Below are 57,671 nucleotides of genomic sequence, written 5' to 3'. Positions count from 1 at the left end.
TGGGACTTACGGGTTGCACGGCTTATTTTGGGCTTTTGGATATTGGACAGGCAAAAGTTGGAGAAACTGTGGTTGTGTCAGCCGCAGCAGGAGCAGTTGGTTCCATTGTTGGACAAATTGCCAAGATTAAAGGTTGTCGGGTGGTGGGAATAACTGGCTCTGATGAGAAATGCCGCTGGCTTGTTGAAGAACTTGGGTTTGATGCAGCGATTAACTATAAAACCGTTGACTTGGAAAGCGCAATCGCTCAAGCCTGTCCCAGAGGAATTGATGTTTATTTCGATAATGTTGGTGGTTCTATTCTTGATGCCGTGTTGACAAAAATTAATCTGCACGCACGTATTCCTTTATGCGGTTTAATCTCAACTTATAATGCAACAGAGCCTGTTCCTGGTCCTTATAATTACAGCAAGATTCTGATAAAGCGTGTTCGTGTGCAGGGGTTTATTATCCTCGATTATATTCCCCGATTGTCTGAAGCGATAAGCGACCTTGGACAGTGGCTCAATCAGGGAAAAATTAAATATGCTCTAGAGGTTGTCGAGGGCTTGGAAAATGCACCGAAAGCAATCCTAAAACTTTTCGACGGCAAAAAGAAGGGAAAACTGGTCGTTAACGTCTCAGAGGAACCTAGCTAGTTACGTCTGATTGGCTGTGGAGTTTTTGGAGTGTGGTAGGTGAGGTGCGATCGCACCTTAATTAAAGAATCCTTGGGCTAATAAACAGCCTAATTATTGAGGCGGATACCAGAGTTGGCCGACGTACCTCCAGCCTGTCTCTTGTTCGAGAAACGCTACAGTGGTCAAGTTTTTTTGCTTAGCCCTTGCCCCAACATTGACTGGACTGATGCCGAAGCGATCGCATAAATCCCGATGGCTAATGCCCTCATCTAGTGGTATGGAAGTAGTAGGTGTGTGCCTGAGAGATTCCGGCTTCGTTCTCAGGCGGCGAATTCCCCCATCTCTGTTCTGATACCAATTTAAATTAGTATTATAGCGATCGCCATATAGATTAGGATGCTGAACGCAAGACGTGTTTCATTGCATAGAATCAGCTCCAGTTCATAGCCTGATTCGGGAACGCCGAAACAGCATACCAGATCCGATAAACATCATGACGAAAAACGCATTCAGACCCAATACACCCAACACACCTATGGATGCTTCCACCGAGGTCACTTGGGGTTTCTTGATAATTAGTGCAATCATAGGAACCAATGCCTGAGCGAGTGCTGTTGCAAACAACGTACGTGCCATTCCCTGTGGCCGTAAACGCGCGATGGTGGCACCGAGGATTCCAATGGCGAGCACTCCGAAATACATCAGGTTAACAGGGTTGTCCTCAGACCCGATGATACCAACGGCAAGGTTCATCCAGACGAGGAGAAACGCTGCTGCGAGTGCAATGCCGACAGCTACTCGGTACGCCATAGTGCCCCCTTTCCTGGCTACCAGTTCATAGGCGAGACCCGTGCCAAAGATGAGGGTACCAGCGACAATGAAGTCGGTCAAATCCCAGACGACTTGATTGGTAAACAGCATCGCTATCAAGGGCATCAGCAATATGAATGCTGTCCCGAATGCAAGGCAAATAATGTTTTTGTTTTGCATAATGATATATGTTATGTTCTCTCTCATAATTCCCGCGGATGTTTCGACGAACAGCCAAAGAGCATAACCAAATAATCCTTGTCCTTCCTCTGCACGCTCTCGGAGAAGATCGGTGAAAGTTTGCTTCATTTCCTCACCGAAGCGCTCATAGTAAGGCTTTGAGTAGAGGCGAAGCAGTTTTGCATACCAGTTGCGGTATCGTCGTATTAAGCGTTCGTTCATATTTCCTAGGCAAAAGTATTCGGAAAGATCCGTCTTTGTTGAGCAACCATCAGAACTTCGCGGTATCGCTCCAATTCCGCAGCGAGTGCTTTTTTACCGAGCCCGGTGATTCTGTAGTAGATCCGCCGCTCGTCGTCCATTTTTGGGTCTATCTTTTTGTCACTCTCACGTATCAATCCCGCCTCGATCATGCGACCAAGCGAGCCGTAGAGCGTTCCAGGCCCCATCTTTACTTTTCTCTGTGAATCCAACTCGACCTGTTTCATGATTTCATAGCCATGTCTCTCCTGTGTGGAGAGTGCGAGAAGGATATGAAACACGGCTGGGGTAAGGGGTTTATTGGTTGTATTCTTTTTATCCATGCCTCATACTATATCCGTTACGGATATATGTCAATACGATGCTAAAAGTCTGAAAAAATACCACGCTTCACGATAAGTTGCAGCTTTAACTCAAGGGACTTGCATAGGCTAAATGGAATGTCTGTTGAACAATGAGAACAACGAGGTAAATGTCGAGTCAGCGCCTTCATTCGCCTTGAACCCAACGCATTACATTCATTCAAAAGGTGAAACCATGAAACTTTACTATCGCGGTGTTATAGCAGTTGCCAAGGCGATTAGGATTCTTGCCAAATACTGAAACCTTGGTCAGTCAATCTTCTGCCTTGGAGCCTTTAGCTATAAATAATGAGAACTATTCCAATAATGCGTTACAAGATGCCGTTAAATCGATTTGCTAAAACGGTAAGCTCGGTTTTGGCGAGAGTGCAGCAAGCTGGTAACTCAGCCGAATATCAGGCATGGCGGTGTCGCTTCATGTTGAATCGACTCCATTGGTTTGTATGGATTGCTATTATTGCCTGCCTAACCTTTCTCATCTTAGGTTTGTGTATTACATCCGTTCTTAATGCTTCAGGTAATCCGAACGAAGCAGTAAGCCAGGAAGAGAATTTAATCGATCTCATGATTTACATTACTATCGAGCTGAGTCTGCTGTTATGCTTAATTTTGCTGAAATCCCCTTGGGCATCTCGTTACCCGAAACGGCTTTTCTTATGCTGTTCTTGGTCAATCACCCTGCTTCCACAAATTCAAGCCACACTGCAAGAAAAGGTCGATCCTGTACTTATCGCTTGGACGATTGTATTTCCGGCACAAGCAACGTTAATTCCTGTAAATTGGCAGCTTCATTTAGTCTCGCAAGTGACAACGATAGGCTACTATTTTTGTGTCAAGCCATTACTAGGTTTGAGTAATCCAGAGGTTGAAAATCCTGTTCTCCATAACATCATAATTTTTGTCTTTTATTTCTGGATTTGCTTGATCTGTGACCTTGGTGTGTGTTTGTACGAACGCTTACACCGCAGTGAGTTTGAATCGAAACGGCAATCACAGGTGTTTTTACATGGCGTTTCTCACGATTTGCGTAACCCCGTGATAGGCACATTAATGGTGCTGAATAATTTACTGCAAAAGCCAGATGCAACGATTGCTATACCCCGCTCGATTTTAGAACGGATGGTGCAAGGGAGCGATCACCAACTTCAACTGATTAACTCCTTACTCGAAGCTCATGCAAATGATGTGCAAGGCATTGTCCTCCACACTGAACTCATTCAACTCAGTGGGTTGGTCAGTTCATCAGTGGCTGACTTAGAACCAATCTTGGAACAAAATCAAGCCATGCTGAAGAATTTAGTGCCTGAAGATTTACCGTTGGTGGCTGCTGATTCAACTCAACTATGGCGCGTTTTTAGTAATCTAATTACAAATGCAATTAAACATAATCCGTCTGGGTTGATGATAACGCTGAGTGCTACAGCCGGATCAAAAATGATACGCTGTAGCATTGAGGATAACGGCGTAGGGATGTCGGAAGAACAATGTAAGCGCCTATTTGAGCTGTACTTTCGTTCTTCCCATATACGAAATTCTTTAGGTTTAGGATTGGGATTGTACTTGTGCCGTCAAATCATCCATGCTCATGGTGGTGAAATTGGAGTTATTAGCTCTCTTGGTACAGGGACAAAATTTTGGTTCACGATCCCAATTAAGAGTTATATAACTACGAATACGACCCCTCGGAGCTTGAATGCTAGAACAGAAGACGGCCCTTTAACAAGTTCGTGGTTCTGGTCACGCTTATAATTTGATTTACCGTAGAGTTACCTATCGTATTGATCCGAATACAAAGCAGAGTCAAGTTCCTGTACAACCAGTAGCTTATAGATTGATCTATCGAATAATCGTATATTTTGTGAATAAAACTGCACAGGGAGAAGTTAGCGTAGTTACTCAACCTGCAAGCACTTCAAAACTTATAGGTCAGAAGATATAAAAAGGAAGCACATTTAATTTGTACAACTCAATGCTTTCTGATTCTTGAGTTTATTCTGCAATTCCTCATTCGTCAATGATTGCAAGTTTTTGTCTCTCCCAAACTATTTCACAATTTGAGGCTACAACAGAACCTTGACAACTTGATAAATTTTATCTACCCCGGAAAGAGTAACTCGAAGTTTTCCGGTGGGGGTTGAGGAAAAGGCCAAAGCGAATCTTTTTTATAACGAACTGCATCCTTTTGTGCGAATTGCAAATCACTGAATCAAGGCCCTTTTTCCTGAAAAATACCACGCTTCACGATAAGTTGCAGCTTAACTCAAGGAACTTGCATGGGCTAAATGGAATGTCTGTTGAAGAATGAAGACATGATTGAAAGCTAGGTTAACTACTTTGGTGGTCAATCAGACCATCAAGAAAACAAATAGGGCGGTATTTGGAAGCCCAAATCCGGAAGACCGTCTTGCAAGAATCCCTGAGTAAAGCAACCGCTTGAAGATGTGACCGAACCATAGTAAAGGATTTCCAATGAAAGTATTAATTGCATCAACAGCCGGCCTAGGCCATTTGAATCCACTGCTAGCCGTCGCCAACATTCTTATAAAACACAATCACGACGTAGTTGTACAGACGGCACCTAAGTTGAGGCCGATGGTGGAGGCGGCAGGGGTGCCGTTTACTCCGGAGCCTCCGGAAACCAACAGTTCCACTGATGCGATGGCTTTCTTCTTGGAGCTGAAGCAGGCGAAGAATCCAAACCCAGGACTGGAGATGGCAGCCTTCGACCTCGAATATTTCTTTGCGAAAAAGATCGGCGGGCAGGCAGCAGGACTCAAGCAGGCTCTGCAAGACTTTCCGGCGGATGTCATTGTAGCAGATTCGTTGTTCTTCGGTACGCTGCCGATGCTTCTGGGAGCACGCGAGGAACGTCCCGCGATTGTGCATCTGGGCGTTTCGCTACTGAATCTGTTCAGTGCGAGTCCGCCACAACCGGGCATGTCCCAGAAAGAGCAGCTTGCAGAACGTGAGAGACGAGAGCGTGTGTTTCATCAGCCAGCTAAGGCTGGGGTAGATAAGGCCCTAGCCGAACTTGGCTGCGGTCCGCTACCGTTTTCCCCCCAGGAGAGCATGTCTGTGCTGCCCGATCTTTATCTGCAACACGGAATCGAGAGTTTCCAGTATTCGGATGATTCGTCCTCCTCGTCGCCTGTGCATTATATCGGTCTTCTACCGATGCCACCAGGGCAGCCGGCGCTGCCAACGTGGTGGCATGAACTTGATCGGACAAAGCGCCTAGTTCTTGTGACTCAGGGAACGATCGCGAACCGAAATTTCGGGCAACTCATTGGTCCGACGTTGACTGGACTGGCCAAGGAAGAGGACGTGATCGTTCTGGTAAGCACGGGAGGACAACCGATCGAGTCGATTCTTACCGAGATTCCGGCAAATGCCTATCTTGCGTCGTTTCTGCCTTACGAATTGATTATGCAGAGTGTGGATCTGCTGGTCACGAACGGAGGATATGGCACGGTAAATCTGGCGCTGGCGCATGGGATTCCGATAGTCTCGGCAGGGATGACAGAGGACAAGGGGGAGGTATCGGCGCATGTGCAGTGGGCTGGTGTCGGAATCGACCTGAGAACCAATCAGGCAACGGCAGAGGACTTACGTGCAGCGGCCAGAGAAGTTCTCGACAACCCTGTGTATAGTGAGCGGGCAAAAGAGCTGGCGCTGGAGTTCGCGAACCACAACACGGAGATGGAGGTGCTCAGACTGATCGAAGCGTGTGTTCTTGAGCCATCGACCGTTTGAAAAATAGGGTAATGTCAGTAGACCGAAAACTTCTGCGATTGCTCTGCGATGGGAACTCTCTCATCTTCTACCCCTTGTATTTCTTTTCCTAACTGACAGTTACTGGCGGACTTCCCTTGGGAAGTCCACTGAGTCTAATTCCTCTCTCTTCACACCAGGCTCGATTGGAGCGGCTTCGATAAATTATTATCCACCCGTGAAAGGGTAACTCGAAGTTTTCCGGTGGGGTGGGGGTTGAGGAAAAGGGCAAAGTGAATCTTTTTTATAACGGGTTGCATACTTTTGTACGAATTGCAAACCACTGAATCAGTGCCTTTTTTCCTGAAGAATACCACGCTTCACCATAAGTTGCAGCTTAACTCGATGAACTTGCGTGGTTTAAATGGAATGTCTGTTGAAGAATGAGAACAACAATGTCGAGTCAGCACCTTCGTTCCCCTTGAACCCAACCTATTACATTTATTCAAAAGGTGAAACCATGAAACTTCACTATCGCGGTGTTAGCTACGAATACGACCCCTCGAAGCTTGAAAGCCAAAACAGAAGACAGCCTTTTAAGCAAGTTCGTGGCACTGGTCCCGCTTATAATTTGATTTACCGGGGGGTTACCTATCGATTCGATCCGAATACAAAGCAGAGTGAAGTTCCTGTACAACCACTAGCTTATAGATTGATCTATCGAGGAATCACCTACTTTGTGAATAAAACTGCACAGGGAGAAGTTAGCGTAGTTACTCAACCTGCAAGCACTCCAAAACTTATCAAGTCGGAAGATACAAGAAGGAAGCACATTTAATTTGTACAACTCAATCCTTTCTGATTCTTGAGTTTATTCTGCGATTCCTCCTTCGTCAAGGATTGCAAGTTTTTTTCTCTACCGAACTGTTTCATAAGTTGAGGCTAATCAAATGACTCATATTCTCCATCTTGATGCCAGTTCCCGTGGAGATTGCTCAGTCTCCGGCACCCTTGCAAAAGAGTCTATCTCAGATTAACAAGCTGCTCATCCAAACGAGGTAAAATCATGCTTAAATTCAACTTAAAACTGACTGCCTTAGCATTTTTAACACTAATTGCAGCTAACTCCACGGTGCCAGCCGTTGCTACTCAAGTTCAAAGCCCAGCCGAACAACTATGTCGGCTAAGACCAGGTATTAAACCTGTTTGCACAGTGTTGGTAACTGCCCCAAATGGAGTCGTCATCCGCTCTGGCCCTGGTTCTAATTATCGAAGAATTGGTGTCATCCCTTACCAACATGATGTCAACGTCAGAGTAACCTCCTCTTCTGGCAAATGGGTAAAGCTTGCTGCTCGTCCTGGTTGGATTCATTATCGCTACCTGCAAATGGCTGGGGACTGAAATACGCTCTCGTGGGGAAGAAAGAGCGAAGCTGTCACCAGGGGCAATCTAGCTCGAAACGCTTGCTCTTGTCAGTGTGACTTACTCCCTTCCCGCCAGAAAAATATTTATTCCGGGAGTGGCTCAAACGCGATCGCTAAAGCAGCTAGCGGTGAGATGTTTTAAGTACAAATACTTAAAATTCGGTCGGGGAAGCAGGAGGTCTCTAATCGCCAATAGACTGTGCTGAGTCCATCTGTTGTTCCTGATAACTAGTGGGACTTAGACATTTCCTAGCCCCTAAAGGGACTGAAAACCCTTCTGGGTAAGAAAAGAGGTCAATGCCCTAAAAACGCCTGAAACCCTTATGAACACTAGATTTGTACCCATTTGAGCTAAAAGTCTTTCCCTATCTAGATTTAAGTCCATTTTTGACTCAGTTTTTGTCTAAGTCCCGCTAGTTAATCAGCGTGAGAACTTATAGAGAAAGCAGCTTTCCAGCAATGACAAGCCGTAGTGAAAAGTTACGTCAAATTCCACCGGATTGGGACTTATGGCAAAAGCTATATCCAGAGGCTGTCGTTAGAGGCATAGAGCACGCCGCAACCGCAGAGTAGAGAAGCTGGCTGTGCCGCAAAAACTTTTAAAAGACAAAAGATCAGTTTACTTGTCTGCTCTGTCATCGTTCTCTCCGGGTTCCGATAACTCAAGGAGTAGCGGCAATACCACCGAACATTTAGCAAAGATGACATTAGGCAATAAAGCGCTGTCATTTCTAGAGAAGGAGTAGGTATAGCAAGCAATGCGGGCAGTTTTAGGCTTCTCATCTTAACCATTGACCTGGTTTTGCGATACACCCCAAAGAGGTACCACAATGAATATCTTAGTGATTGGAGCAGCCGGCAAGACGGGAAGACAGGTGGTGGAGCAGGCCGTTGCCGCTGGCCACAATGTGACGGGCTTCATCCGTGATAGTGCTCAATACAACGCCCCGCGTAACGTTCGCGTTCTCACTGGGGATGCAACCGACCAAGCGACGATGTCCCACGCGATAGATGGCCAAGACGCCGTGATCGATACAGTCGGCGGCAAGACGCCGTGGCGGAAGACGGAGATCGAACAACGAGTTGCCCGCGCTGTCGTCGCAGCCGCAAAGAAGCACGGCACACGCCGGATCATCGCGATCTCGGCTCTGGGTGTGGGGGACAGCACGGCGCAAGCAACACTACTGTTCCGGCTGCTGCTGCTGCCCACATTCCTGCGTGGATCTACAGCGGATAAGGCAGCTATGGAACGGGAGATTGCACAGGCAGGAATCTCCTATGTGCTAGTTCGCCCCGCCGTGTTAAACGACCAGCCCGCTGTCGGCTCCGTGCGTGTGCTCGTAGGCGTAGAGAAGGGCCGACAGGTAACCCGCGCCGATCTGGCCGCGTTCGTCATAGAGCAGTTGACCACGGACACGCATGTGAATCGAGCCGTTACGATTGCCAACAGCTAACATGGTGTGCCCGCGGAATATCTGGACGCTTCCATGTCTTATTCTTTTTGCGGCGCAACCTCATCATTCACGCCAGCGATAGTCCACAGGCACCCAAGCATAGCCCTGATTGTCTGCACGAATATGACTGACTCCTGGAAAAGAGACATGGGCGGCTGCGACGAGACGACGGGATTTTTCTGCATCGGCAAATTGTTTTGCCCGTTGCGCTGCTGCGGCATTAGGATCTCCCTGTGTTGCTTTTTGAGCATTCGTCAACCCCATTGCGCCTTGAATATTCATGCCTTCATAGAGCCGATCGCCCCGCAGACTTCATGAACCGCGAATGCACCGACCAACTTTGAATCTTATTTGCGCGATCACGACTGGCAAAACCAGCCAGAAGTGCGTCCGATGTCGGGTCGATGATTCTTTGAAACCACTAAATATCAGAGACAGCTACTGAATCAGCGCCTTTTTTCCTGAAGAAAACCGCACTTCACGATAAGTTGCAGCTTAACTCAAGGAACTTGCGTGGTCTAAATAGAATGCCTGTTGAAGAATGAGGACAACAAGGTAAATGTCGAGTCAGCGCCTTCCCACATTTACAGCAAGGAAACTAACCATGAGATTTAACTCCCATTGCATCGTCCAAGCCGTTCTGCTCTCTATCACTTTTCTCAGCGTTCTCAGTTTCACCCTTCTCTTCCAGCTTCCAGTCTCAGCCCAATCTGCCTCTCAGATTGCTCCTCAGATTGAGCAAATTGGCGAAGGCCAAGGAGATGTTCCACCTGCTTACCGCTTAGTTATCAGCGACTCCGAAAACATTGTCTATGTTTACTGCCCAGGAAACTATGCACCTAAGCTCGACTACCTCCGCAATGTAAAAGCACTGCAATGCGAACCAATGTAAGAGAACTCAGCTCATTCAATTGATTCGTCAACCACTCACAACTACAACTTTAAGGAGAATTTCCATGTCTACTACCACTCAACAGAAACCTGTCATTATTTTGCAACAAGGGTCAATTGGGCCAGAAGTTACCGATTTACAATACATTCTGCAAATACGCAAGTTCACTGTCAACGCGCCTGATGCTCAGTTCGGCCCCGTGACTAGAGCAGCAGTGGTTCGCTTTCAGCAATCCAAAAATCTAGTAGCTGATGGCATTGTCGGAGCAGCAACCTGGACTGCAATAGGATATGCTTGGCCAGAAAATCAGCCTGGAGTTTTCTTGCGAGAAGGGGATAGCAGCAATGCTGTGCAACGAATGCAGCAAGCGCTGTTAACAAAAAGATTCAGTTTGGGGTTGGCTGATGGTATTTTTGGCCCCAAAACCAAAGCTGCTGTGATTCAGTTACAGAAGAATGGTGACGGAGAACGCCTTTCCAATACTCAAGGAGTCGTTGGTCCCATAACCTGGGGCATCATCATGAGCCTCAAAGTGCCTTAGTTAGAGTATTATTGTCAGCTCTGATCTGAGTATCTTTTGCATAGATACCTTAATATGATGCGATCGCTTGATAGTAGGCGATCGCATTTCCATATTTAGCCTGATGACCCAGTTCAGGTATGATCCCCTCAATTATCCCTCTTCTGTCACTCCTGCTAGAGAATAGCTAAAAGCCCCAAACTTCGTTGGGTGCTGCTTGGCTGTACGGACGGAAACAATGCTTCAACAGCACTGCTATTATATTGTTTTCCGAGAGTGACAGAAAAGGGATAACATGGCGTGCTCATTGACATGTTCCCTCTTACCCAACTTGAGAACTCTTAAGCCCCTCTTTTTCAAGGGGGTCGGGGGATCTAACGATAAATAGCGGAATATCTGGGCGCTTCAATGTCTTATTCTTTTTGCGGCGCAACCTCATCGTTCACGCCAGCGATAGTCCACAGGCACCCAAGCATAGCCCTGATTGTCTGCACGAATATGACCGACTCCTGGAAAAGAGACATGGGCGGCTGCGACGAGACGACGGGATTTTTCTGCATCGGCAAATTGTTTTGCCCGTTGCACTGCTGCGGCATTAGGATCAACGTCAAAGTCGATCGTGATTTCGGGCTTCGGAAATTGAACCGAGGCGACGTGCACAATATCGCCCCAAAACTCGATACTCTCGCCTTGGCTTTCCACCAAGAAGAAACTGTGTCCGGGCGTATGGCCTGGGGTGGGGCGTGCGGTAATCCCAGGTATAATCACCGTCTCGCCGGAAAACGGTTTCAGCTTGCCCATATCCAGATAGGGTTTGACTGTCTTAACTGCTTCGTTGAAGTACCTTTGATAGTCTGGCGATCGCTTTGCATTAGCAGGGTTAAGCCAAAAATCAATATCGGGTTTGCCGACATAGACCGTAGCAGCAGGAAACATGGGTTGACCACCTACAACCAAACCACCGCTGTGATCGGTATGGATATGAGTAATGAGAACAATATCGATCTCGTCGGCCCTATAGCCTGCTGCCTGCAACGACCTTGGTAGCTTGCCGCCCAGTTCCCCAAACAATTCTCCTGAACCTGTGTCTATTAACACCTGGTTGTCTCCAGTATCAATGAGAAATACATTGATCGAAGCTTCAACAGGGTTTTTAACAAAGCTTTGATGCAGGAGACGATCGATTTCTGCCTGGTTCGTATTGGTCAGGATGGGATGCAGATCCAGTGGTACTGTGCCATCGCTGAGGGCGGTAATTGTGAAATTGCCTAACTTGAATTGATAGACACCCGGCACTTGAAGTTTTACCGTTTTCTCTGTGCTAATTCCCGGAAACGTAATTGAGGTTGCAATAATCAACACTGCGGTGATAACAGCTATGGCAAGTCTAAAAAACATATTCGAGATATCCCAGTGGTAATTGAAAATTGATGCAATATAAACTTAGTTTGTAAAACATTCTCCAATTGCACCACTCAAGATCCACTAAATTAAACGACAAATTAAAGCGATTTTCCACGAGAGAGACTGGAGCATTACAGCTTGGTGATGATTATGCTAGTGTCCTAATGCTTTCAGTGTTGCTTTTTGGGTATTCGCTAACCCCGTTGCGTCTTGAATATTCATGCCTTGCTTTCATAGAGGCGATCGCCCCGCGGGTTCCATGAACCGCGAAATTGAAGTTGCCAGTGTGGACATGACCATGCCGGAAATCGCTGCTGCGTTCAGCCGTGTTTTAGGAAAAACCGTCGAATACCAACAAATTCCGTTTGAAGCGTTTGAGCAGCAAATTGGAGAGAAATTGACTATTATGTATCGCTGGTTTGAGAACGTCGGCTATGCAGCGGATTTAGTACAGTTGAAACGTGATTTTCCTGCACCGACAGACTTTGAATCTTATTTGTGCGACTACGACCGGCAAAACTAACTGCAATCACGTCCGATGTCGGGTCGATGATTCTTTGAAACCACTAAATATAAGAGACAGCTACTGAATCAGTGCCTTTTTCCCTGAAAAATACCACGCTTCACCATAAGTTGCAGCTTAACTCAATGAACTTGCGTGGGCTAAATGGAACGTCTGTTGAAGAATGAGAACAACGAAGTAAATGTCGAGTCAGCGCCTTCGTTCGCATTGAATCCAACCCATACCAATTTAGGAAGAATCCCATGCCACAGTCAATCAACGCAGAACGACTTATCTTAGTCACCGGATCTACAGGCAATCAGGGAAGCGCGATCGCCCGTCATCTTTTGCAACGCGGCAATTTCAAGGTTCGCGCCTTGGTGCGTGACCCAAACAAGCCTGCATCTCTTGCCCTCCAACAAGCAGGCGCAGAACTCGTAGTCGGAGATCTCAACGATCGCGCTTCCCTCGATCGCGCTTTGCAAGGTGCCTACGGTGTTTTTTCGCTACAGATCTTTCTAGATGGATTAGACACCGAAATCCGTCAGGGCAAAGCGGTTGCAGACGCGGCGAAAGCGGTAGGCATCCAGCACTTCGTCTACAGTTCGGTGGGGAGCGCCGAACGCAACACGGGTGTTCCGCATTTCGACAGCAAATTTCAAGTCGAAGAATATATCCGAGCGAGCGAGTTGCCCTACACAATCCTGCGACCCGTTTTCTTTCTCTACAACTACAACATGATGCGCCCGATGGTTGAGACTGGAACGCTCTTTCAGCCATTGAGTCCTGAGACGAAGTTGCAGCAGCTTTCTGAAGAAGATTATGGGGAGATGGTCGCTGATGTATTCGATCGCCCCGCAGACTTCATGAACCGCGAAATTGAACTTGCCAGTGTGGACATGACCATGCCGGAAATCGCTGCTGCATTCAGCCGTGTTTTAGGAAAAACCGTCCAATACCAACAAATTCCATTTGAAGCGTTTGAGCAGCAAATTGGAGAGGAATTGACTATCATGTATCGCTGGTTTGAGAACGTAGGCTACGCAGCAGATTTAGCACAGTTGAAACGTGATTTTCCTGCACCGACGGACTTTGAATCTTATTTGCGCGACCACGACTGGCAAAAATAACCAGAAGCGCATCCGACGTCGGGTCGATGATTCTTTGAAACCACTAAATATTAGAGGCATTCGTGAAGACATTTGAAAGTAAAGTTTGCGAAAAATACCACCCTTCACGATAAGTCGCAGCTTAACTCAAGGAACTTGCGTGGGCTAAATGGAATGCCTGTTGAAGAATGAGGACAACGAGATAAATGAGCGCAACGAGGTAAATGTCGAGCCAGCGCCTTCGTTCCTTTGAATCTAACCCATAGCGATTTAGGAGAAATCCCATGAGCACAATCACAACGCAAGATGGCACACAGATTTACTACAAAGATTGGGGTACAGGACAACCCATTGTCTTCAGCCACGGTTGGCCTTTGAATTCTGATAGTTGGGAAGCTCAAATGCTGTTTCTAGCAGACCACGGATTTCGGGCGATCGCTCATGACCGTCGTGGACACGGGCGATCGAGCCAGCCCTGGAACGGAAACGAGATGGATACCTATGCTGATGATCTCGCGACGCTGATTGAAACACTAGACCTGAGCGGAGCTAGCTTAATTGGTTTCTCCACAGGTGGCGGTGAGGTTGCCCGCTACATCGGTCGCCACGGCACAGCGCGAGTTGCAAAAGCCGCACTGATCTCCGCTGTTCCGCCACTGATGCTGAAGACAGAGAATAATCCTGACGGACTGCCGATCGAGGTATTCGATGGGCTTCGTGCTGGCTCCCTGGCTGACCGATCGCAGCTCTATAAGGATCTCGCTAGCGGCCCCTTCTTCGGCTTCAACCGTCCGGGTGCCAACGTCTCCCCCGGCATGATTGACTGGTTTTGGTTCCAAGGAATGCAGGCCGGACACAAGAACGCATTCGACTGCATTAAGGCATTTTCTGAAACAGATTTCACTGGTGATCTCAAAAAGTTCGACGTACCAACGTTGATCATTCATGGCGATGATGATCAGATCGTGCCAATCGGTGCCGCTGCTCTAGCCGCCGCCAAACTGGTGAAGAATGTCACTCTGAAAATCTATCCCGGCGCACCTCACGGTTTAACAGATACGCACAAGGAACAACTCAACAACGACCTTCTATCGTTCCTCAAGGACTGACACTAGACGTTGCTGTGAGACATCTTTCTCAGAGGGATGAACCCCGGTGTAAGCATTAGCAATTATTCGCCGCAAGCATTGTGGATTGTATTCAACAAAGAGATTCAGCGATCGCCACGAGAAACTCGAACGTTTAATCGGTGTTGCTGAATACAGGTATGAATTCAAGATTTCGGAATGGCTATAAGCCAAGTAGGGTGAGTTTTGTAACTTCAAGCCAAAAGTTGATTCATACCGTGAATCAGCAACGCCGTTTAATCTTTCACTCGTATCAACTTTAAAGCAGAGGTAAGAATGATCACACTTGAGAACAAAGTCGCTTTAGTCACTGGAGCCACGTCAGGAATCGGTAAAGCGACTGCTCTCGCACTGGGAACCGCAGGTGCAAAGGTTGTTTTTTCAGGCAGACGCGACCCAGAAGGAGAGGCAACCGCTGCAATGATTCGTCATGCTGGCGCTGAATGTTTATTTGTACGTTCAGATGTATCGAGTGAGGAAGATGTCAAAGCGTTAGTGCAGAAGACAATTGAGACCTACGGACGCCTCGATTGTGCCTTCAATAATGCAGGGATTGATCTACCTCCAAAACCCCTGCATGAACAATTGATCGAAGACTTTGACAAACTCATGGCAATCAACGTGCGGGGACTCTTTTTGTGTATGAAACATGAGATTGGGCAAATGCTGTCTCAAGGATCTGGAGTGATTGTCAACAACTCTTCAGTCGGAGGTTTAGTTTCGTTTCCAGGGGTATCTATTTACAGCGCGAGTAAACATACGGTCATGGGGCTGACACGAGGGGCAGCCCTCGACTATGCCAAACAGGGTATTCGGATCAATGCGATTAATCCTGGCTTGATTGCGACTGAGATGACGGATCGTTTCACTGACAAGTTGGGCAGCACGGCAGATGGTTTAGCGTCTATGGTGCCAATGGGACGCATGGGTCAGGCAGAAGAAATCGCTCAAGCCGTGGTTTTTCTCTGCTCTGATGCTGCCAGCTACATTACTGGCCAACCTCTGGTCGTAGATGGCGGATTCACAGCGAGCTGATCAAGACAATCAAAATCAGGGCTACTATCTCGTCGAAGAGGCGTGGAGCAGTTTCCGCCAAATCCGTTGACGAAAACCCTGAAACCGCCAACATCAAATCCTCTCGCTAGCGGCAGTCGCAGTGAAGCATTCCACCCTAAAAGTGTATCCAGGCGCACCCCACAGTTTAACAGATACGCACAAGGAACAACTCAACAACGACCTTCTATCGTTCCTTAAGGACTGACACTAGACGTTGCTGTGAGACATCTTTCTCGGAGGGATGAACCCCGGTGTAAGCATTAGCAATTATTCGCCACAAACATTGTGGACTGTATTCAAAGAGATTCAATTTTAGGAGTAGAACCCATGAAATTAAAGCCTATCAGTCAGCAAGTAGTCGCCATCGTTGGCGCTTCTAGTGGAATTGGCAGAGAAACAGCCCTGCGGTTTGCCAAAAAAGGGGCAAAGGTTGTTGTTGCAGCTCGTAGCGAGTCTGGGTTGGCAACGTTGGTGGAGGAAATTAAACAGTTGGGTGGAGAAGCGATCGCTGTCATTGCTGATGTCAGCGAATTTGAACAGGTAAAAGCGATCGCCGATCAGACCATTGCCACTTACGGACGACTCGATACCTGGGTACATCTATCGGGAACCAGCATCGTTGCACCGTTTGACCAAATAACACCGGAAGAATTTAGAAGGGTCATTGATGTCAACCTGAATGGACAGGCGTATGGCGCGATGGTGGCTCTACCGCACCTCAAAAAACAGGGAGGTGGGGCACTTATTCATGTTTCCTCATTAGCAGCAAGAGTTCCGTTTCCATTACAAAGTCCCTATGCAGCTTCCAAGCACGGCGTAGCAGGCTTTTTAGATTCCATGAGAATTGAATTGCAGTACCAGAAACAGCCGATCAGCGTCACTAATGTGATGCCCGCCATCACAAATACCCCCATTTTCAACAAAATTCGGACGAAGCTGGGAGTAGCGCCTGCTGGATTACCGCCTTACAACAAACCCAGCACCGTTGCTGATGCCATTTTATATGTGGCTGAGCATCCTACCCGTGACTTTGTTGTGGGTGATATGGGGCGAGTATTAGAGATGCTGCAACGCATTGCCCCGTCGATTATCGATCGCTTATTTCTCCAGGTTGGCTTTACCGCTCAGCTGACAGGTGAGCCAAAATCTGCGGATGCACCCGACAACCTATATGCCCCAATCTCTGGTTACGACACCGTAGAGGGCGACTTTGGCAAGTTGAGCGTACCCAGCTTCACGGATTGGCTAGATAGAAACCCGCCGTTTAAGTGGGGTGCGCTCACAGTAGTTGCTGCCTGCGGATTGATTGCCATGCTGGGGGGTATTTCAGGCTAAAAACCGTGTTGTTATGGTGTCGCAACTGAAGGCATGACGATGGGTTCCACGCTGATTGACCCCTGTAGCGTTGGTGACCTGCGGTTGCGATCGCCTAACCCACTCGATGGTAGGTTTCAATTTTCTCTTACTGCCAACTCAATGCCGACAACATTTTGGAGAGAACGATTATGAAAGGTTACGGGTCAACGGGGCTTGAAGGCATACTTCAGAAAAGCTACACAGTTAAGATTAGCGAGTACATTGGCAGCGGCTGGAAAACGTTCAAGAAAAATCCTGCTGGGTTTGTTGGCTTTACACTTGTGTTTTTCTTGATTAACCTTGCGATCGCTAAAGTTAGCCAGTCTGTCACTCTAGAGGGGTTCATCAGCTTCTTAATTTCTGCTCCTTTAAATGCAGGATTTTTAATCGTGGCATTTAAACTTTTGAAAAATCGAGCCACAACGTTTGGTGATTTCTTTAGGGGGTTCAATAACTACCTGCCGCTTTTCCTGGTCAGTCTCGTTTCTAGCCTGGTGATTGGCATTGGGTTGTTATTGCTTCTCATTCCTGGTCTTTACCTAGCAGTCGCCTACATCTTTGCACTGCCCTTAGTACTTGAAAAGAAGATGAGCTTCTGGGATGGGATGGAGCTGAGCCGCAAGCTGATTTCCAAACAGTGGTTCTCTTTCCTTAGCTTTGCTTTGGTGTTGATACTACTAAATCTAGCAGGTGTTTTGCTGCTGGGTGTGGGTCTGCTAGTGACGATTCCGATCAGTACTTGCGCGATCGCTGCCGCTTACGCAGACATCGTGGGTTTACCATCTAGCAGTGCTGATTTTGGAAGCGATGTTAGTACCTGAGTGCCTTTCCTGGGCAAATCTGCTTAAAGAAGGTGGATAGTTTTTGACCAATCGCCTTCTTCATCTACGCCACTCGATGGCAGGTTTCAATCTTCTCTTACTCTTAGTGCCAACTCAATACCAACAACATTAGAACAAGCTATGAACGTTGACTCACGCACTGATGTTTTTGATGTCATCATCGTCGGTGGCGGTCCAGCCGGTTTGACTGCTGCCTTGATGCTCGGACGAGCCTGCAAACGGGTCTTGGTCTGCGATGCTGGAAAGCCACGCAATCAAGTTGCTCATGCTGCTCATGGTTTCTTGTCTAGAGATGGAATTTCACCGGCACAACTGCTGCAAATTGGACGAGAGCAATTGCATCCTTACGATGTTGAAATTCAGGTGGGTGAAGTAGTCGATGCTCAAAAATTGGGTGATCGCTTTCAAGTGACCCTGAGTGATGGCAACCAATTTGTTGGTCGCAAACTACTGTTAGCCACGGGTATGAAAGATTCACTTCCGGCAATTGATGGATTCGCAAAACTCTGGGGTAGCAGCATTTTCCACTGTCCTTACTGTCATGGTTGGGAAGTGCGAGATCAACCTTTAGCGATTTATGGCAGAGGTGAGGTAGGACTTGAAATGACATTCATGCTGACCGGCTGGAGCCGCGATTTAGTATTGTGTTCAGATGGTTCTGCCGAATTAACTCATGAGCAACGACAGCAGTTATCAAATTGGGGGGTTCAGCTACGCGAAGAAAAAATTGCTCGACTCGAACATCAAGACGACAAACTAACAGGGATCGTCTTTACGAACAATAAAATGCTGCCCCGTCGTGGTATATTGCTGCGCCCTCGATCGTATCAGCACAGCCATCTAGCCGCAAAGTTAGGTTGTAAACTTGGCAGCGATGACATTGTACAAGTGGATGAGAGTAAGCAAACCTCGATTCCTGGACTCTATGCAGTGGGCGATGTGTCTAGTCCTTATTCACAGATCGCCGTAGCAGTAGCAAGTGGGACACTCGCTGCTGTTTCCATCAATCACACTTTGACTGAAGAAAATCTGGTTCAACTTAGGTAATCAGCGATAAGGAGCTATGAGTCATGTTAAAGTCCGAGACTTTTGCATCAAATCAACAATTTATTAATGCTTGGAGTTACTTCGCCAGTACATGTCCTGAAGGAGAAGTTTTAGAAACAAATGAGTTAGTCATCACCTGGAGCGGTACAGATAATTTCTTTATCAATGCTGTCTTTTTTACTGAATCTGTCCGTGACGAGGTTGAGCTAGAAACAAAAATAAAAATGGCTTATGATTATGCTAAAAAGCGCAATCAGCCCTGGTGGATGATAGTCGCTGAAGACTCGATACCAGAGTTCCTTAGTCCTCAGCTCGATGAAGTCTTTGCTCGACAGGGGCTTGTTCCCTTACTCAGGATGGCTGGTATGGCTACTGAGCAACTGCTTCCTTCAACAAGACATAGTTCAAAATTAGGTAGTGGTGAATAGTAATGGTTAAGAGCGAAGGGAGGCGTTGTAATGATGCACAAAATACCAAATCGCACCAATGTGATTACTCAACTTCTTGGAGAAAGATCAGGTTTTACGAACTAAGCGCCCCACTCGTTGCCGTAAGGTGTTGTTGAACCGTTCGATATAGCTAGTTTTTCCCGTTTCTTTGCCGACTGCGCGATGCCGCTTTCGGGCGTAGTACCTGCTCATACGCCTCCCAAAAATCGGTGTAGCAAATCGCGCACTGGTGGTAAACAGCTGGTAAGGATTGCCAAAGCCCCTTTGCGCCTTGCCGAGAACGATCTCCAACGAATACGCCAACAATCTCACGGCTACCAGCATCAATGGCCAGCCAGATCCATTGTTTATTCGTTTTAGCGCCAACAAACGACCACATCTCGTCCAACTGAATTATCAGCCGACCCGGTTTTTTTGGGTGAGTTCGACAGTTTTTGGAGTTTGATAAAACTTCTGATTGACGTACATTTGCAGCCAACGCTCAGAAACACCCGTTCCCCGTGCAATTGCGGCAAGTGCAAGGCGTTCGAGCAACAACTTATCAATCAATTGACGAGTTGCCTCATCAATCGGTTGTCGGGTCGCATTCTCGACGAACTGTCGCCCACACTCCTGGCAACGGAATCGCGTTTTGCCGTAATGGGTACGTCCGTATTTGATGATTTGAGCTAATTGGCACTTGGGACAGTTCATTGCGCCGTTTGTAATGGTTGATGTCTCTTGAGTACCAGCCTACCATTACTATTCATTACTATCCAAAATTAAACTGTGTTAGTGTGAATAACTTGGAGATGAGACGAGCTGTCGCTGACATTAATGCGATTAGTTCTAATCTTCCTCTTGCACCTTTTCGCGAAATTTTAGAACTTGATCAATTTTGGCAAGAGACGGTATTCGGTACACTGGGTTTTGTGGAAAATCAACCCGTATCAACGGCGATAACGTTTCTGATAAACGATGAATTTTATCTAGGATTGGTTGCAACGTTACCGGATTATAGAAATCAGGGTTATGCTGAAGCCGTTATTCGGCACTCTTTAGAACACGCAGAGCAACGCTATGGCAAAAAACGTACTGCTTTACATGCAACTCCTGCTGGCTTTCCGGTATATCAAAGAATGGGCTATCAACCAACTGCTTATTTTAGGACTTATACCTGTTGAAGTGAAAGGAAGGACATACTGTTCAAGTTTCCGATCTCTACCAAATGAAGTGGAAAGCGATTACAGATCAACAGGACTTCTTTCATCTTCAAGACACAGAACGCTTCAGCTACATTCGTGAATTTAAACAAGCTTTTGCAGACTACACTCAAGCGACTGACATTGAAGTAAAACAAGAGAAATTGTTGTGGGCGGATGCTGTCATTTTTTAATTTGCAATATGGTTGTTCTCTATGCCTGCGTATTCACCGGCCTTCAATAAGATTGAGCGATGCTGGTCTTGGCTTAAAAGTCGAATTCGCAAGCAACTCGACCAGGCAAGATTGTCTACGCGATGCAATGGAGCATGTCCTACACCTAGCGTCCTAACCGCTCTGGCGGTTGCTATAATTCTGCTGCACTGGAGCGAATTCAGGGAACGATTACAGACAAGACTGATTCACATTCAATGCAGTAAGAACTAGTTATGTAAAATTCTTGTTTGAGCAGCGTTTTTCTAGGTGTTTGCTCTAAGTACGGACAAAAATTGCAAAATTCTAAAACAGTTAAGATTGTAGCTTTCGATATTAAATGAAAGTAGTTGATAACTCAGCAAAGTTAACTACTTTTACTCGGAAAAAAGCAATCAAAAACAGGGCAAGAAATTTTATCGGCACCATACCTGCCAAAGTACGTTCGCAGGATTTTGCGAAGTGCAGTAATTTGGAATGTATTAAACGTCAGTTTGCTTAAGGACGTTAAGGATTAATAATAGACTGAAATGACGCAAACACAGTTAAAAAACAGCTGAATTCCATGACCGTAGAAAACGGATCTCAGTTTATCCCGAACTCACGTTACTCAATTTTTGGCAGGACTCTTTTCATTTAACTAGCGATAATTTCCCAATAATTTCTGATAAGCCTGGTGTTTTTTCTGTGTCTATAGCTATTGCTTAGGCTTTGTACATAACTTCTGCTTAAATTGCATCTTAACTAGAAAAAGTCGAGTGGATTGCATTGAATAGAAGTTCTAGAAATAGGGTAGAAGAAAAGCAAGTTAGCATTAACAAAGCCTGACTCAACTTTCATGTGTTTGGCAAGAAAATTATACCTAAAACCTGATCCTCAAGCTTCCTTTTAGATTTCCGAGCAACAAATCTATCAAATAAAAGGAATTCCATTATGAATTATGCAGCTTTTCAGAAATATGAGTTTCCCTCCAGTCCGCAGAATATTGCATCCAAAACTCCTAAAAAAAGAAGGCTGACAGCTCAGTGGCTAACTGTAGATGCAAGTTTATTTGCAATTGTATTACTTCTGAGAAGTGACATAAATCACTTTTTCAAGATTAGAAATTGAGTCTAGTAGACCTTCAAATAAGGAAATTTTTTTCCTGAAGAAACTCCCCCATTACATTCTTTCAAGAGTGAAAACATGAAGCTTTACTATCGTGGTTTGTGCTACGAACACGACCCCTCAAAGGTTGAAAGCAGGAAGAGAGGACAGCCCTTTAAGCAAGTTCGTGGCTCTGGTCCCGCTTATAATCTGATTTACCGTAGAGTTACTTATCGTATCCATCCGAATGCGAAGCAGAGTGAAGTTCCTGTACAACCAGTAGCTTATAGATTGATGTATCGAGGCATCGCCTACTTTGTGAATAAAACTGCACAGGGAGAAGTTACCGTAGTTACTCAGCCTGCAAGCACTTCAGAACTTATCATGTCAGAAGATAAATACCATAATGCCTCTAAGACACGAGATGAATTCTTGTACGATCTCAATCTTTTAGGTTTATGGTCAGAATGTGGCAGTAATTGGAGTTCGACTGTTAAAGGAAAAATCCAAGCCGCTACCAACGAACCCATAGTACAAGAGGAACCTAACCTAACAAATAAAATAGTCTTGTTTGGAGCTTTAACGGTTCTTGCCTTACTGATTGCAGCTACGTGGATGCAGGCTCCAAAAATTCATCAAGTAATGCAAGAGGCAGGCAAAACTTCGATTGAACAACTGATTCTCAGATACTACTGAGAAGTTGAAAGATTCTCATGAGTAATTGATGGGCTTTCTGCTAGTGCAAAGTGCAATTTGCGATTAAGCGAGCGCGAAAATTAGGCCTACTAGCTTCCTACGTAGACAGCACAATTCGCTCGCTCAGATTACCTCAAGGGGCGTTCACCTTTGTCGGTAAAACATTGTTACACAAGGAAGTGGATTTATATTCTTTTACTAAGTCTTTAAAGGTTTACTGAACTGATCGCCTTAACTCAGTGTTTAACTCAAAGAAGTTGATACCACTGATTTTTAATAGGTTATCGGTTGTGTCAAATCCAATAACTGTCGATACTTAAAATCTTTAGCCAAAGAAGTGATCGCGGTTGCTAAGGGTTGATTTAACTCACTGATTTGAGCAATCAAGGTCTGTATCAACTCGACATCAAGATTGTAGATAGCTTGACGGAGGTTAGCAACTAAATCGGGAGGTAAGGCAGCGATTGCCTCTGGAGTCAAGATTTCTACCTTAGTTTCAATAGATGCGGCAGTAGATTCAGCATACACGAAGCGCACCCCAATATGTTTGTGTAGAGCGTCAAAGATGTCAGCCTCTCGGAAGGGTTTGTGGATAAAGTCATCGCAACCGACTCTAAGGGCAGTGGTTCGCTCTTTCTCTAAGGTATGGGCAGTCACCGCAACAATTGCTATAGCTTGACCCGTTTGGATCTTGGCTTGTTCATCCTTCCTATTTCTTTCCCGAAGTCTGATCTGTTTAGTCGCTTCATACCCATCCATCATGGGCATTCGCATATCCATAAAGATTAAGTGTGGAGAATATTTCTCCCAAATCTCAATCGCCTCAATACCGTTACTAACTTCCCACAGTTCAAAGCCAAAGGGAGAAAGCAACTTTGTTAGTAGTTGGCGATTTTCAAGAGCGTCGTCCGCAATTAGAATACGATAGCTCAGTTGATTGGGTTCTAGGGCAAGTACTCGACGGGTTGGTTGTTGGCTTTTGATGTCAGCAGTTTCAACCACGCTGAGTTTAATGTCAAACTTGAAGACAGAACCCTTGCCCACCAAGGAACTAACAGTTATTTCCCCCCCCATCAGTTGCACAAACAAGCGTGCTATAGCCAACCCTAATCCTGTCCCTTCCTGCAATTGTTGACCTGTTTTCGTTTGTACAAAGGGTTGAAAAAGCTTGTCTAACTCCTCTTTGGCAATGCCAGAACCCGTATCTTCAACTTCAAAGGTAATTGTGTGTTGTCCGTTTTCTTTTACCACTGCTTCCTGTAAGGGTGGGTTTAACGAAGTTGTCTGTTGCTCCACACTCCACCTGGTTAAACCCGCCCCTACAACCGCTGACACTCTTACCGAAACGGTGCCTGCTTTCGTAAACTTAATTGCGTTAGAGAGCAGATTAATCAAAACTTGACGCAACTTGACTTCATCGGTGCGTACATGTTGGGGAACATCTGGAGTTCGGTTAAATAGCAACTGTAACCCCTTACTGTCAGCCTTAAGCTGAAACATACATTGCAAATCGTCTAGAAGATAATAGAGGTCGAAGGGTGTTTCGTTGAGCGTAGCGCGTCCTGCTTCGATTTTGGATAAATCTAAGAGTTGATTAATCAGAGTGAGTAGATGTTCTCCACTGCGAGTTATGGTACCCAGGTGTTCTTGCTGTTCCAGGGGTAGATTAGGCGATCGACCCATCAATTGGGAAAAGCCAAGAATCACGTTGAGGGGAGTACGCAGTTCGTGGCTCATATTTGCTAGGAAAGTGCTTTTGGCTTGGTTGGCGGCACTCGCAGCATCTTCGGCTTGTTTTGCACGGGTGGTTTCCCGCTCTAGTTCCAGGGTACGCTCCTTGACTTTTTGTTGTAGCGTCCGTGCATAATCTTCTAACTGCTGATTGGAGAGTTTCAGGTTTCGAGCGAGTACGTAGCCGTTACTGATAATGGCAGCCCCAACCAGAGCTATTAGTGGGGAAATCGCAATCAGCCACCAGCCTGCCAAAAACAGCAGGTACGCGCTGCCCAAAAGAGTAATCCCGAAAAACAAGACGGCAATAACTGTCCGTCGAAGAGATGTTGATGTCCAGCCTAATATGGCCCCAATCCCCGACCAAACTAAAATCCATAAGCCTTCTAATGGCTCAGAACTGGCTTGGAGTAAAGGTCGCCCGTCCAGTGCTGCACTCAACAGTTGGCTAGTCAAATGGGCATGAATCTCAACGCCAGCCGATGCAGTACCCAGCGTCGTACTATAGGAGGTGTAAAAGCGATCGTTGATACTCTCTGCCGTTGCACCAATCAAAACAATGCGATCGCGTATCAAATTCGCTGGTATCTGACCCTCTAAAACAGCCGTCATCGAGATAGTACGAAAGCCATGCCGTAGTCTGCGAAAATTTGACAATATCTGATACCCTCCGACATCAGCACGGATATAGCCCCCGTCATTTGCTTTTAAGGGAGCAAATACGGCTCGACCCAATCTAAATTTGCTCTTGCTACGGTCAACTTCTTGGGGGGTAATGCCTTCAGTTGCAAGGTAAGCAAAAGCCAGTTTTGCCCCCAAACTTAATATTGGTTGATTGTTCTGGGTTCTCAGATACAGTAAACTGCGACGGAGCTTGCCATCAGTATCCAATACCAGATCGCTTGCGCTAACTTGACCAAGCTGGAGCAACGTTGGTGGTGCTTCAACAGCATCACTGTCAGCTTTTTTTACCACTGTCTTAATACCAATCAAGTTGGGTGTAGAGGCAAAGACCTTGACCAATTCCTGATGACCAGGCTCGACTGGTAAATTTCGATAGAGATCTAGACCAATTGCTCTCGGATTCTGTTGTTTGAGTGTTAAGAGCAAGCGAGCCATTACAGCATCTGACATCGGCCACTGTCTCAGTTTCTTAATGTCCGACTCGTCAATCGTGACAATGACAATTCGAGGGTCGGCAGGCTCTAGAGGACGCAGGCGAAAAAATTGATCGAGTGCTACTAACTCCAATAGTTGTAGGGCTCCTGCCAAACGCAGAGCAACTAATACTCCAGCTATACTAGGAGCCGTTATCAATACCCCACGCCATTGCCAGATTCGCTGTTTCAGCGTTGTCCACATAAAGCGATTTTCAATTGAATCCAATCTAACTGCTGGGACAAAATAAAGGGATTTTCAATTGAATCCAATCTAACTGCTGGCACAAATTGATAGAATACTATTTTTTAACTAGCTGTGTAGCTATAGAATTCAATCCACCTGAGTTGAGCAGTTCTTTCCACGCTGCACTCACGCTCGGATCGGCGGGTTGGGAGTGTTGTAGCTCAAACAGCGTGAAGACTGCTTCATACCAAACATCAGCAGTTCTATATAAAGAAACACGCTTCTTTGGTGCTGCCTTTTCGATTTGATTTATCAGGGCTGAATTGAGTTTAGTTCGTCGAATCCTGCCACGAACGAATTGGTCTTGTAGTCGGTTTTTAGGGTCACAAATCATAGCAAACGACCACGTATAATCCTGACCAATCTCCAAAGGCGGTGCATTAGGCGGTAAGCTAAAGCTGACAATGCCGGAAGTATTGGTCAGACCAAAGGTCGTCTGGTAAATACCCTTATTGTTTTGATCGAATAGACTAAATTCTGCCGTTTGGGCAGTAGTTTGTGGAACATAGGCTAGAAATGTCGGACGCTCTGCTACCGTTAACCCCGGTTCAGTAACTGGACTCAAGGCGGTGAGAGGTGGCTCTGAAGTTATTGCATCCTGCGGGCATCTGCCTCCGTCTCGCGTACCTCCCCCCGTCGTCTCGTCAGGATTATTTGGCGGTGGTGGTAATTGAGCATTGATTTGCCTCTGATTATAGCTGTCATAGTTTGAGATTTTGAGGTGCGATCGCGTTTTGCCCGGTAGCGAAGCTAATTGCGTCTGTATCCTTGCTAAAACACTAGGAGCAATAACCAGTTCTAAACTCAGAGCAACCCAAAAGGGTGCAAGAGGCAACAGGAATTTTATCCAAACCATGAGTAAGCTATCCCCTATTCCCTGATTACCAAGTTCTAGATAAAACTAGGAGGTGCAGCAGCTACTTTTGTTTTTTGCTACTCGCTGTAACGTACTGTAGATGCGTCATACATTATGACAAGCATCAAAGCCAATTTCCCAAGAGAATGAAAGGTGCCCAGTAATAAGGATGCTCGTATTGGGGCTGTTTCAATAGTTCTAGTTGAGCAGTACGAACGGCTTGGGATTTGGTCACTCCTGGCTGACCTAGTCCTTGGTAAAACTCTACCATGAAGAATGCAGTCGAGCGGTCATTCACTGACCATAACGTTGCGAGAGTGCTGCGTGCTCCTGAGCGTACAGCTAATCCAGCTAGTCCCAAAGCCGCCCGTCGATCGCCAGTTGCCGTCTGGCACGCACTTAGAACCAGTAATTCAATCGGGTTTAATTCACCTTGTTCTCTGGATCGGAGTAGGGTGTCCAATTGTTTAACATTAATGCGATCATCCCAAGTAAGAATAAATGTATCTTCAGCCCTAGAACTAAACCGACCGTGGGTTGCCAGGTGAATTACAGGAAATGGCGCTGAATTGAGTTGACTTTGGAGGGTTGTGCTGGTAAAAGTTTGATCCAGAAGTACTTGAGAAGGTATCTCAGACTCGATCTGATTAACTTCAATAGCTACAGATGGTAAAGCTGAAAAGCCTTGACGCGCTTCGCTCAGTCCGCCCACTAATCCTTTAAGCTGTTGGCGTTCTAAGGGTTGGGGCTGGAGCAATTGTAGACCTGGGGCGAGAGCAATGTTGTACTTCTCTATTAGATACTTTTGACCGTCGTAGAGAGCTGCCATTGGCAGGTTTCGTAAGGAGCTATCTAGCACAAATACCAGGGTGGTGACACCACTTGCGGCTAGCTTATCTTCCGCCGATCGCAGAAGTAAGTCATACACTTGTTTTGCTATGGGCAAACGCTCCTGGGTAAAGGACGTGGGTCTTAGGGATTGTTGCATCTGGTCTAAGATGCGCTCTACTTCACTCTGAGGTAAAGAAGTTTCGTAGTAGCTCAAGGGTTGCTTGGGAAAGGAAAGGATAACGGCTAATCGATTTGGCAGAATAATTGGGTAGATGATCGCCGTCTGAGGATTAATTTGGTCAACCTGTACGGGTTTAGCCGTTAAACAGGCTTCCTGAAAGAAGTTGTCCAGTTCTGCCAACTGTAGCGATTCAATGACTTCACGAGCTTGTTTGAGGTTTTGCTGACTGGGTTCACCGCCTTGCGGGGATTGTAGAAGCAGTTCAACTAACTCTCTGTAAACGGGTTCCACACTCTCCCGGAAAGAGAACTGCACATCGGTATTGATGCTGACTAAATCCTTGCGTAGGTAGCTGAGGGTGTTGACAGCTTCCGTGTAAGCTGCGATCGCGCTTGCGCGCATGGCTTCGTTTACCCCTGCTTTGTGTGTGTGGGAAGAACCTATCGCGTCTGGCTTCGAGTTATTAATGTCTCCCTGAGCTTTCAACAGCCGTCCTAAATGCCACTGCCACTGGTAGGCAATGTCTGGTGCATTAATAATCTGAGCTAGGATTAGCGCTTGTCGAGTTAGCTCTTGAGCGTTGTCCCACTGCCGAGTCTGTTCGTACAAAGTACCAAGACTGCCAAGAGCGTAAGATTCTGCTCTGGCATCGTTTAAACTTCTCGCTTGTTGGAGGGCATTCGCTAACAGTCGAGCAGAGGCGAGTATAGGTTCAGTTACTCCCCCTCCTCCCTCTCTCCCTATCTTCATCAGGCTCTGGGCAAAGTCAATTTGGGTATAAACAGCTAGGCGACTGGGAGGTAGTTCAGCAAGTTGGGGTTGGATTTGAGTCCATAGAGTTTGAGCCTCTGCCGATCGTTTTGCCTCGATTAACAGGTTTAGTTGAATGACTTGAGCTTGAATTTTAGTGGTGGGCAAGGGAGCAGTTTCTGCTGCTTGACGATAAAACTTCAGGGCTGTGTCAGTCTCCCCCTGAGCACGAACGGTATTGCCCAAGCTCATAAGGATGCCACTAATGTCTGAAGCTGATTCATCTTCATCTAAGGATAAGCGCGACTCTTCCCGCAATCGTTCAGCAATTGCTAAACTTTGCTGCAAGACAATACGGGTTCGATCTAGATCGCCGACAAGACGTAGGGTATTACCAAGGTTACGCAATCCAGCTACCTTAAGCGCCGAGTCGGGTTGCTTTTGGAGAGTCTTTTCCACCTCCTCTAAGATCATGGTGGCTCGTTTGTACAGCCCCAGTGCTTGCAAGGCTCTAGCTTGGTTAATTTGGCTACCGAGTATCCCGACTTCATCACCCGCTTTCTGGTAGGCAGCTTCAGCTTGTTGCCAGGTTTCCACAGCATCGGACTCTTGACCTTGAGTTAATTGCAAATTCCCTTGAGTGTTGAGGACTTGGGCAAGAATGAGTTGGCGATCACTGGTCTGTTGTTTGTTGTTCGCCAGAAGTTGGAGACTCTGGGTTATAGCTTTGGTTGCTTCAGTCCATTGTCCGAGTTGCTCGAAGGCAGAGGCCAGAAAGCTTAAGGTTAGGGCTTGGTTAAGTACATCCCCTTGAGCTTCAAACGTTGTTGCTGCCCGTTGCCAAGCCGTTACTGCTTCTGAAAATTGTCCGGCTTGGTAGAGTTCTTTTCCCTGTTGGATTGCGTCAGAGAGTTTAGGGGCTAGGTATTGGGGGCTTGGGGAGTTGGATTTGGATTCAGATTGTTTAGCCGTTAAATTAAGCCCTGGCGAATGGAATTCGCGGCTATATAAACCAAGTCCGCCTGCGCGGACAACACTACCAACTTGGCGATTTGACGACGGTGATGCAATTGTGGTGTGCAGGCTGACGGCTGCGATCGCTCCCACCAGAGCTAATAAGATGAACACAAGCCATCTTTGCTTCTGTAAGGGGCTACGCTTCAAGAAGAACTTTGCCTGGCGGACTCGCTTAGACATAGGAGTTTTCCAAAATTTTGGGAGTGTCAAGACCCATCGCAATTAACTGGCTGTCCCCAACGATTGGGAGAGGTCACATTAGGCGCACTTGCCGTGAGCATGACCTTTCCATCGGCTCCAAAGACCCACCCAGTCGCTTCTACCCGCGCTAATTTACTGCTGGGGGGGTTAGTGGAAGGCGGTAAAGTTCCATTAGCAGGAGTAGTGTTCGGCTGACGGCTAACTCTAGCAGGAGTGCGCCAGTCTCGCCAACGGGGGTCATCTCCCAAGGCTTGTTGAGGGGTAGGCGGCAAGCCCCCACGACCCGTGACTACGAAGGAACTGCCTTGAACATCTCGACACCCTTGAGCGATCGCGTCCGACGCATCGACTACTTCTGTAGGCAATTCGGCTAGTCCTCTTGAGGGGTCAATCCCTGGCGTGATCAGGTTTACTGTGCCACTAAACTCCGAACTGGCTCCCGTGGCGGTGATGTCGCTTAAGCGAGTTGGTTGCTCTCTAAACTCAATGCCAAAGATGCCCGAAGCTCTCACGGTTACGTTCCCGCCACGGAAATCCTCAGAATTAGCAGTGATGTTGCTATCTTCGTTTGGGACGGCAACCAAGTTGTCTGTATCGATGTTGATGTTGCCGCCGGGAATGTCGCTTCCTCTAGCATTAGTCGTGATGTTACTGCCATTTCGCAACACAATTAGGGGCGATCGCAAATTGATATTGCCCCCACCACCAGACGTGTCTGCCCGAATTCTGCCCCCGTTGTCGAGATAGATTTGATCGGCATCAACAAACAAGGAACCCGCACTGCCTGTGCCCTCACTGCTGACCGTTACTTCTGCCTGGTTTTGAATGTTCAAGGTTCCGGTTCGTAGATTTAAGTTGCCACCCGTGCCGCTACCACCCGTCTCGGCGGCAATAATGGAACCATTCCCGGTGAGAGTAATGGATTCAGGAGCGGTAATGGTGAGTTCTCCCCCATTACCACGGCTAGAGGTGGAGGCAGAGATTTGTGCCCCGTCTTGAAGGTTCACCCGCACACTTTGCCCGTTTCCGAGTGGCTGAATGGTGAGGTCGCCTGCATCGGCAGAAGTAGTGGTTTGAGCGAATAGCCCACTATTCGCACCCGACAGTTGGATATCTGGAGCGTTCACCGTGATGTCTCCCGCCCGTCCGCTACCAGAGGTGCTAGTAATCAGTTGCGCCCCTGCTTGAACATTTAATTGTCCGGTAGCGATTTGGATATCGCCTCCGCGCCCTGTGGAGTTAGGCTCGGTATTGGCGAATAAGCCGCTAGCTGCACCTGTTTCGGTGATGGCGTTGGCAACGTATGGACTGATGGGATTGGGAAATCTAGCAAGGCGCTCGGCGTAATTGGGGTCGCTCCCTATGATCGTAAGCTGCTCTCCTGCATTGACGGTGATAGTGCCAGCCCCTCCCTGTCCGAAGGTGGTGGTAATCAGTTGTCCGCCGTTGAGCGCTTCAAAGGAGCGGGCGGCATTGACGGTGATATCTCCCCCCTGCCCATCGCCTCGACTGCGGGCGCTTAGGGCGGCTCCATCTGCAATCCGAAAGGTCTGAGTATGAATGGTAATATCGCCCGCATTGCCCGCCGTATCGCTACTGGTAAACAAACCACTGGGTAAGCCATTGCTGGGAACGCTGCCAGAGATATCAACTCTATCCGCCCTGATGTCGATATTGCCTGCGTCTCCCTGTCCTTGCGTACTGGCTTTGATGAAACCGCCATCTTGTAGGAGTAAAGACCCCGCCCTGATGCGAAGGTTTCCACCCGACCCAATCGCCTGTGGCAGCACTCCCAAGGTAATCCTGGCAGATTCTCCTGAGCCAGAATCTGTTCCACCAACGAGCAAGATGGTGCCACTGATATCTAGATTGATGTCTGCTCCCCGTCCCCGTCCGCCCGGCAATACATCCCCAAACAGTCCAGCATTTGATTTCACGATGAGCTGTTGGGCTTGAATGTTAATGCCAGCACCATTACCCACGCCTCCATCTCCTACAAGGCTCCATATTGAAGTGGAAAATGTATTAGCATTCTCTCCATCTAGGGCAACCGTATCGCGAGCATTAATATTTACACTGCCTGCATTTCCCTGTCCATTCGTGCGGGAAACCAGTTGACTGCCCCTTGTGAGAGCCAGCGACCCTGTCGTGATGTTGATATTGCCAGCGTTACCGACACCAGTTGAGTCCACGACATTGAATACAGCGCTGATATCCTCCAAAGAGACGGTATCGCGAGCACTAATATTCACGTTACCTGCATTACCCGTACCTCCAGGACGCACATTGTTGCTGATAAAGCTGACATCAGTTATGTCTATCCTATCTATTGCGTCAAGTTGAATGTCCCCTGATTGAGTACCAGCAAAGCCTAACCCATCGTTGATCCCAGCTAGAAGTCTACTGCCCTCGCTCAGAGTCACGTTCTGAGCCGTAACGGTAATACTCCCACCTCCCCCAGCTCGAACGTTTATCTGAGCGCTATTGCTCAGGGAAACGTCTGCCCGCGCTACACCATCGGGAAAACTCAACCGCCAGTCACCCGCCGTGCCACTCAGCCCCACCATCCCCTGTCCCGCCACGGCACCCAACTCCACTCGGCTGCCCGGACTAATGATTTGCCCGCCTTCTAACCCGACATCGCCACCGACTAGCAACAGGCTTTGTCCTGCTGGCACCTGTAGCCCGGTTCCGTTGTTCGCTGTTGAGCGGTTAGAGTTAGTGAGGTTAATCGTGTAGGCTCCACTGTCCTCACCCCTACCATTCCAACCACTCAGTGGTGACTCATCTAAGTTTGGAAAAATATTACCGAGTGGACTCAAGGGGTCGTTATCGTAGCTAGAGATGCCTAGGTAGTAAGTGCCGGATACTGTCGGCGTAAACGGCTGGTCTTCTGGCACTGTTGATTGAAGTGTTCCCTCACTGTCATCGTTACTGTGAAGACCCAAACCCGTGGCATCAAACAAGAACAACTGAGTATCTACATCAGTCCCATCTAGCGTTGTTGCCTGAAAGGGTTGACCCTCAGTCAGAAAAAGTTGGTACAAGTCCACGTCACTGTTATCAGAAAGTGTCCCTGAGATAGCGTCAAAGCTTGTCCCTGAAAATTGGCTATTAACTGTCTGACTAGTATCGAGAGTTTGCCCTGCATCCTCCACTTCCGTAAACGGGTTGGTGGAAGATAAGGGTTCAGAGGGTTCAGGTTTATCACTCCTCACGACGATATCGCCTTCCGTGCCATTAAACTGCAAACCTATAGGCACACTGATAGTCAACAGGGGTGGGATGGATGGATTCACTGCGCTGAACTCTGTGCCATCGGCAAACTTTATACTACTTGCCGTACTTGCTACAAACGAACCCCCCACATTCAGACGGGAATTCTCGCCGAAGATGATGCCATTGGGGTTGATCAAGAAAAGGTTTGCAGTGCCGTTAGCTCGAATCAACCCATCAATGTTGGAAATCGATGCCCCGATAACCCGACTGAAGATGTTCTGGATGTCAGCCGCATTGTTGAAGAAAGCAGTACCGCCTGTGGGGACAGAAAACTCGCTGAAGCTGTGGAATAGATTGCCAGCCCGCCTTGCTCCACCATCGATTTGGAAATTGGGATTGCCTGTAACTTGCGATTGTTCACCTAGTGGCAGTGTTGTATCTCCAACTACTTGTGCGGCACAAAGGTTAGAGCTAAAGAGTGCATACAAGACACTGCTAGTCAAAAGCCATTTTTCTAGATAACACCCTTTCATCTCAAGTTTCTGCCTATGAAAGTAGCTAGACTGTATCATTTGACCGATACATAAGTCTTTCTAGAATTGCTAATTATTAGCTATTGCTGACAAGAGCTACTTGTCTAGGTTGGGTTCTGCTAAAATCTTTAAAGTTTGGGCTAGGACTCTCTATCCGTTTTTTGCCTCTTCCGAATTAAGCGGATGCCCGCCATAATTGAATCTCTTGCAACTCTCGCACGTAGTCCTTCGCCTGCGCTTTGACCAAGGTATGACTCCTGAAGTGTTCTATCTGTTGCGTCTCAATCTCGCTACAGTTCTGCTCAACGAATCGCTCCGTGACATATTCCATCACAACGGGTTGCACCCAGAAGTATTCTCCGTCCTTCTCAATTAACGACCGTATCAATAGGGAATTCATTGCTTCTAGCAGCTTGCGCCTGGAGGCGACTGTGACGATGTCCTTCTCTAACTGAGCAAAGGATACGGGTTCTTGACTAACCGCCATCAAATACATCACTTCCTGCTCCAACGCAGACAAGCGATTGAACTGCCCTTCCAAGAGATCGCGGATTTGTTCAAAGGCTAGAACTCCCTCCTGTGCATACTTAAATACCTCCGCAATTGTGCCATTGAAAAGCTCTTGGGCCGCTGCTGCCACCAGCTTCAATACCAGAGGATTGCCTCCATAGTGTTTGCTCAGTTGGCTCCACTCTGCCTCTGAACCTGCAAATTGCCCTTTTTGCTGGAACAACTCTCGCCCTGCTTCGGCTTTGAGTCCCTTCAATGATAGCGATCGCACTTTTGACTTCTCACCTTCGAGCAATGCGATCGCGCTGGGCTTTTCCCGCGTCGTCAGCAGCAAGCAACTTTGATGCGGCACTTCTCCAACAGTCTGGAGTAGTTGAGAGTACTCCTCATACCCGTCTCGACACTGCCCTGCCCGTTCCCCACTGCTCAAAATCGTCTCGGCATTGTCTAAGATTAGCAAACACCGCGAGGAACGCAGGCATTCCATCAACATGGATAATCTTCCATCTATGCTATTGGGTATCACTGGGTTTTCTCCCCGTATCCGCAGTACAAATGACAGGATACTCTCTAGTAACTCCTCCAATGGTGGTGCATTTCGGAGACTTCGCCACACCACTATCTCAAACTCCGTTTGAATTTGCAGCGCCAACTTCACTGCCAGCGTACTTTTGCCAATTCCACCAATCCCCTGGAGTGCCACTAATCTGCAATGATCTGCTATGCTCCACTGCCGAAGCTGGAATAATTCCTCCTCTCGCCCATAGAACTGGGACACATCTGCTGCTTCCCCCCAGTCCTGCTGCGGGTTATCCTGCCGGGTTTGCAACGCCTCAAACAGGGAAGTGGGGTGGGTATAGTCACTCTCGCTCAACTCTAACCCAAAGGCTTGGAAGGCATACTGCAATGACTGCTTGTCTACAGACTCTGTGCGTTTTAGGACTTTGGTAATGGTATTCAAAGCCAACCTTGTGCGATCGCTTAGATCCTCAAGAGTGAAGCGGTTTCCATAGTTTTCATCAAACTCGGCTTGAGTTTTGGCAGCTTGGAACTTGTCCCAGCCGTGAAAGCTGAGTATAACCCCCCGGCTGCGTCTAGCTTTAAAAGGGAATTTGGAAGTCGTCGAGCGGCGATTTGACTTTTCTAAAGAAAAATTTTCTACAGAGGAAAGAGCGTACATATCTTACTGTCCTATTTAGTAACGGCTGTAGAGCTTTTAAAAAAATGAAACTCGTCTAGTTTTGAAACAATAAACAACGATTACTTGAACAATAATTGAGATCAAATTCATTTTGTGTCTCAAAATTCAGCCGTATCTTCAGCCATCCCCTTCAAAATCTTCAGAATTTACAGCTTAATTCTTCAGTTTATTCAAGATGGGTGACTCCTGAAGATCATCCAAGCTACGCTCAATACAGCACCCCTTTCTGGCTGGCTGATGAGTATCGAAGAAATATCACAATTGATCGGAGTAGCGAACAATCAAATTCTTGCTAAAACGGGCAAAGCTTTAGGAGATATCCAAGCGTGCATCCTCGAACAAGCCTTGCAAGGAAGCAAACTCAAGGATATTCGCGTGATTGGGTACGCTGACAGCACCATCCAGAGGGTCTTCTGCCCCGAACTTTGGGAGCTACTGTCAAACGCTACAGGGCAGAAAGTAAGGGTCAATACTGTTCAACTTGTGCTACAGAAACTACTGAAGGAATCAAACCCAGACAGTCTAAAGAAAGAAGACAGTTCTTCTGCATTTTTAGCTCCTCCTTTATCCTCTCCACCTTCTATAGAGCCTTCTAAACGGGTGCCGAACAACTTACCCGCTCCGAGCTGTACAACCTTCATTGGTCGTAAGGAGGAAGTTGCCCGATTGATGGAACTGCTTTCACCTAACCACGCAGCCCACTTGATCAGTATTGATGGCATCGGTGGTGTAGGGAAAACAACCTTAGTTGTGGAAGCCGCCTATCGTTGCCTGCGTACTAGTTACGGTGATGGAGCTTTCCTTGGCGTACCTACCTTTGAGGCGATTATCTTTACCTCTGCCAAAGAATCTTACCTGACTCCCTTTGGTGTTTTGAAAAGCCTTGCTCCTCGACGCACGCTCAACGACATTTTCCGCCAGATCGCTCGTACTCTAGACGACTTAGACATCACCGGAGCTAGTTTTGTAGAGCAAGTAGACCTGATTAAAGATTCTCTGTCGCACCAGCGCACCCTGCTGATTGTGGACAATCTGGAGACGATCGAAAACCAGCAGGATGTCCTGGCATTTCTGTACGAACTGCCACCTACGGTGAAAACAGTCATCACTACCCGCGAACAAATTATGTTTGTCCCCGTGCGTTTGACCTCATTGCCCCAGCCAGATGCTCTCCACTTGATTCAGTATGAAGCGCAAGAGAAAGGAGTAATCCTGAGTCCAGAAGATTCTCAAGCTCTCTACAAAGGAACTGGAGGTGTCCCAGTTGCCATCAGTTATGCCATTGGACAGTTGGCGAATGGCTTCCCGATGGAGGAAGTGCTGGAACGAATGTCTCAAACCACAGGGGATGTTGCTCGCTTCTGTTTTGAGAGTTCAGTGAAACCCCTGCGAGGGCAAACCGCGCACAAGCTTCTGATGTCGCTTGCCCTATTTCCTGTGTCTGCATTACGAGAAGCCCTCGTTCAGGTGGCAGTACCGGACGCTGAAGCTGATGTTGTCAAGAACGCCTTAGCTAGATTGCGAGGACTCTCTTTGGTGAAGCATGAAGAAAACCGTTATGGCATTTTACCCTTAACCAAAGAGTATGCGCTTGCTGAATTGGCTGCTCACCCGGACTTTGAGAGTGAGGCACGCGATCGCTGGATCGGCTGGTACTTAAGCTTTTCCCAAAAGTATAGAGGGCAAGATGCCCAGGAGTGGCAGGCTCAGTTTGAGGGGCTAGAAGAGGAATGGTTGAATTTACAAGCTGTCATTGACTTTTGTGTGGTTGAAGGACGCTATGCCGCTCTGCTCGATCTTTGGCGGAACACGAAGGCATACACTCATATCATGGGTAGCCGGAAAAGTCGCCTGGGACATTGGGACGATCGCTTGATTTGGACGGTATCCCTGATTCAAACGGCAGAACAACGAGGTGATTGGTCAATCCTTGCAGAGATTGTAGTGGATCGAGGCGAGACTCTTACGGCAATGGGAAAACCCGCTCAGTTAGATGAAGCCGATTCACTTTTCATGAAAGCTTGGGATCTACGACAGTATCAAGATCGATTCTTTGAGATGAATTTGTCTAAACATCTGGCGATTCTCCGGATTCAACAGAGGCGATTTGACGAGGCTCAGTCGTGGCTCAACCAAACATTAGAGTTCTTAACGAATATTGAACTTCCAGAGGAACAACGACTGCGATGGCTGACACAAATCCGTTACTACCAAGCCGAGATCTGTTTTAAGCAAGAAGCTTACGACAAAGCCAAGCCACTGTTTTCTGAAGCACTCAACTATGCTCAGACAATTGATTGGCGGAGAGCCATCTTTTCTATTCAAAATTGGTTGGCTGACATTGCAATTGTGCAAGGAGAACTGGACGATGCCCACAAACTTCTGACAGAAGGATTATATGTTGCCCAAGTTAACCAAGATAAGGTTCGCATTGCCTTCTGCCAGTATTCATTAGCGAGTCTAGCCAGAGCGCACGGAAATCTAAGTGAGGCGCGGCAGTGGGCAATTGAAGCGTTTAACAACTTTGAAGTTTTAGGAATGCTACCTGAAGCAGAAGAGGCATGCACTTTAGTCCTCACTCTTGATACAGCTCTTTTAGGAGGCAGCTAACATTCTAGAATAATGGGAGTTCGATTTATACCGCTCAGCAATTTGGTGCATTGCCCAGTTACTAAAAATTTTAGTCTTGCGCTGCTCAAGCCACTCTTTCTAGATACGGATAAATTACTCAGCGTTAGCAAGCTAGTTCTCTTTCCGTTCTTGATAAACTGAAGAATTTCTACTAAGGAAAAGTCCGTTAAGGAGCCTTGAGTACTCATGGTTTTTAATTGAATGCTAAAAGTATGTCGCAGGCAGCAGGGGTTGAATAACCCATCGCACCTGGACCAAACGTTTTTTCAAACAGTTGTTTTGTGCGAGCGAACGCCTCAAGCCATTCTGCGCGATCACCTCGCGTTCCCAGTCCCGGAGAGTGATGTACACAGCCACCAAATAGAGTTTGACAATCATCGTGATATTGTCGATCAGTGGCAATATGAGCGTGCAGGACTGCATCAATTTCTTCGGTGGGTACCAGTCGCATACCCGGATATTGCTGTGCTAGGAATAGAAACAAACCGTACTGCCAGATAGCACGCGCTGCTTGGGCTGGAGTGAAGTCTCGACCCTCGTCAGAGTTGAGCAAATGATAACGGATGGTTTGCCAATCTAGGGTTTGAAGCTTCTTCAGGAAACTATAGCCCACAACTAATTGTTTGTAATTCATCATCGGTCATATCCTCTTGAACGGTGATTCGGTAATCTTGCGGTGTCTGGTTACATCTGCTCAGCTAGTCTGCATTTAACTTGTATGCGAGCAACAGCCTAAATACTGAGACATCCTGAGGTTTCTTTTTTGACTTTTGACTTTTGACTTTCTTAGGGATTCTCTATTCTGGTGATCGCAGCCAATAAGCTCTCAAAGTTCCAGACATCGTTATAACGAATACCGTTGATGAATAACGTTGGAGTAGTGGTGACACCACTGCGTAAGCCACTTTCAACGTCTTCGTTGACGCGATCGGCATAAACGTGCCTCCACATAGCTTGCAGAAACTGGGGTATATCGAGTCCTAGTTCATTGGCATACTCAACGAGATAACCGTTATCTAATGCCTGCTGATGCTCAAATAGCGTGTCGTGCATCTGCCAAAACTGACCTTGCGCGGCTGCGGCTTCAGCAGCTTCCGCTGCTTTTTGAGCCTGGGAATGGATCGAGGTTTGGGGAAAGTAACGGAAGACAAAGCTTAGACGATTGCCGAGTTGTTGCTGAATCGCTTTGATGATCCTGTGAGACTCACCGCAATCAGGAGACTGGTAATCGCCGTATTTTACTAGCACTACTGGGGCGTCGAGTGATCCTTGGATGCGATCGCGTTCTGAGGGAGGAACAGATAGCCTATTACCCTCATTTGCCTGACTCATTGAAGTAAAAAAATGATTTGTGACAACGACGAGATATCATAAAACCTCCTACCTGATTTATCCTTGGTTTCAGTGTAGAGAAGTTGCCTGCTGTTGTCGCCGGATTGAAGTTAGTTTTTTCACCTATAAAAAAGGTCAGCCTTAAGCTGACTCTGAGATGAAGAAATTACTCTAACTTGCGGCTAGGTACTAGGTACTACTTTTGGTGTACCGCAGTGGTCTTTTGTATGAAGTCTATTAGGATATCCGCTCTAAACCTTAAATACTATAAGAGCTAGAGAATTATTAAGATTTTCTTTATAAATCATAGCAAGTAATTATTGCCTTAGCGACTGCTATAAATGCCGATTAGCTGGTTTATGTGGTAGATCGTTCTACAGAACTTAGACAATCTTGGATCTGCCTAGATTGAGGCCTGTTTCCTGCTTCACCCACCCCCTAGATATTAACTATCCCTCGCTTAATTGCTGCGATGACGGCTTGAGTCCTGTCATTGACTCCCAATTTACTCAAGATATTGTTGACATGGAACTTAACGGTACTCTCAGCAATAGACACAGCCGTGCTAATTTCTTGGGTATTCATGCCAGCAACCATCAGACGGACGACTTCCAACTCGCGATCGCTCAGTTGGGGATTGCTCATCCGCTCCGCCAGCTTGGCTCCTATATCAGGTGGGATGTATTTTTTACCGCTGTGAACCGTGCGAATCGCTACCAGAAGTTCGTCAGGTTCAGCATCCTTAAGCAGATAACCCTTTGCACCTGCCCGAAGTCCCCGATAAATATTTTCATCACTATCGTAGGTAGTCAACACGATAATCCGAGCATCATCAAACTCAGTGCAGATAGCAGCAATAGCAGCAACACCATCCATTTGAGGCATCCGCAAATCCATTAACGTTACATCGGGCTGATGTTGGCGGAACAGTTCCACTGCTTGGCACCCATCATAGGCTTGTCCGACAACGGTAATATCTGCCTCGCATTCGAGCAACGCCACCAACCCCTGCGCTACGACGGGATGATCGTCGGCAACCAAGACGCGAATGATGTTTGACTGGTTCACGATCACCTACTCCCTATCGAGCGATACGACAACTTCCGTTCCTCGTCCGGGTTGACTTTGGATTGTTAGCTTTGCGCCGATGCGATCGGCACGTTCTGTCATTCCCATTAGACCAAAACCGTTTTCCACAGAAAAACTGTTGATTTCAAACCCCTGCCCATTGTCCTTGATTCGCAAAATAAACTGCCTTGTCTCATACACCAGTTCAATTCGGATTTCACTAGCTCTGGCGTACTTAAAGGCATTGGTCAATGCTTCTTGCCCAATTCGGAGTACATTATTTTCTACATCTTGAGGCAGGGGATATGCCTTACCCAACACTTCGCAGATAGTATGGGTACTGGAATGGGAAAACATCTGTGACGACAGGCAACGCAGAGCGCTGCATAAGTCACCATCCTCCAACAACTTCGGGCGCAGTGCTTCCACTGAGCGACGGGCTTCGGTGAGTCCAGAGCGAGCTAAATCGCGCCCCACCTTTATATGTTCTTGTGCTGCCGCCGGATCTACCGTAATTTTGCGTGAGGCGGTTCCCAAGTGAACGATGATGCCTGTGAAGGCTTGCGCTAGGGTGTCGTGAATCTCTTGGGCCATGCGGTTGCGTTCTTCTAGCAAAGATGCCTCTAGTGCCTGTTTGTGATCGCGTAGCGCAGCAGCAACCCGTTCACTGATGTCCTGTCCAATTCCAATACTCATACCATTAGAAAGCCGAATACTTGCCCAGGATGTATCCAGATAGCTCCCATCGCGAATCCTGGCTTTGAAGTCTTGCCATTTCCCAGTAGCGGCGAACATGTGTTCCAAAACTGAGGTGCGATACTCTGGGTCAGGAACGCATTCTGTTATCAAATCGATGTTTTCTAGTTCTGTATGAGACCATCCCAATACACGTTCTGACTCCAGATTGACCAATTGAATTCGTCCGTTAGCATCATAAAGAGTCACCATTACAGGAATATGGTCAAAGATTGTTTGCAGCAGTTCCTTCTGCTCAGTTAACCGTGCATTTTGCTCTAAAAGTTGCTTAGAGAGCCGACTAATCCGCAATTGAGTCTCGATACGAGCCAAAACTTCTTTAGCTTCAAAGGGTTTGGTGATGTAATCTACTCCACCCAAAGAAAATGCTTTCACTTTATCGAACACTTCATGCACGGCACTGACGAAAATAACGGGAATATCTTTGGTTCGTTCATCTGCTTTTAGCTTTTCGCAGACTTGATAGCCATCCATCTCAGGCATCAGAATGTCCAGCAAAATCAGGTCAGGTCGAGTTGACTGGACAGACCTCAGAGCCAGTTGACCGTCCGGCATGAGGCGCACTTTATACCCTTGCTCAGACAAAATTCCGCCTAGAAGCTCTAAATTTGCAGGGTTATCATCAACAATTAAAATGTTACATTTTAGGAAAGTATTTTGAGGATTACTCATTTTGAATTAATGGCAAATTGAGTTAAATTTAATAACTGCTTGTACCGGAAATTGTTAACCAATGCAGCAAGGGCATTGGCTAGGGGTTTATTTGAAGAGCGGATTTGGTCGATGAGACTCAACATTAAATCTTTATCGCCATCGATTGTAGCTTGGTGGAGATTAGCCACTAGATTCGTAGGTAAGGCAGCTATGGCATCGGGAGTTATGGCATTCGTCTCGTTTTGGGTTGAAGTGGGTAAGGCGACGGGTTCATCGTAGACGAAGCTCACTCCGAGATGTTTGTGCAGGGCATCAAAGATGTCTGCTTCTCTAAAGGGTTTGCGGATAAAATCATCACAACCCGTAGAAAGGATAATCGCTCGCTGTTCCTCGAAGCTACTAGCCGTGACGGCAACTATTGCTGTAGCCTGACCTTTGGTAGTGGCTTTAATGCGTTTGGTTGCTTCATAGCCATCCATCACGGGCATCCGCATATCCATTAAGATGATGTGCGGCGAACAGTTTTCCCAAAGTTCAATCGCCTGTTGACCATTAGTCGCTTCGAGTAGTTCAAAGCCAACCCTGGAAAGCAGCCTGATTAGCAGTTGTCGATTGTCCCAGCGATCGTCCACAATCAGAATGCGATAGGTTGGTTGGTTTGGTTCGAGGGCAACGACTCGGCGGGTTGGTTGTTGGCTGTTGCTCTGAGCCGTTTCAGCTACGCTAACAGTAATGTCAAATTTGAAAAGGCTACCATGCCCCACTTGGGAGCTAACAGTCATTTCACCTCCCATCAGTTGCACAAACGAGCGTGCTATAGGCAATCCTAAACCCGTCCCTTCGGAGGATTGTTGACCTGTTCTTGTTTGCATGAAGGCTTCAAACAAGCTATCTAGCTCTTCAGAAGCAATGCCAGCTCCGCTATCTTCGACTTCAAACTGCAATTGGTAATTGGTAATTGGTAATTGGTAATTGGAGCTATTTTCCCCATTACCGATTACTGACCTTACCCTTACTGATACGCCCCCTTCACAGGTAAACTTAATCGCATTATTGAGCAGGTTAATTAATACTTGACGCAACTTAACTTCATCAGTGCGTACAAATTGGGGTACTTCTGGCGTCCGCTCAAACAGTAACTGCAACCCTTTATTCTCAGCCTTGAGTTGGAACATATCTTCCAAATCATCTAGAAGGCAATGGAGGTCAAAGGATGTTTCGTTGAGTGTCGTGCGTCCTGCCTCGATTTTGGATAAATCTAAGACTTGATTAATCAGGGTGAGCAGGTGTTCTCCACTGCGGGTGATGATACCCAGGTTGTCTTGGTATTCGGAAGGTAGGCTTTGCGATCGACTTATTAATTGAGAAAAGCCCAGAATTGCATTGAGAGGAGTACGCAGTTCGTGGCTCATATTTGCCAGGAAAGTACTTTTGGCTTGGTTTGCTGCCTGCGCTTGTCGAGTGGCTTCGGCAAGTTCAGCAGTGCGTTGAGACACCTTTTGTTCCAACGAACGGCTGTATTCCCCTAGCTGAGTATAGAGGTTAGCATTTTCAATTGAAATGGCTGCTTGGGAGGATAATAGATTCAATACTTCCAATCGCTCTGGTGTAAAGGCTCCAGCCGTTAGATTATTTTCTAAGTAAAAAAGCCCGACCAGTTTGCCTTGATTGAGCAGTGGCGCACACAAGATAGATTTGGTTTGATGCTCTTTAATGTAAGGCTCATCAGTAAAGCTGCCTTCACGGGTGGCATCATTCAAGACTAAACTTTCTTTCGTGCGAACGACATAGTTGATGATTGCTACAGGAAGATAGTTGTCAATTGGAATTGACTGCAAAACTCTGGTGGTATAGGCATCTACATCTACTGAAGAATCCACCTCACTCCTAGCTTCAATCACCCATTCAACATCTTTGTGCAAAATCAAACAACCTGTTTGCGCCCCAGCATTCTCAATTAGTATTTGTATTAATGAACTGAGCAACTGCTCTAGCACAATTTCACCAGAAATTGCTTGGGAAGCTTTCATTACCGTCGCTAAATCCAAGGCTTCTCCCGAACTATTACTTGTGGTCGTTCTAGGATTGGTCGTGCGCGTGGAAGTCGTGCGATTCACATTCGGAGATTGAATCAGTAACTGCGGGTATTTGATTTCTAAATGTTTGGCCTTTGCCATCGCTCCCCAGCGTTCATAGCAATAGTGAGCTTCTTTCATGTAAGTTTGGGCAATCTTTTCTCTACCACGAGATAGGTAAAATTTGGCAGCCAATTCATAGGCTAATGCTTCTTCTTGGATATACTCATTGTCTTTAGCACCTTGAATGGCTTGTTCGTAGAACTCTTCCGCTTCAAACCACTGTCCCAAAACTCGCGCTTTCTCTGCCTCGACTAAATGATATTTATGCAAAAAATTCATGGGCGCATAGTGTGCCCATTGCTTCATTTTCTCCTGGTTAAGGGCAACTTTTTTGAGGATTTCAGATTGGGCTTGAACGCTGCTTTCGGAATAGGTTGCCAGTCTTGCCAGAGAGTCATAGAGATAGTATGAAGCCTGAAGGCTGCCCCCTGTTACTAGGCTCAGATGACTTTCTGCTAGGGTTGAGTTTTCAATTGCCTGAGCATACTCAGAAAATAGATAGCATAGGAAAAGTTTGTAAAAAGATACTAGAAGGAATACTAGAAGGATTGGTCTTTCATTTATTTCATTGTGTTGCAATATATTTTCATTGTAGGATTCGCCAATTAGACAGGTTGGTTTGACCGAGCGTCCCATCAAATTTAAGACAGACTGCTGAGAGATTTGAGTCCAGGCGAGCACTGCTTGCTGTTTGATTTGACCAATTGCTTCACTGTATATTCTCATCTCGCGTTCAAGTTCCACGAGTCCTTTCCCAACGCGAAACGATTGGTAGCAGTAGGAATAAGCGCCATAGGCAGCAAACTCTAAGTCACCAGTTTCTAGTGCACTTTTATAAGCTTCTAGTAATGGCTCCAGTGATTCTCTAATATGTTTTTTCCAGTGGTTGATGAAGCCATTTACGTACAGCAATGTTCTAGCTCTGAGTGAATGGGTATGAGGTTGTGACAACAGCCTGAGAGCAAGCTGTCCAAACTCGTACCCAGACTCTATATTTCCGACCATCCCACAAAGAATTAATCCATAGAAGGCATACGCAAAGGAAGATACAAACATATTGCCATATTGGATTGACAAATTGACCTGTTTAGACACAACTAGAGGCAGCAAATAAGGAGCAGTAATATGGGCAGCAACCGTGATGCTGGATAGGATTCGCATCGCCGCCAACTTGTCCGGCTCGGTCATTTGAGGCAAATGGAGCAAGTCTCCAATCGACTTTTCACTGATGAGAGATGTGATTGTGTCTAGTTCAAGATCAATATCTGCCTGACTCGGCTTTTCGGGAAAACTGATCCCAAATTGTTGTAAAACTTGCAAAGCAGTATCGATTGCTTTCAAGGACTGACCCTGCGCCATGTCAGTTTGAATTTTGACTTCGTAAGCTTTCACGGTATCGAGAACCGTTTTAGCTTCTTGTAAAACAATTGCTACCCAGGATTCTACCTGCTCAAACTCGCCACACAAGTACGCGACTTCTGTTGTTTCTGAATATAAATCTAAGGTCAGGTCATAGTTGGTTTGCCAGCTAGAAGCTTCCAGCCAAACTCTTGCTGCCGCTAAATATTTTTTAGCCATACTATAGGCAATCGCTGCTTTGGCTTTCTGACCTGCAATTAAATTTAATCTAGCAATTTCGTCTCGTTCGGGTTGAGCGGCGACCAGCTCAATCCCATAATTCAGATGATCGACAATTTCAAATAGCCGATCTGATAGGCGCTCTAGTAACGTTTTTTCGAGGAGATTGCAACCAATTTGTAAATGAACTGCTTGCTTATGAGGCTCATCAATTAAGGCGTATGCCGCCTGTTGTACTCGGTCATGGAGGAATTTATAATCCTGGACTAATAGCTGTTCATCCAATTCAGATATTGTCAATATCAAGCCAGACTGCGCTGCCAGAATTAGCTCTGGAAAAACTTCTCTGGGTGTTTTTTTACTAATAATAGAGAGAGTAGTTAAGTCAAAATTAGCACCAATGCAAGCGGCTAGCTTTAAAATTTGCTGCGTGACATAGGGAAGTTTCTTCAACTTGCCAATCATTAATTCCACCACATTTTCAGTAATATTTTTTGACTCAATCTGAGGGATATCCCATCGCCAGATTAGATTATCAAAATCAAAAGCTAGTAAGTTTTCGGTGTACAGCGTTTTAAAAAATTCATTAACAAAAAAAGGATTTCCTCCTGTTTTGTGTACTACCAATTCTGCCAAGGGTTTGACTGTACTGATTTCACCGTGTAATGTGTCGGCAATCAGTTGTATGATCACCTCCAGCCCTAAAGGTGCTAACGTAATCCGACTGATTGTTACTCCCTCTTTTCTAAGTTCCTCTAGCATCATCATCAATGAATGGGTTCGATTAACCTCGTTATCCCGATATGCCCCAATCAAAAACAGGTATTGAGTATCTACATCCGTCATCATCAACTCGATCAACCTTAGTGTTGCTGAGTCAACCCACTGTAGATCGTCCAGAAAGATAACTAAGGGATGTTCTGGTGAACAGAACATCCGAATAAACTTTTGAAAAACTCGATTAAACCGATTCTGAGCTTCAGTCGCTCCAACTTCTGGTACAGGTGCCTGCTTACCAATAATAAGTTCTACTTCCGGAATGACATTGATAATAATCTGCCCGTTTGTTCCCAACGCTGTTAAGAGTTTGTCTCGCCACTGTTGCAATTGGTGTTCCGGTTCGCTTAAGAGTTGCCGCACTAATCCTGCGAAAGCACTGACGACAGCCGAGTAGGGAATATTGTGCCCAAACTGATCAAATTTACCAGAAATGAAGTAACCACGCTTTTGGGTAATCGGTTTATAAATTTCTTGGACTAGTGCTGACTTGCCGATACCGGAATAGCCTGCAACCAACAGCAATTCTGCTTGCTTTGCCTTCCCTGCGGCTATTCGCTCAAATGTAGTTAGTAACGTCTCAACTTCCGCTTCCCTTCCATACAGTTTTTGCGAGATTTGAAACTTGTCAGTGATATCTTGATTACCTAATTGAAACGTTGCAATCTCACCCGTTGTTTCTAACTGCCGTAAACATTCCAACAAATCAGCTTTGAGTCCCCAGGCACTCTGATAGCGCTCTTCGGCATTCTTTGCCATCAACTTCATGATAATGCCTGAAATGACTGGAGGTATCTGTGCATTCACCTGATGCAGTGGAATAGGCTGTTTGGCAATATGATAATGCACCAGTTCCAGAATATCTGTCGTCGGAAAAGGCAGTTGTCCTGTAAGCAGTTTGTAGAAGGTGACACCCAGAGAGTAAAAGTCCGTGCGATAATCCAGGGTTCGGTTCATCCTTCCGGTTTGCTCGGGCGACATGTAGGCTAAGGTGCCTTCTAAAACATTAGGATTCTTAAATGTAGGGTTGGTGCGGGTTAACTGGGTGGAAATGCCAAAGTCGATAAGTTTGACAACCCCGGTGTTTGGATTGAGGACAATATTACCTGGGTTAATGTCTTTGTGGATGACGTTGGTAGCATGAATGCTTCCCAAAATTTCTGTAATTGCGATCGCGAGGCTCAAGAATTTAGCTAAGGGAAGAGGACAATACGCTTGGGGTGATTCCTGCATCAATTTGACTAAGGAGTCCCCGCCAAAATCTTCTAAGAGCATCACCAGCGATCGCTGATAATCTTGTAAACTGTAAGCCTTTACGACTCCATCTATGTTGAGCGATCGCGTAATTTCATATTCCTGTTTGTAGCGGGTGAGTTCGGCTGAAGTGGGATAGTCTTCTTTGAGTACCTTGAGGATGACAGGTGTATTGTCGTCTTCTCGTATTCCTCGATAAACCAGCGAATTAGCGCTTTCGTAGATTTTGGCTGTGACAGCAACCTGAGACAGGGAAATCATTTGTATTACTCTGTAAGTGAGCAAGGGGAACTTCCGATGTATTGCTTGCAACCGAGAATCGCTACTTTAGCGTTTCTATAACTTGCAATCGAGTTGTATCTGCTACGGCAGGCTAACAATCCCTCGCTTCAGGGCGATGATTACTGCCTGCGTGCGGTCATTAACGTTCAACTTGCTTAAGATATTGTTGATGTGAGACTTAACCGTGCCTTGCGTAATACTTAGAGCTTCACCGATTTCCAGATTACTCATGCCAGCCGTCATTAGCTGTAGGACTTCGCTCTCTCGTTTACTAAGTTCCGGGCTGTTCATCCGCTCCGCCAGTCTAGCTCCCACTTCCAACGGAATGAACGATCGCCCTGCATGGACAGCCTGAATGCAAGCTAGCAGTTCCTCACGGGGTGTGTCTTTGAGCAAATAGGCTTTAGCACCGGCTTGCAGTCCTCGATAAATGTCCTCGTCGCGATCGTAGGTTGTTAACACGATCAGGCGAGCAGTAGGAACCTTTTTGCGAATTGCTGCGATCGCTGATACACCATCCATCTGAGGCATCTGCAAGTCAATTAAAGCAATGTCGGGTTGGAGTTGGGTAAACAGTTTAACTGCCTCACATCCGTTGTTTGCCTGACCCACAACGGTGATGTTTGCCTTCGGATCGATTTCAAGCATGGCAGCGATTCCAGCTCGTACAATGGGATGGTCATCTGCAATCAAGATGCGAATCGGTTGTTTCTGGCTCATGATGCATCTTATTCTCTAGCAGTTGTTTGGGAGGGCATATCAATCGCAAGAGGCACAATAGCTATCACCTCTGTCCCTTGTCCCGGTTGGCTAGCGATTGTTAACTGACCACCCAGCCTCTGAATGCGCTCGTGCATTCCTAAAAGACCAAAGCCTTTCCCGTTTTGCCGTTCAGGATTAAAACCCTGACCATTGTCCCGCACGCACAGACTGACGGCTTGAGAACCGAACGTTAATTCAACTTGAACCGCATTGGCATGGGCGTGTTTGAGGGCATTGACGAACGCTTCCTGAGCAATACGCAGCAGATTAGTTTCTACGTCGGAAGGTAGCGGGTATTGCGTCTCCTCAATAGTACACTCACCTTTAATCGGTGTACCTGCGGTTAATCCGTGAACTAAACTTTTCAGCGCCTGCGAGAGACTACCCTGTTCTAGCACCTGAGGGCGTAGCGCCCAAACCGATCGCCGTGCCTCTGCCAAACCATCACGGGCTAAGTTGTGTGCCTGGATCAGGTGGTTTCGTGCTTTGGAGTCTTCTGGTACGACGACTTTAGCGACTTCCATATGTACGATGACACCCGTTAATGCCTGGGCAAGGGTGTCGTGGATCTCGCGAGCCATGCGGTTGCGTTCTTCCAGAATTGATGCTTCTTCGGCGCGTTTGCGATCGCTAATATCCCGTGCCAACCAAATGACTAAATCTTGGGAAATAGGCGAAATGCGGGTAGCAAACCAAATTTCTCGCCCTCCCATAGTCAGTCTGTACTCAACATTAAGTATTTGTTGGGTACTGAGAGCTTGTTGGATGTAGCAAAGAAAGATAGCGGCTTGCGGTTGCTCGAAAATCTCGTGCAACGTCCTACCAATTTGCTCGTCAGCAGGTTTGTATAATTGCTCCGGCGCAAGCGGTACAAGCTTTAAAACACGTCCTACCGAATTAATGACGAAGAGGGGATCGGGTATTGCTGCAAAGAGCGCCCGGAGTTCCGATTCGGAGGCTTGCAGCGCTTCTTGTGCCCGTTTCCGCTCATGTTCTATTCGCTTGCGATCTTCAATCTCTTGACTAAGCCGTGCATTTTGCTCCAAAAGTTGCTTAGAGAACCGACTGAGGCGTAATTGGTTCTCTACACGCGCTAAAACCTCTCGAACTTCAAAGGGTTTGGTAATGTAGTCTACTCCACCCACAGAAAAGGCTTTTACCTTATCGAATACTTCATGCAAGGCGCTGATAAAAATAACTGGAATGTCTTGAGTCGTTAGAGACGTTTTTAGCTCTTTGCAGACTTCATAGCCATCCATGTCTGGCATCAGGATATCCAACAATATCAAATCAGGTGAGGAGACTTGTACAAATTGAAGAGCCAGTTGACCGTCCGGAGCAAGGCGCACGATATACCCTTGCTCCGATAACATCCCGGCTAAAAGCTGTAAATTTTCAGGGATATCATCAACAATTAAAATGGTTTCTTTTGACGCAGAGTTTTGAGCATTATTCATATTTAATCAGTTGCGGGTTGCATGAAAGCCAATAACTGCTTATACTTAAACCCTTTCGCTAAAACTGCGATCGCTCCTGCCACAGGGGCGTTGAGTTCCCGAATTTGAGCGATGCAGGTTTCAATCCGCTCTACATCGAGTGCGAGGATGGCTTGGTGGAGGTTAGCGACTAAATCGGGGGGCAGGGCAGCAAGAGCAGCACGTGTTAAGACGTCGGCACTCAAAAGGCATTCGCTCTGCTGATTAGGTTGTGGGGCTGTTCTGCTGGTTGGTTGCTGACTATTAATATCAACAGTTTCAATCCTGCTAACAGTAATATCAAACTTGAAGACTGTCCCCTTACCAACCTGAGAACTGACGCTAATATCTCCTCCCATCAGTTGCACGAAGGAACGGGCAATGGTTAACCCTAAGCCGGTCCCTTCCTGAAACTTGCGATCGGCTTTTGCTTGCACGAAGGCTTTAAAAATGCTGTCTAACTCATCAGGGGCAATCCCAACCCCGGTATCTTCAATTTCAAAGGTAATTGTTGTTTGTTGTTCGGACTTCCTTTTGACTTTTAGACATACACTGCCTGCTTTAGTAAACTTAATGGCATTAGAAAGTAAATTAATTAGCACTTGCCGCAACTTAACCTCATCGGTGCGGATATATTCAGGAACTTCTACAGTCCGCTCAAAGAGCAAGTGCAATCCCTTATTGTTTGCCTTAAGTTGGAACATATTTTCTAAGTCGTTTAGAAAGCGACAGAGGTCAAAGTTTGCTTCGTTGAGCGCCATCTGTCCTGCTTTAATTTTGGATAAATCTAAGACTTGGTTAATTAAGGTGAGCAGGTGTTCTCCGCTACGGGCGATGATGCTCAGATTTTCTTGGTGTTCTGGAGGGAGATAAGACGAGTTACCCATCAGTTGGGCAAAGCCAAGAATGGCGTTGAGAGGAGTTCGCAATTCGTGGCTCATCTGTGCTAAGAACGTGTTTTTGGCTATTTCCGCTTGCCTGCGTTTTGTGACGTCTTGAAACGCCGCAATCGCATAAGCAATGTTGCCGTTTTCATCAAAGATTGGAGTACCACGACTCTCAATAGGGATAATTTTGTTGCCTTGATGAACTTCCATATCATCCACGGCTGAGCGATCGCCCTGCAAAGCTCGAAGTATAGGTATTTGTTCCTTTGGGTACGGTTGATTAGTTCCCGCTCGATAGAGTTGATAAGCTTCTGGCAATTGCTCTATTGTCGTAGATGGAATAACGTCTTTACCAAGAAGCTGTTTTGCAACAAGATTGACGTAGCAAGGTTTGCCATTGGCATCAAGGATTGCCACGCCCATTGGCATTGCCTCTAGGAATTGAGTCAGCCTACTTTCGTTAGCACGCACTTCAGCGTAGAGTTTAGCAAGATCAATGGAGATTGCAGCTTGGGAGGATAAGAGCTTTAACACTTCCAAGCGACCGGGTGTAAAGGCTTCTGTGGTGAGATTATTTTCGAGATATACGATACTAACGAGTTTGCCTCGATCAATCAGCGGCGCACAGAGAATTGATTTCGGTTGATGCGCTTGAATGTAAGGGTCATTGGTAAATTTTCCTTCTCTGCTTGCATCGTGTAAAACGACAGTTTCCTTGGTTCGAGCAACATAATTGGCGATCGCTGTAGAAACATCTCCGCTATCAATGGGTATTGACTGCAATACCGCAACATGCTCTTGCTCCACTGTGCCTGAGGCTTCAATCAAAAGGCTGCCTTGCGTTTCCAAAATCAGAAACCCCTTTTGCGCCCCGGCATTCTCAATGAGGATTTTCATCAACGATGCCAGCAATTTATCCAGGACAATTTCGCTAGAAATTGCCTGAGACGCTTTCATCACGGTGGCTAAATCCAACGATGAACCGGAGCGATTGCCAGTAGTGGTTGTAGGATTAGTCGTACCCGGATCTGTCGTGCGAGTAACCGCTGGGGATTGAGTCAATAACTGCGGATATCTAGCTTCCAAATCTGCAACCTTAGCTTTGGCACCCCAGCGCCCATAGCAATAGTGTGCCTCTTTCATATAGGTTTGGGCAAACTTTTTCCTACCACGAGATAGGTAAAATTTGGCAGCTAATTCATAGGCTAATGCTTCTTCTTGGATATATCCATTTTCCTTGGCTCCTTGGATAGCTTGTTCGTAGAATTCTTCTGCTTCAAACAACTGACCCAAAGCTCCTGCCGTCTCGGCTTGCACCAGATGATATTTATGCAAATAATTCATTGGTGCATAATGTGCCCATTGTTTCATTTTCTCTTGGCTAACAGCAACGTTTTTAAGGATTTCCTCCTGCGCTTGAGTGCTGCTTTCAGGATATGTTGCGAGTCTTGCCAGAGAGTTATAGAAGTAGTACAAAGGAACAAGGTGTATCGCTTTTGCTTGGAACACCTGACTTTCCACTAGGGCTGATTTTTCAACTGCCTGGGCATACTCAGAAAATAGATAGCAGAGGAAAAATTTGTGAAAATAGACACTAAAGATTGCGCCTCCATCATTGGCTGCTTTGTGTTGTGGCAATCCCTTCTCCTCATTGTAGAATTCGCCAATTAGACGGGTTGGATTGACCGAGCATCCCATCAGATTTAAGACAGACTGGTGAAATATTTGATTCCAGGTTAGTGCTGTTTCCTGTTTGATTTGACGGATTGCTTCACTGTATGTCGTCATCTCGCGTTCAAGTTCTACGAGTTCCTTTCCGACGACAAAGGAGTGGAAGCAGTAACCGTAAGCGCAATAGGCAGCAAACTCTAAATCCCCAGTTTCCAGTCCACTTTGATAGCCTTCTAGAAATGGCTCCAGTGTTTCTCTAACATGCTCTTTCCAGTGGATGATGAGGAAACTTACGTGCGACAATATCCTAGCTCTAAGGGAATGGGTATTCTGCTTTGACAACAACCTGAGAGCCACCTGTCCAAACTGGTAACCCGACTCTATGTTTCCGACCATCCCACAAAGAATGAACCCACCAAAATTGGCATAGGCAAAGGGAGAGACAGACGCATTGCCATACTGGATGGACAAGTTGACCTGTTTAGATGCTAGTATTGGCAGCAGATCGGGAGCAGCAATATAGGCAGGAATCGCTATCCTTAATAGGATTTGCATCGCCGCCAACTTGTCCGGCTCGGTCATTTCCGGCAAGTGGATCAAGTCCCCGATTGGCTTGTCATGGAAGTGGGATGCGATCGTGTCTAGTTCGAGATAAATATCAGACTGGCTGGGCGTTTCGGGAAAACTAATCCCCAGTTGCTGCAAAACCTGCAATCCAGTATCGATCGCCTTCAATGGCTGGTTCTGCGCGATGTCGGTTTGAATTTTAACTTCGTAAGCTTTCACGGTGTCGAGAACCGTTTTAGCTTCTTGTAGAATGATTCCTACCCAAGATTCTACCTGCTCAAAATCGCCACACAAATACGCAATTTCTGCTGTTTCTAAATATAAATCTAATGTCAGATTATAGTTTGTTTGCCAGCTAGAAACTGCCAGCCATTCTCTCCCTGTAGCTAAATATTTTTGAGCCATATTATAGGCGCTCGCTGCTTTAGCTTTCTGACCTGCAATTAAATTTAATTGAGCAATTTCATCTCCTTCTGATTGAGCGGTGACCAGTTCAATCCCATGATTCAGATGGTCAACAATTTCAAACAGCCTCTCTAATAGTCCCTCTGGAGAAGCTTTTTTCAGTAAATTGCGACCAATTTGTAGATGAACAACTTGTCTGTGCGACTCATCAATCAAGGCGTGTGCTGCTTGCTGCACTCGATCGTGCAAAAAATTATACTCTTGAACTAACAAGTTCTCGTCTAATTCACACTTTGGCAGGATTAAGCCTAGCTGAATTGCTGCCACTAAGTGAGAAAAAATTTCTGCTGGTGATTTTTCACAGATTATCGAGAGGGTATTTAAGTCAAAATCAGCACCCACACAAGCAGCTAATTGTAATATCTGCTGTGTGACTTGAGGCAGTTTCTTCAACTTGTCAATCATCAACTCTACTACATTGTCAGTGATGTTCTTTGCCTCAATTTGAGATAAATCCCAGTTCCATTTTGGATTTTGGGTCTCACCTTTGGTGCGCTTCCAGCGCAACTTAGATTTTGGATTATGAAGGTCAGGGAGGTTAAAGGTAATTAGGTTTTCCTGATATAGCGTTTTCAGAAATTCATTGACAAAGAAGGGATTACCTCCAGTTTTACGCTGCACTAACTCTGCCAAGGGTTGGACTGAAGCCCTGTCACAGTTTAATGTCTCGGCAATCAGTTGAGCGATCGCTTCTGGCGCTAGAGGAGCTAATGTCATTTGGTTAATTGTTACTCCTTCCCTTCTTAGGCGCTCGCTCGTCATCATCAACTGATGAGAGGATTCGACTTCGTTATCCCGATACGCTCCGATTAAAAACAAATATTGCGTCTCACTATCTGTCATCATCAGCTCAATTAATTTGACTGTTGCAGAGTCCATCCACTGAAGATCGTCTAGAAAGATGACCAGGGGATGTTCTTCTGAGCAGAATACTCTGATGAAACTTTGAAAAACTCGATTAAATCGGTTTTGAGACTCAGTTGGCCCTACCTCTGGCACAGCAGGCTGTTTGCCAATAATCAGTTCCACTTCCGGAATAACATCAATGATGACTTGCCCGTTCGCACCCAAAGCTGCTAAGAGTTTGTCTCGCCACTTTTGCAGTTGAGATTCAGGTTCACTCAATAGTTGCTGCGCTAACTCCTGAAAGGCACTGACGACAGCTGAGTAGGGAATATTGCGTTGAAACTGATCGAATTTGCCGGAAATGAAATAGCCCCGCTTCTGGGTAATTGGTTTATAAATCTCTTGCACTAGGGCTGACTTGCCAATACCGGAATAACCCGCTATCAGCATCATTTCAATTTTGGATTGGGGAATAGTGACTGGGGACAAGGAGGACAAGGGAGAATTTTCTGTCGAGATGTTGGTAAAAACTGCTCCCCTATCTCCCCCCTCTTGCTTGTCTCTTCCCGCTACTCGCTCAAATGCAGTTAGCAGCGTTTCTACCTCTCGCTCTCTGCCATACAGCTTCTGTGGAACTTGAAACTTATCGGAAATATCTTGAGTCCCTAATGGAAACGCTACAATGTGCCTGTTTGTCTTTAACTGTTGTAGGCATTCTTCTAAATCTGCTTTAATTCCCCAGGCACTTTGATACCGCTCCTCAGCGTTCTTTGCCATCAACTTCATAACGATGCTCGAAACCATTTGAGGAATTGCTGGATTAATTGTTGATGGGGGCAATGGCTCTTTAGCAATATGACAATGCACTAACTCCATTGCATCAGTCGTTGTAAAAGGCAGCTTCCCAGTGAGCAGTTCATAGAAGGTGACACCTAGCGAGTAAAAGTCCGTTCGGTAATCCAGGAAACGGTTCATCCTTCCGGTTTGCTCCGGTGATATGTAGGCTAGAGTACCTTCTAAAACATTGGGATTTCTAAACGTAGGATTTGTCCGACTTAAGCGGGTAGCAATGCCAAAGTCGATGAGTTTGACTATCCCGGTGGCTGGATTCAGGACAATGTTGCTGGGGCTGATGTCTTTGTGGATGATATTACTGCTGTGAATCCTCCCCAAAATCTCTGTAATTTCGATGGCAAGACAGAGGAATTTGGGTAAGGGTATTGGAAACCCCCCTTCCAATTCATTCACCAATTTCGCTAAGGACTCGCCCCCAAAATCCTCAAGAATTATCACTAGAGTTCGTTGATAGTCCTGCTGGCTATAAGCCCTTACGACCCCATCTATGTTGAGCGATCGCGTAATTTCATATTCCTGCTTGTAGCGAGTGAGTTCGGCTGGAGTGGGATAATCTTCTTTGAGTACCTTGAGGATGACAGGTGTATTGTCGTCTTCTCGTATCCCTCGATATACCAGCGAATTAGCACTTTCGTAGATTTTGGCTGTGATTGCAACCTGAGGCAGGGAAATCATAGATATTGCTCTGTAAGTGGGCAAGGGGAACTTCCGATGTCTTGCGGGCTACCGAGCATCGCTACTTCGGCGCTTCTATAACTTGCAATCGAGTTGTATCTCCTACGGCAGAGCGACAATCCCTCGCTTCAGGGCGATGATTACTGCCTGTGTACGGTCATTAACGTTCAACTTGCTTAAAATATTGTTGATGTGAGACTTGACCGTACCCTCGGTAATCGTTAGGGCTTCACCGATTTCCAGATTACTCATCCCAGCCGTCATTAGCTGTAGGACTTCGCTTTCTCGTTTACTAAGTTCCGGGCTGTTCATCCGCTCCGCCAGTCTAGCTCCCACTTCCAACGGAATGAACGATCGCCCTGCATGGACAGCCTGAATGCAAGCTAGCAGTTCCTCACGGGGTGTGTCTTTGAGCAAATAGGCTTTAGCACCGGCTTGCAGTCCTCGATAAATGTCCTCGTCGCGATCGTAGGTTGTTAACACGATCAGGCGAGCAGTAGGAACCTTTTTGCGAATTGCTGCGATCGCTGATACACCATCCATCTGAGGCATCTGCAAGTCAATTAAAGCAATGTCGGGTTGGAGTTGGGTTAAACAGTTTAACTGCCTCACATCCGTTGTTTGCCTGACCCACAACGGTGATGTTTGCCTTCGGATCGATTTCAAGCATGGCAGCGATTCCAGCTCGTACAATGGGATGGTCATCTGCAATCAAGATGCGAATCGGTTGTTTCTGGCTCATGATGCATCTTATTCTCTAGCAGTTGTTTGGGAGGGCATATCAATCGCAAGAGGCACAATAGCTATCACCTCTGTCCCTTGTCCCGGTTGGCTAGCGATTGTTAACTGACCACCCAGCCTCTGAATGCGCTCGTGCATTCCTAAAAGACCAAAGCCTTTCCCGTTTTGCCGTTCAGGATTAAAACCCTGACCATTGTCCCGCACGCACAGACTGACGGCTTGAGAACCGAACGTTAATTCAACTTGAACCGCATTGGCATGGGCGTGTTTGAGGGCATTGACGAACGCTTCCTGAGCAATACGCAGCAGATTAGTTTCTACGTCGGAAGGTAGCGGGTATTGCGTCTCCTCAATAGTACACTCACCTTTAATCGGTGTACCTGCGGTTAATCCGTGAACTAAACTTTTCAGCGCCTGCGAGAGACTACCCTGTTCTAGCACCTGAGGGCGTAGCGCCCAAACCGATCGCCGTGCCTCTGCCAAACCATCACGGGCTAAGTTGTGTGCCTGGATCAGGTGGTTTCGTGCTTTGGAGTCTTCTGGTACGACGACTTTAGCGACTTCCATATGTACGATGACACCCGTTAATGCCTGGGCAAGGGTGTCGTGGATCTCGCGAGCTCGCTCCTCACAATCCTTTGATAGTGTGTGCTGTGCATCCCACGGAACCAGATAGCGATCGCTGTCTCAACTTCCGACTCCCTACCGAGTGAAGCTAAACTTCGGAGCGCCGAAGTTGATCGCCCTCTTGAATTCTAACCCCCTGCTGAATCGGCGGAAGTGTGGGTACCAGAGGGAACAGCGAGATCGCTTAAATGTACTTCAACGTTCGGCTTGCAGTCCAGCTTATCCAGGCGCAGGAATTCCCTCAGACCCATCGGATCTGAATTACCGACATCTCTACCCGAATTTCAAGGTTTTCCCGGCTGACCCCCACGGCTTCGACCGCGACAGTGACAGTGTTGACTCTAAAAAAGGTAAATGAGAGATGGGGAAAGGCACTCCCTCAGTTAAGCCGGAAAGATTATATATGTGACTCACTCTACCGCCAGTAACGAGGTCTGTCATACAATACTCTGGGTAGTGGGGACAGCATCTATCTCCAGCACATCTGGTCTACTGAGTCCGGGTGGAGTTTAGCTGCTCTGCCGAGATTCTTGGCATTAAATATAGTCTTTTCTATTTTATTGAGCGTCTTAAACAAAAAACGCTCTCCCGTTAGGGAGGGCGTTTTTATTTAGCTAGAATCTCTAGCGATTAACCATTGATGCTGGGAGCCATCAGAGCCACTGGAGTAGACTCACCTGCTGCCAAGTCGAGGGGGAAGTTGTGAGCGTTGCGCTCGTGCATTACTTCCATACCCAGGTTGGCGCGGTTGATGACATCTGCCCAAGTGTTGATGACCCGGCCTTGGCTGTCAATCACTGACTGGTTGAAGTTGAAACCATTCAGGTTGAATGCCATCGTGCTGATTCCCAAAGAGGTGAACCAGATGCCGACGACGGGCCATGCACCTAACAA

At 46.6% G+C, this 57,671-nt stretch carries 39 protein-coding genes and 7 pseudogenes (1 of these 46 running past the window's edge); 24 read left to right on the top strand and 22 right to left on the bottom strand.

All coding sequences use genetic code 11. The annotated features are described in order from the left end of the window. Nucleotides 1-638, top strand: the 3' portion of a protein-coding gene (locus NDI33_RS23105; protein WP_190676306.1) for an NADP-dependent oxidoreductase. It extends 394 nt beyond the left edge of the window; 638 of the gene's 1,032 nt are visible here — the last part of the coding sequence; the start codon falls outside the window, past its left edge; its stop codon occupies nt 636-638. Nucleotides 639-1,061: 423 nt separating this feature from the next. Here the strand turns inward: NDI33_RS23105 and NDI33_RS23100 are convergent, their stop codons facing one another. Together NDI33_RS23100 and NDI33_RS23095 are read right to left on the bottom strand one after the other, a co-directional pair. After that, nucleotides 1,062-1,610 (bottom strand): hypothetical protein, encoded by a 549-nt coding sequence (locus tag NDI33_RS23100; RefSeq protein WP_190676315.1) that lies wholly within the window; start codon nt 1,608-1,610, stop codon nt 1,062-1,064. A gap of 227 nt (nt 1,611-1,837) precedes the next feature. Beyond that, entirely contained in the window at nt 1,838-2,194 is a 357-nt protein-coding gene (locus NDI33_RS23095; protein WP_190676304.1) for a PadR family transcriptional regulator, read from the bottom strand. 327 nt (nt 2,195-2,521) lie between these two features. Here NDI33_RS23095 and NDI33_RS23090 point away from each other — a divergent pair, with 327 nt between their 5' ends. Both NDI33_RS23090 and NDI33_RS23085 read left to right on the top strand, forming a co-directional pair. Beyond that, entirely contained in the window at nt 2,522-3,982 is a 1,461-nt protein-coding gene (locus NDI33_RS23090) for a HAMP domain-containing sensor histidine kinase (protein WP_242033164.1), read from the top strand. A gap of 720 nt (nt 3,983-4,702) precedes the next feature. Beyond that, a complete protein-coding gene (locus NDI33_RS23085; RefSeq protein WP_190676302.1) occupies nt 4,703-5,986 on the top strand; it encodes a glycosyltransferase in 1,284 nt (427 codons plus the stop codon). A 91-nt stretch (nt 5,987-6,077) separates the two neighbouring features. On the opposite strand, the pseudogene NDI33_RS23080 reads toward NDI33_RS23085, so the two are convergent. Continuing rightward, a pseudogene (locus tag NDI33_RS23080) lies at nt 6,078-6,170 on the bottom strand (transposase); the annotation flags it as partial. Between the two features lie 294 nt (nt 6,171-6,464). Here NDI33_RS23080 and NDI33_RS23075 point away from each other — a divergent pair. From NDI33_RS23075 to NDI33_RS23065, 3 genes are all read left to right on the top strand, one after another. Beyond that, on the top strand, nt 6,465-6,782 hold the full coding sequence (locus NDI33_RS23075) for a DUF4278 domain-containing protein (protein ID WP_190676300.1): 318 nt from the start codon (nt 6,465-6,467) through the stop codon (nt 6,780-6,782). A 228-nt stretch (nt 6,783-7,010) separates the two neighbouring features. Then, a complete protein-coding gene (locus NDI33_RS23070; protein ID WP_190676298.1) occupies nt 7,011-7,346 on the top strand; it encodes an SH3 domain-containing protein in 336 nt (111 codons plus the stop codon). An 853-nt stretch (nt 7,347-8,199) separates the two neighbouring features. After that, nucleotides 8,200-8,823, top strand: a complete 624-nt coding sequence (locus NDI33_RS23065; protein WP_190676296.1) for an NAD(P)H-binding protein — start codon at nt 8,200-8,202, stop codon at nt 8,821-8,823. A 63-nt stretch (nt 8,824-8,886) separates the two neighbouring features. On the opposite strand, the gene NDI33_RS23060 is transcribed toward NDI33_RS23065, so the two are convergent. After that, nucleotides 8,887-9,105 (bottom strand): hypothetical protein, encoded by a 219-nt coding sequence (locus NDI33_RS23060; RefSeq protein ID WP_199302468.1) that lies wholly within the window; start codon nt 9,103-9,105, stop codon nt 8,887-8,889. A 322-nt stretch (nt 9,106-9,427) separates the two neighbouring features. Here NDI33_RS23060 and NDI33_RS23055 point away from each other — a divergent pair, with 322 nt between their 5' ends. Together NDI33_RS23055 and NDI33_RS23050 are read left to right on the top strand one after the other, a co-directional pair. Next, nucleotides 9,428-9,715, top strand: a complete 288-nt coding sequence (locus tag NDI33_RS23055) for a hypothetical protein (RefSeq protein WP_190676294.1) — start codon at nt 9,428-9,430, stop codon at nt 9,713-9,715. A gap of 64 nt (nt 9,716-9,779) precedes the next feature. Further along, a complete protein-coding gene (locus tag NDI33_RS23050) occupies nt 9,780-10,256 on the top strand; it encodes a peptidoglycan-binding protein (protein ID WP_190676292.1) in 477 nt (158 codons plus the stop codon). Nucleotides 10,257-10,670: 414 nt separating this feature from the next. On the opposite strand, the gene NDI33_RS23045 is transcribed toward NDI33_RS23050, so the two are convergent. After that, nucleotides 10,671-11,633, bottom strand: coding sequence for an MBL fold metallo-hydrolase (locus NDI33_RS23045; protein ID WP_190676290.1), 963 nt, complete (start codon nt 11,631-11,633; stop codon nt 10,671-10,673). A gap of 226 nt (nt 11,634-11,859) precedes the next feature. On the opposite strand from NDI33_RS23045, the gene NDI33_RS23040 reads away from it, so the two are divergent. The 10 genes and pseudogenes from NDI33_RS23040 to NDI33_RS22995 all read left to right on the top strand — a co-directional run bounded on the left by NDI33_RS23040 (nt 11,860) and on the right by NDI33_RS22995 (nt 19,106). Next, nucleotides 11,860-12,162 carry an NmrA family NAD(P)-binding protein gene (locus NDI33_RS23040; protein ID WP_199302467.1) on the top strand — a complete coding sequence of 101 codons (303 nt, stop codon included), beginning with the start codon at nt 11,860-11,862 and terminating at the stop codon, nt 12,160-12,162. A gap of 242 nt (nt 12,163-12,404) precedes the next feature. Beyond that, complete coding sequence (locus tag NDI33_RS23035; protein ID WP_190676288.1) at nt 12,405-13,271, top strand: NmrA/HSCARG family protein; 867 nt, start codon at nt 12,405-12,407, stop codon at nt 13,269-13,271. Nucleotides 13,272-13,534: 263 nt separating this feature from the next. Beyond that, a complete protein-coding gene (locus tag NDI33_RS23030; RefSeq protein WP_190676286.1) occupies nt 13,535-14,359 on the top strand; it encodes an alpha/beta hydrolase in 825 nt (274 codons plus the stop codon). A 294-nt stretch (nt 14,360-14,653) separates the two neighbouring features. Further along, nucleotides 14,654-15,412 (top strand): SDR family oxidoreductase, encoded by a 759-nt coding sequence (locus NDI33_RS23025; protein ID WP_190676282.1) that lies wholly within the window; start codon nt 14,654-14,656, stop codon nt 15,410-15,412. 109 nt (nt 15,413-15,521) lie between these two features. Next, nucleotides 15,522-15,638: pseudogene (locus tag NDI33_RS23020) on the top strand (alpha/beta hydrolase); the annotation flags it as partial. A 122-nt stretch (nt 15,639-15,760) separates the two neighbouring features. Further along, complete coding sequence (locus NDI33_RS23015; RefSeq protein WP_190676280.1) at nt 15,761-16,768, top strand: SDR family oxidoreductase; 1,008 nt, start codon at nt 15,761-15,763, stop codon at nt 16,766-16,768. Nucleotides 16,769-16,801: 33 nt separating this feature from the next. Further along, on the top strand, nt 16,802-16,942 hold the full coding sequence (locus NDI33_RS23010; RefSeq protein WP_348245675.1) for a hypothetical protein: 141 nt from the start codon (nt 16,802-16,804) through the stop codon (nt 16,940-16,942). Beyond that, nucleotides 16,939-17,610 carry a glycerophosphoryl diester phosphodiesterase membrane domain-containing protein gene (locus NDI33_RS23005; RefSeq protein ID WP_190676277.1) on the top strand — a complete coding sequence of 224 codons (672 nt, stop codon included), beginning with the start codon at nt 16,939-16,941 and terminating at the stop codon, nt 17,608-17,610. Before NDI33_RS23010 ends, NDI33_RS23005 begins: the two co-directional genes overlap by 4 nt. 141 nt (nt 17,611-17,751) lie before the next feature. Further along, entirely contained in the window at nt 17,752-18,678 is a 927-nt protein-coding gene (locus NDI33_RS23000) for an NAD(P)/FAD-dependent oxidoreductase (protein ID WP_190676275.1), read from the top strand. A gap of 23 nt (nt 18,679-18,701) precedes the next feature. Further along, nucleotides 18,702-19,106 (top strand): hypothetical protein, encoded by a 405-nt coding sequence (locus NDI33_RS22995; RefSeq protein WP_190676273.1) that lies wholly within the window; start codon nt 18,702-18,704, stop codon nt 19,104-19,106. Nucleotides 19,107-19,112: 6 nt separating this feature from the next. Here the strand turns inward: NDI33_RS22995 and NDI33_RS22990 are convergent. Beyond that, a pseudogene (locus NDI33_RS22990) lies at nt 19,113-19,820 on the bottom strand (IS1 family transposase). Nucleotides 19,821-19,840: 20 nt separating this feature from the next. On the opposite strand from NDI33_RS22990, the gene NDI33_RS22985 reads away from it, so the two are divergent. The 4 genes and pseudogenes from NDI33_RS22985 to NDI33_RS22970 all read left to right on the top strand — a co-directional run bounded on the left by NDI33_RS22985 (nt 19,841) and on the right by NDI33_RS22970 (nt 22,302). Continuing rightward, nucleotides 19,841-20,290, top strand: a complete 450-nt coding sequence (locus tag NDI33_RS22985) for a GNAT family N-acetyltransferase (protein WP_348245674.1) — start codon at nt 19,841-19,843, stop codon at nt 20,288-20,290. A 20-nt stretch (nt 20,291-20,310) separates the two neighbouring features. Then, nucleotides 20,311-20,502 (top strand): annotated as a pseudogene (locus tag NDI33_RS22980) (flavodoxin family protein); the annotation flags it as partial. A 12-nt stretch (nt 20,503-20,514) separates the two neighbouring features. Beyond that, nucleotides 20,515-20,659: pseudogene (locus NDI33_RS22975) on the top strand (transposase); the annotation flags it as partial. A gap of 1,046 nt (nt 20,660-21,705) precedes the next feature. After that, nucleotides 21,706-22,302 carry a DUF4278 domain-containing protein gene (locus NDI33_RS22970; protein ID WP_190676266.1) on the top strand — a complete coding sequence of 199 codons (597 nt, stop codon included), beginning with the start codon at nt 21,706-21,708 and terminating at the stop codon, nt 22,300-22,302. A 273-nt stretch (nt 22,303-22,575) separates the two neighbouring features. On the opposite strand, the gene NDI33_RS22965 is transcribed toward NDI33_RS22970, so the two are convergent. The 5 genes from NDI33_RS22965 to NDI33_RS22945 form a co-directional block, all read right to left on the bottom strand. After that, on the bottom strand, nt 22,576-25,395 hold the full coding sequence (locus NDI33_RS22965) for a CHASE2 domain-containing protein (protein WP_242033163.1): 2,820 nt from the start codon (nt 25,393-25,395) through the stop codon (nt 22,576-22,578). A gap of 97 nt (nt 25,396-25,492) precedes the next feature. Continuing rightward, nucleotides 25,493-26,293, bottom strand: coding sequence for a DUF928 domain-containing protein (locus tag NDI33_RS22960; RefSeq protein ID WP_190676264.1), 801 nt, complete (start codon nt 26,291-26,293; stop codon nt 25,493-25,495). A gap of 124 nt (nt 26,294-26,417) precedes the next feature. Further along, nucleotides 26,418-29,252: a CHAT domain-containing protein gene (locus tag NDI33_RS22955; RefSeq protein WP_190676262.1), complete on the bottom strand. Its 2,835-nt coding sequence runs from the start codon at nt 29,250-29,252 to the stop codon at nt 26,418-26,420. A gap of 26 nt (nt 29,253-29,278) precedes the next feature. Then, nucleotides 29,279-33,025, bottom strand: a complete 3,747-nt coding sequence (locus NDI33_RS22950) for a filamentous hemagglutinin N-terminal domain-containing protein (RefSeq protein WP_190676259.1) — start codon at nt 33,023-33,025, stop codon at nt 29,279-29,281. A 175-nt stretch (nt 33,026-33,200) separates the two neighbouring features. Further along, nucleotides 33,201-34,715, bottom strand: coding sequence for an NB-ARC domain-containing protein (locus NDI33_RS22945; protein WP_190676258.1), 1,515 nt, complete (start codon nt 34,713-34,715; stop codon nt 33,201-33,203). A 282-nt stretch (nt 34,716-34,997) separates the two neighbouring features. Here NDI33_RS22945 and NDI33_RS22940 point away from each other — a divergent pair, with 282 nt between their 5' ends. After that, a complete protein-coding gene (locus NDI33_RS22940; RefSeq protein WP_348245673.1) occupies nt 34,998-37,346 on the top strand; it encodes a tetratricopeptide repeat protein in 2,349 nt (782 codons plus the stop codon). Between the two features lie 214 nt (nt 37,347-37,560). Here NDI33_RS22940 and NDI33_RS22935 read toward each other — a convergent pair whose 3' ends face one another. The 10 genes and pseudogenes from NDI33_RS22935 to NDI33_RS22890 form a co-directional block, all read right to left on the bottom strand. Further along, entirely contained in the window at nt 37,561-38,004 is a 444-nt protein-coding gene (locus tag NDI33_RS22935; RefSeq protein ID WP_190676254.1) for a hypothetical protein, read from the bottom strand. Between the two features lie 149 nt (nt 38,005-38,153). Continuing rightward, nucleotides 38,154-38,699: a DsbA family protein gene (locus tag NDI33_RS22930; RefSeq protein ID WP_190676252.1), complete on the bottom strand. Its 546-nt coding sequence runs from the start codon at nt 38,697-38,699 to the stop codon at nt 38,154-38,156. 438 nt (nt 38,700-39,137) lie between these two features. Then, nucleotides 39,138-39,767 carry a response regulator gene (locus tag NDI33_RS22925; protein ID WP_190676250.1) on the bottom strand — a complete coding sequence of 210 codons (630 nt, stop codon included), beginning with the start codon at nt 39,765-39,767 and terminating at the stop codon, nt 39,138-39,140. 6 nt (nt 39,768-39,773) lie between these two features. Beyond that, nucleotides 39,774-41,195 (bottom strand): response regulator, encoded by a 1,422-nt coding sequence (locus NDI33_RS22920; protein WP_190676248.1) that lies wholly within the window; start codon nt 41,193-41,195, stop codon nt 39,774-39,776. Next, nucleotides 41,192-47,185 carry a hybrid sensor histidine kinase/response regulator gene (locus NDI33_RS22915; protein WP_190676247.1) on the bottom strand — a complete coding sequence of 1,998 codons (5,994 nt, stop codon included), beginning with the start codon at nt 47,183-47,185 and terminating at the stop codon, nt 41,192-41,194. Before NDI33_RS22915 ends, NDI33_RS22920 begins: the two co-directional genes overlap by 4 nt. Nucleotides 47,186-47,287: 102 nt before the next feature. Next, nucleotides 47,288-47,926, bottom strand: coding sequence for a response regulator transcription factor (locus NDI33_RS22910; RefSeq protein WP_190676245.1), 639 nt, complete (start codon nt 47,924-47,926; stop codon nt 47,288-47,290). An 8-nt stretch (nt 47,927-47,934) separates the two neighbouring features. Continuing rightward, a complete protein-coding gene (locus tag NDI33_RS22905; RefSeq protein WP_190676243.1) occupies nt 47,935-49,425 on the bottom strand; it encodes a response regulator in 1,491 nt (496 codons plus the stop codon). 2 nt (nt 49,426-49,427) lie between these two features. Next, on the bottom strand, nt 49,428-55,409 hold the full coding sequence (locus NDI33_RS22900) for an AAA family ATPase (protein ID WP_190676241.1): 5,982 nt from the start codon (nt 55,407-55,409) through the stop codon (nt 49,428-49,430). Between the two features lie 102 nt (nt 55,410-55,511). Further along, nucleotides 55,512-56,151, bottom strand: a pseudogene (locus tag NDI33_RS22895) (response regulator transcription factor). An 8-nt stretch (nt 56,152-56,159) separates the two neighbouring features. Then, nucleotides 56,160-56,762, bottom strand: a complete 603-nt coding sequence (locus NDI33_RS22890) for a sensor histidine kinase (RefSeq protein ID WP_339380295.1) — start codon at nt 56,760-56,762, stop codon at nt 56,160-56,162. Nucleotides 56,763-56,898: 136 nt separating this feature from the next. On the opposite strand from NDI33_RS22890, the gene NDI33_RS22885 reads away from it, so the two are divergent. Further along, the gene (locus NDI33_RS22885) at nt 56,899-57,135 is read left to right on the top strand and encodes a hypothetical protein (RefSeq protein WP_348245672.1); all 237 of its coding nucleotides are present in this window, start codon (nt 56,899-56,901) and stop codon (nt 57,133-57,135) included. Between the two features lie 272 nt (nt 57,136-57,407). Here the strand turns inward: NDI33_RS22885 and NDI33_RS22880 are convergent. Continuing rightward, nucleotides 57,408-57,671, bottom strand: a pseudogene (locus NDI33_RS22880) (photosystem II q(b) protein); the annotation flags it as partial.

The organism is Trichocoleus sp. DQ-A1 (genome assembly GCF_039961955.1).
In the GTDB taxonomy this organism is placed as follows: domain Bacteria; phylum Cyanobacteriota; class Cyanobacteriia; order Cyanobacteriales; family FACHB-T130; genus FACHB-T130.
This window is presented reverse-complemented; position numbering and strand designations above follow the sequence as displayed.

Bases quoted from the DNA above. Each gene is read 5' to 3' on its own strand.
- NDI33_RS23005 (WP_190676277.1), top strand. From the start codon at position 16,939: ATGAAAGGTTACGGGTCAACGGGGCTTGAAGGCATACTTCAGAAAAGC.
- NDI33_RS22965 (WP_242033163.1), bottom strand. From the start codon at position 25,395: ATGTGGACAACGCTGAAACAGCGAATCTGGCAATGGCGTGGGGTATTG.
- NDI33_RS22955 (WP_190676262.1), bottom strand. From the start codon at position 29,252: ATGTCTAAGCGAGTCCGCCAGGCAAAGTTCTTCTTGAAGCGTAGCCCC.
- NDI33_RS23055 (WP_190676294.1), top strand. From the start codon at position 9,428: ATGAGATTTAACTCCCATTGCATCGTCCAAGCCGTTCTGCTCTCTATC.
- NDI33_RS22910 (WP_190676245.1), bottom strand. From the start codon at position 47,926: ATGAGCCAGAAACAACCGATTCGCATCTTGATTGCAGATGACCATCCC.
- NDI33_RS23010 (WP_348245675.1), top strand. From the start codon at position 16,802: ATGACGATGGGTTCCACGCTGATTGACCCCTGTAGCGTTGGTGACCTG.
- NDI33_RS23000 (WP_190676275.1), top strand. From the start codon at position 17,752: ATGAACGTTGACTCACGCACTGATGTTTTTGATGTCATCATCGTCGGT.
- NDI33_RS23070 (WP_190676298.1), top strand. From the start codon at position 7,011: ATGCTTAAATTCAACTTAAAACTGACTGCCTTAGCATTTTTAACACTA.
- NDI33_RS23075 (WP_190676300.1), top strand. From the start codon at position 6,465: ATGAAACTTCACTATCGCGGTGTTAGCTACGAATACGACCCCTCGAAG.
- NDI33_RS23085 (WP_190676302.1), top strand. From the start codon at position 4,703: ATGAAAGTATTAATTGCATCAACAGCCGGCCTAGGCCATTTGAATCCA.
- NDI33_RS23025 (WP_190676282.1), top strand. From the start codon at position 14,654: ATGATCACACTTGAGAACAAAGTCGCTTTAGTCACTGGAGCCACGTCA.
- NDI33_RS22995 (WP_190676273.1), top strand. From the start codon at position 18,702: ATGTTAAAGTCCGAGACTTTTGCATCAAATCAACAATTTATTAATGCT.
- NDI33_RS22985 (WP_348245674.1), top strand. From the start codon at position 19,841: ATGTCTCTTGAGTACCAGCCTACCATTACTATTCATTACTATCCAAAA.
- NDI33_RS22950 (WP_190676259.1), bottom strand. From the start codon at position 33,025: ATGAAAGGGTGTTATCTAGAAAAATGGCTTTTGACTAGCAGTGTCTTG.
- NDI33_RS23090 (WP_242033164.1), top strand. From the start codon at position 2,522: ATGAGAACTATTCCAATAATGCGTTACAAGATGCCGTTAAATCGATTT.
- NDI33_RS22915 (WP_190676247.1), bottom strand. From the start codon at position 47,185: ATGATTTCCCTGTCTCAGGTTGCTGTCACAGCCAAAATCTACGAAAGC.
- NDI33_RS23015 (WP_190676280.1), top strand. From the start codon at position 15,761: ATGAAATTAAAGCCTATCAGTCAGCAAGTAGTCGCCATCGTTGGCGCT.
- NDI33_RS22960 (WP_190676264.1), bottom strand. From the start codon at position 26,293: ATGGTTTGGATAAAATTCCTGTTGCCTCTTGCACCCTTTTGGGTTGCT.
- NDI33_RS23045 (WP_190676290.1), bottom strand. From the start codon at position 11,633: ATGTTTTTTAGACTTGCCATAGCTGTTATCACCGCAGTGTTGATTATT.
- NDI33_RS22905 (WP_190676243.1), bottom strand. From the start codon at position 49,425: ATGAATAATGCTCAAAACTCTGCGTCAAAAGAAACCATTTTAATTGTT.
- NDI33_RS22970 (WP_190676266.1), top strand. From the start codon at position 21,706: ATGAAGCTTTACTATCGTGGTTTGTGCTACGAACACGACCCCTCAAAG.
- NDI33_RS22935 (WP_190676254.1), bottom strand. From the start codon at position 38,004: ATGATGAATTACAAACAATTAGTTGTGGGCTATAGTTTCCTGAAGAAG.
- NDI33_RS22930 (WP_190676252.1), bottom strand. From the start codon at position 38,699: ATGAGTCAGGCAAATGAGGGTAATAGGCTATCTGTTCCTCCCTCAGAA.
- NDI33_RS22945 (WP_190676258.1), bottom strand. From the start codon at position 34,715: ATGTACGCTCTTTCCTCTGTAGAAAATTTTTCTTTAGAAAAGTCAAAT.
- NDI33_RS23030 (WP_190676286.1), top strand. From the start codon at position 13,535: ATGAGCACAATCACAACGCAAGATGGCACACAGATTTACTACAAAGAT.
- NDI33_RS23095 (WP_190676304.1), bottom strand. From the start codon at position 2,194: ATGGATAAAAAGAATACAACCAATAAACCCCTTACCCCAGCCGTGTTT.
- NDI33_RS23065 (WP_190676296.1), top strand. From the start codon at position 8,200: ATGAATATCTTAGTGATTGGAGCAGCCGGCAAGACGGGAAGACAGGTG.
- NDI33_RS22900 (WP_190676241.1), bottom strand. From the start codon at position 55,409: ATGATTTCCCTGCCTCAGGTTGCAATCACAGCCAAAATCTACGAAAGT.
- NDI33_RS23035 (WP_190676288.1), top strand. From the start codon at position 12,405: ATGCCACAGTCAATCAACGCAGAACGACTTATCTTAGTCACCGGATCT.
- NDI33_RS23040 (WP_199302467.1), top strand. From the start codon at position 11,860: ATGCCTTGCTTTCATAGAGGCGATCGCCCCGCGGGTTCCATGAACCGC.
- NDI33_RS23100 (WP_190676315.1), bottom strand. From the start codon at position 1,610: ATGCAAAACAAAAACATTATTTGCCTTGCATTCGGGACAGCATTCATA.
- NDI33_RS23060 (WP_199302468.1), bottom strand. From the start codon at position 9,105: ATGAATATTCAAGGCGCAATGGGGTTGACGAATGCTCAAAAAGCAACA.
- NDI33_RS23050 (WP_190676292.1), top strand. From the start codon at position 9,780: ATGTCTACTACCACTCAACAGAAACCTGTCATTATTTTGCAACAAGGG.
- NDI33_RS22920 (WP_190676248.1), bottom strand. From the start codon at position 41,195: ATGAGTAATCCTCAAAATACTTTCCTAAAATGTAACATTTTAATTGTT.